This window comes from Arthrobacter sp. NicSoilB11, from assembly GCF_019977375.1.
GTDB lineage: Bacteria > Actinomycetota > Actinomycetes > Actinomycetales > Micrococcaceae > Arthrobacter.
Map to the genome: position 1 here is coordinate 1 of NZ_AP024659.1, position 57,671 is coordinate 57,671.

At 61.8% G+C, this 57,671-nt stretch carries 46 protein-coding genes and 3 pseudogenes (1 of these 49 running past the window's edge); 22 read left to right on the forward strand and 27 right to left on the reverse strand.

The features are described from left to right. Positions 1-1,059 (forward strand): LacI family DNA-binding transcriptional regulator, encoded by a 1,059-nt coding sequence (locus tag LDO14_RS20730; RefSeq protein WP_159629959.1) that lies wholly within the window; start codon positions 1-3, stop codon positions 1,057-1,059. A 311-nt stretch (positions 1,060-1,370) separates the two neighbouring features. Here LDO14_RS20730 and LDO14_RS20735 read toward each other — a convergent pair whose 3' ends face one another. The 4 genes from LDO14_RS20735 to LDO14_RS20750 all read right to left on the reverse strand — a co-directional run bounded on the left by LDO14_RS20735 (position 1,371) and on the right by LDO14_RS20750 (position 6,202). Next, on the reverse strand, positions 1,371-1,676 hold the full coding sequence (locus LDO14_RS20735; protein WP_159629957.1) for an antibiotic biosynthesis monooxygenase family protein: 306 nt from the start codon (positions 1,674-1,676) through the stop codon (positions 1,371-1,373). 420 nt (positions 1,677-2,096) lie between these two features. Next, positions 2,097-3,494 (reverse strand): FAD-binding oxidoreductase, encoded by a 1,398-nt coding sequence (locus LDO14_RS20740; RefSeq protein WP_159629955.1) that lies wholly within the window; start codon positions 3,492-3,494, stop codon positions 2,097-2,099. Between the two features lie 203 nt (positions 3,495-3,697). Continuing rightward, entirely contained in the window at positions 3,698-4,528 is an 831-nt protein-coding gene (locus LDO14_RS20745) for a hypothetical protein (RefSeq protein ID WP_159629953.1), read from the reverse strand. Positions 4,529-4,711: 183 nt separating this feature from the next. Then, on the reverse strand, positions 4,712-6,202 hold the full coding sequence (locus tag LDO14_RS20750; protein ID WP_159629951.1) for an APC family permease: 1,491 nt from the start codon (positions 6,200-6,202) through the stop codon (positions 4,712-4,714). Positions 6,203-6,764: 562 nt separating this feature from the next. Here LDO14_RS20750 and LDO14_RS21630 point away from each other — a divergent pair. Then, positions 6,765-7,931: pseudogene (locus LDO14_RS21630) on the forward strand (IS110 family transposase); the annotation flags it as partial. Between the two features lie 929 nt (positions 7,932-8,860). Here the strand turns inward: LDO14_RS21630 and LDO14_RS20770 are convergent. The 3 genes from LDO14_RS20770 to LDO14_RS20780 form a co-directional block, all read right to left on the reverse strand. Beyond that, the gene (locus LDO14_RS20770; protein WP_223995465.1) at positions 8,861-9,085 is read right to left on the reverse strand and encodes a hypothetical protein; all 225 of its coding nucleotides are present in this window, start codon (positions 9,083-9,085) and stop codon (positions 8,861-8,863) included. A gap of 129 nt (positions 9,086-9,214) precedes the next feature. Further along, a complete protein-coding gene (locus LDO14_RS20775; RefSeq protein WP_346656255.1) occupies positions 9,215-10,273 on the reverse strand; it encodes a LacI family DNA-binding transcriptional regulator in 1,059 nt (352 codons plus the stop codon). A gap of 258 nt (positions 10,274-10,531) precedes the next feature. Beyond that, a complete protein-coding gene (locus tag LDO14_RS20780; RefSeq protein ID WP_223995467.1) occupies positions 10,532-12,232 on the reverse strand; it encodes a glycoside hydrolase family 13 protein in 1,701 nt (566 codons plus the stop codon). 435 nt (positions 12,233-12,667) lie between these two features. Here LDO14_RS20780 and LDO14_RS20785 point away from each other — a divergent pair, with 435 nt between their 5' ends. From LDO14_RS20785 to LDO14_RS20825, 9 genes are all read left to right on the forward strand, one after another. Then, positions 12,668-13,966, forward strand: coding sequence for a maltose ABC transporter substrate-binding protein (locus LDO14_RS20785; RefSeq protein WP_223995469.1), 1,299 nt, complete (start codon positions 12,668-12,670; stop codon positions 13,964-13,966). A 93-nt stretch (positions 13,967-14,059) separates the two neighbouring features. Further along, positions 14,060-15,667, forward strand: a complete 1,608-nt coding sequence (locus LDO14_RS20790) for an ABC transporter permease subunit (protein WP_223995471.1) — start codon at positions 14,060-14,062, stop codon at positions 15,665-15,667. Further along, positions 15,664-16,587, forward strand: a complete 924-nt coding sequence (locus LDO14_RS20795; RefSeq protein WP_223995473.1) for a sugar ABC transporter permease — start codon at positions 15,664-15,666, stop codon at positions 16,585-16,587. Before LDO14_RS20790 ends, LDO14_RS20795 begins: the two co-directional genes overlap by 4 nt. A 304-nt stretch (positions 16,588-16,891) precedes the next feature. Beyond that, the gene (locus LDO14_RS20800) at positions 16,892-18,697 is read left to right on the forward strand and encodes an alpha-amylase family glycosyl hydrolase (protein ID WP_223995475.1); all 1,806 of its coding nucleotides are present in this window, start codon (positions 16,892-16,894) and stop codon (positions 18,695-18,697) included. 56 nt (positions 18,698-18,753) lie between these two features. Continuing rightward, positions 18,754-20,499, forward strand: a complete 1,746-nt coding sequence (locus LDO14_RS20805; RefSeq protein ID WP_223995476.1) for an alpha-amylase family glycosyl hydrolase — start codon at positions 18,754-18,756, stop codon at positions 20,497-20,499. A 294-nt stretch (positions 20,500-20,793) separates the two neighbouring features. Next, positions 20,794-21,669, forward strand: coding sequence for an aldo/keto reductase (locus LDO14_RS20810; protein ID WP_223995478.1), 876 nt, complete (start codon positions 20,794-20,796; stop codon positions 21,667-21,669). A gap of 454 nt (positions 21,670-22,123) precedes the next feature. Next, positions 22,124-22,816 carry a hypothetical protein gene (locus LDO14_RS20815; protein ID WP_223995481.1) on the forward strand — a complete coding sequence of 231 codons (693 nt, stop codon included), beginning with the start codon at positions 22,124-22,126 and terminating at the stop codon, positions 22,814-22,816. Positions 22,817-23,573: 757 nt separating this feature from the next. Next, positions 23,574-23,939: a hypothetical protein gene (locus LDO14_RS20820; RefSeq protein WP_223995483.1), complete on the forward strand. Its 366-nt coding sequence runs from the start codon at positions 23,574-23,576 to the stop codon at positions 23,937-23,939. Next, positions 23,936-24,496, forward strand: a complete 561-nt coding sequence (locus LDO14_RS20825) for a hypothetical protein (RefSeq protein WP_223995484.1) — start codon at positions 23,936-23,938, stop codon at positions 24,494-24,496. The genes LDO14_RS20820 and LDO14_RS20825 overlap by 4 nt, the downstream gene beginning before the upstream one ends. 487 nt (positions 24,497-24,983) lie before the next feature. Here the strand turns inward: LDO14_RS20825 and LDO14_RS20830 are convergent, their stop codons facing one another. The 8 genes from LDO14_RS20830 to LDO14_RS20865 form a co-directional block, all read right to left on the reverse strand. Continuing rightward, entirely contained in the window at positions 24,984-25,406 is a 423-nt protein-coding gene (locus LDO14_RS20830; RefSeq protein ID WP_223995486.1) for a DUF4913 domain-containing protein, read from the reverse strand. Further along, positions 25,399-27,174 carry a type IV secretory system conjugative DNA transfer family protein gene (locus tag LDO14_RS20835; protein WP_223995488.1) on the reverse strand — a complete coding sequence of 592 codons (1,776 nt, stop codon included), beginning with the start codon at positions 27,172-27,174 and terminating at the stop codon, positions 25,399-25,401. The genes LDO14_RS20830 and LDO14_RS20835 overlap by 8 nt, the downstream gene beginning before the upstream one ends. Continuing rightward, on the reverse strand, positions 27,174-28,769 hold the full coding sequence (locus LDO14_RS20840) for an ATP/GTP-binding protein (protein WP_223995490.1): 1,596 nt from the start codon (positions 28,767-28,769) through the stop codon (positions 27,174-27,176). Before LDO14_RS20840 ends, LDO14_RS20835 begins: the two co-directional genes overlap by 1 nt. Continuing rightward, positions 28,769-30,280 (reverse strand): SCO6880 family protein, encoded by a 1,512-nt coding sequence (locus tag LDO14_RS20845; RefSeq protein WP_223995492.1) that lies wholly within the window; start codon positions 30,278-30,280, stop codon positions 28,769-28,771. Before LDO14_RS20845 ends, LDO14_RS20840 begins: the two co-directional genes overlap by 1 nt. Before the next feature lies 1 nt (position 30,281). After that, a complete protein-coding gene (locus LDO14_RS20850) occupies positions 30,282-31,517 on the reverse strand; it encodes a hypothetical protein (protein ID WP_223995494.1) in 1,236 nt (411 codons plus the stop codon). Between the two features lie 90 nt (positions 31,518-31,607). Continuing rightward, on the reverse strand, positions 31,608-32,333 hold the full coding sequence (locus LDO14_RS20855; protein ID WP_223995496.1) for a hypothetical protein: 726 nt from the start codon (positions 32,331-32,333) through the stop codon (positions 31,608-31,610). A 16-nt stretch (positions 32,334-32,349) separates the two neighbouring features. Beyond that, positions 32,350-32,637 (reverse strand): hypothetical protein, encoded by a 288-nt coding sequence (locus LDO14_RS20860; RefSeq protein WP_223995498.1) that lies wholly within the window; start codon positions 32,635-32,637, stop codon positions 32,350-32,352. A 15-nt stretch (positions 32,638-32,652) separates the two neighbouring features. Then, the gene (locus LDO14_RS20865; RefSeq protein WP_223995500.1) at positions 32,653-33,270 is read right to left on the reverse strand and encodes a DUF6668 family protein; all 618 of its coding nucleotides are present in this window, start codon (positions 33,268-33,270) and stop codon (positions 32,653-32,655) included. A gap of 125 nt (positions 33,271-33,395) precedes the next feature. Here LDO14_RS20865 and LDO14_RS20870 point away from each other — a divergent pair, with 125 nt between their 5' ends. The 6 genes from LDO14_RS20870 (at position 33,396) to LDO14_RS20895 (ending at position 39,264) form a co-directional block, all read left to right on the forward strand. Further along, positions 33,396-33,686 carry a helix-turn-helix domain-containing protein gene (locus tag LDO14_RS20870; protein ID WP_223995502.1) on the forward strand — a complete coding sequence of 97 codons (291 nt, stop codon included), beginning with the start codon at positions 33,396-33,398 and terminating at the stop codon, positions 33,684-33,686. A gap of 33 nt (positions 33,687-33,719) precedes the next feature. Further along, positions 33,720-34,802, forward strand: coding sequence for a CHAP domain-containing protein (locus LDO14_RS20875; RefSeq protein ID WP_223995505.1), 1,083 nt, complete (start codon positions 33,720-33,722; stop codon positions 34,800-34,802). Next, a complete protein-coding gene (locus LDO14_RS20880) occupies positions 34,799-35,314 on the forward strand; it encodes a hypothetical protein (RefSeq protein ID WP_223995507.1) in 516 nt (171 codons plus the stop codon). The genes LDO14_RS20875 and LDO14_RS20880 overlap by 4 nt, the downstream gene beginning before the upstream one ends. Before the next feature lie 6 nt (positions 35,315-35,320). After that, entirely contained in the window at positions 35,321-36,769 is a 1,449-nt protein-coding gene (locus tag LDO14_RS20885) for a chromosome partitioning protein ParA (protein ID WP_223995509.1), read from the forward strand. Positions 36,770-36,783: 14 nt separating this feature from the next. Beyond that, positions 36,784-37,221 (forward strand): hypothetical protein, encoded by a 438-nt coding sequence (locus tag LDO14_RS20890; protein ID WP_223995511.1) that lies wholly within the window; start codon positions 36,784-36,786, stop codon positions 37,219-37,221. Positions 37,222-37,449: 228 nt separating this feature from the next. Continuing rightward, on the forward strand, positions 37,450-39,264 hold the full coding sequence (locus LDO14_RS20895; protein ID WP_223995513.1) for a MarR family transcriptional regulator: 1,815 nt from the start codon (positions 37,450-37,452) through the stop codon (positions 39,262-39,264). A gap of 156 nt (positions 39,265-39,420) precedes the next feature. On the opposite strand, the gene LDO14_RS20900 is transcribed toward LDO14_RS20895, so the two are convergent. The 5 genes and pseudogenes from LDO14_RS20900 to LDO14_RS20920 all read right to left on the reverse strand — a co-directional run bounded on the left by LDO14_RS20900 (position 39,421) and on the right by LDO14_RS20920 (position 44,346). After that, entirely contained in the window at positions 39,421-39,942 is a 522-nt protein-coding gene (locus LDO14_RS20900) for a hypothetical protein (RefSeq protein WP_223995515.1), read from the reverse strand. Between the two features lie 218 nt (positions 39,943-40,160). Further along, positions 40,161-41,102, reverse strand: coding sequence for a ParA family protein (locus LDO14_RS20905; protein ID WP_223995517.1), 942 nt, complete (start codon positions 41,100-41,102; stop codon positions 40,161-40,163). A 684-nt stretch (positions 41,103-41,786) separates the two neighbouring features. Continuing rightward, complete coding sequence (locus tag LDO14_RS20910; protein WP_223995519.1) at positions 41,787-42,986, reverse strand: IS110 family transposase; 1,200 nt, start codon at positions 42,984-42,986, stop codon at positions 41,787-41,789. A 719-nt stretch (positions 42,987-43,705) separates the two neighbouring features. Then, positions 43,706-44,032 (reverse strand): hypothetical protein, encoded by a 327-nt coding sequence (locus LDO14_RS20915; protein WP_223995521.1) that lies wholly within the window; start codon positions 44,030-44,032, stop codon positions 43,706-43,708. Next, positions 44,013-44,346 (reverse strand): annotated as a pseudogene (locus tag LDO14_RS20920) (hypothetical protein). The gene LDO14_RS20915 and the pseudogene LDO14_RS20920 overlap by 20 nt, the downstream one beginning before the upstream one ends. 478 nt (positions 44,347-44,824) lie before the next feature. On the opposite strand from LDO14_RS20920, the gene LDO14_RS20925 reads away from it, so the two are divergent. Further along, the gene (locus tag LDO14_RS20925) at positions 44,825-44,974 is read left to right on the forward strand and encodes a hypothetical protein (protein ID WP_223995523.1); all 150 of its coding nucleotides are present in this window, start codon (positions 44,825-44,827) and stop codon (positions 44,972-44,974) included. Positions 44,975-45,251: 277 nt separating this feature from the next. Here LDO14_RS20925 and LDO14_RS20930 read toward each other — a convergent pair whose 3' ends face one another. Next, positions 45,252-45,905: a helicase associated domain-containing protein gene (locus LDO14_RS20930; RefSeq protein ID WP_223995525.1), complete on the reverse strand. Its 654-nt coding sequence runs from the start codon at positions 45,903-45,905 to the stop codon at positions 45,252-45,254. 491 nt (positions 45,906-46,396) lie between these two features. Between LDO14_RS20930 and LDO14_RS20935 the strand changes: the two genes are divergently transcribed. Continuing rightward, positions 46,397-47,602: an IS110 family transposase gene (locus tag LDO14_RS20935; protein WP_223995527.1), complete on the forward strand. Its 1,206-nt coding sequence runs from the start codon at positions 46,397-46,399 to the stop codon at positions 47,600-47,602. Between the two features lie 81 nt (positions 47,603-47,683). Here LDO14_RS20935 and LDO14_RS20940 read toward each other — a convergent pair whose 3' ends face one another. The 4 genes from LDO14_RS20940 to LDO14_RS20955 all read right to left on the reverse strand — a co-directional run bounded on the left by LDO14_RS20940 (position 47,684) and on the right by LDO14_RS20955 (position 53,214). Then, positions 47,684-48,493: a hypothetical protein gene (locus LDO14_RS20940; RefSeq protein WP_223995529.1), complete on the reverse strand. Its 810-nt coding sequence runs from the start codon at positions 48,491-48,493 to the stop codon at positions 47,684-47,686. 318 nt (positions 48,494-48,811) lie between these two features. Further along, positions 48,812-49,600 carry an IS21-like element helper ATPase IstB gene (istB, locus tag LDO14_RS20945; protein ID WP_223917527.1) on the reverse strand — a complete coding sequence of 263 codons (789 nt, stop codon included), beginning with the start codon at positions 49,598-49,600 and terminating at the stop codon, positions 48,812-48,814. After that, positions 49,597-51,129 carry an IS21 family transposase gene (istA, locus tag LDO14_RS20950; RefSeq protein WP_223993174.1) on the reverse strand — a complete coding sequence of 511 codons (1,533 nt, stop codon included), beginning with the start codon at positions 51,127-51,129 and terminating at the stop codon, positions 49,597-49,599. The genes istB and istA overlap by 4 nt, the downstream gene beginning before the upstream one ends. Positions 51,130-51,654: 525 nt before the next feature. Continuing rightward, complete coding sequence (locus tag LDO14_RS20955) at positions 51,655-53,214, reverse strand: PIN domain-containing protein (RefSeq protein ID WP_223995531.1); 1,560 nt, start codon at positions 53,212-53,214, stop codon at positions 51,655-51,657. A gap of 142 nt (positions 53,215-53,356) precedes the next feature. Here LDO14_RS20955 and LDO14_RS20960 point away from each other — a divergent pair. Both LDO14_RS20960 and dprA read left to right on the forward strand, forming a co-directional pair. Continuing rightward, positions 53,357-53,473: pseudogene (locus tag LDO14_RS20960) on the forward strand (recombinase family protein); the annotation flags it as partial. Positions 53,474-53,852: 379 nt separating this feature from the next. After that, entirely contained in the window at positions 53,853-54,761 is a 909-nt protein-coding gene (gene dprA, locus LDO14_RS20965) for a DNA-processing protein DprA (protein WP_223995533.1), read from the forward strand. Positions 54,762-55,071: 310 nt separating this feature from the next. Here the strand turns inward: dprA and LDO14_RS20970 are convergent, their stop codons facing one another. Further along, positions 55,072-56,178 (reverse strand): IS110 family transposase, encoded by a 1,107-nt coding sequence (locus LDO14_RS20970; protein ID WP_223992154.1) that lies wholly within the window; start codon positions 56,176-56,178, stop codon positions 55,072-55,074. Between the two features lie 714 nt (positions 56,179-56,892). On the opposite strand from LDO14_RS20970, the gene LDO14_RS20975 reads away from it, so the two are divergent. Next, the gene (locus LDO14_RS20975) at positions 56,893-57,228 is read left to right on the forward strand and encodes a hypothetical protein (RefSeq protein WP_223917585.1); all 336 of its coding nucleotides are present in this window, start codon (positions 56,893-56,895) and stop codon (positions 57,226-57,228) included. Between the two features lie 16 nt (positions 57,229-57,244). Here LDO14_RS20975 and LDO14_RS20980 read toward each other — a convergent pair whose 3' ends face one another. Further along, on the reverse strand, positions 57,245-57,671 hold the 3' portion of the coding sequence (locus tag LDO14_RS20980) for an IS110 family transposase (protein ID WP_223917583.1). It continues 791 nt past the right edge of the window; 427 of the gene's 1,218 nt are visible here — the last part of the coding sequence; its start codon lies beyond the right edge, outside the window; it ends in the stop codon at positions 57,245-57,247.

Here is a 57,671-nt window from a genome sequence, read left to right on the forward strand (position 1 = left end):
ATGCTTCGTAAGGTGACATTGGCGGACGTCTCGCGCGCGGCCGAGGTTGGGGTAGCTACGGTATCCAGGGCTCTCGGGGACCATCCGGATGTCAGCGAAACCACGCGCCAGCGCGTTCGCGCTGTGGCGCGCAATCTTGGGTATCGTCCCTCTGCCACAGCGCGGGCGCTGCGCAGCGGTGAGTACCGCGCTATCAGTGTCATCGTGCCCGATGCAGGGTGGGGATGGTGGGAGCCGGTCGTTCGCGCTGCATTTCGAGCAGCCGCCGAAGAGGGCTACTACCTTATGGCGCATCCAGTCGCCGGCACTAAAGGCGGCGCCGCCGCGATTGTGGGGGCACTTGCCAACGTACCGACGGACGGTGTGATCATTATTGGAGTGCCGGATCAAGATGGCGTGCGCGAAGCATGTGACCGCATAGCACTGCCTGCTATTGCGATCGACGATACTAGTCGCACTGTTCGGTTTCCGACCATTTCCGCGCAGAATCGGGAAGGCGCCCGAATTGCCGTTGAGTATTTGATTTCGCTCGGCAGACGATCGATCGCGCTCCTGCGTCCAAACATGGAAATGGAGACAGATACTTGGGGTGACGGGCTGTTCATTGACCACCGCACTCTGGGGTACCGGGATGCACTGGATTCGGCCGGAATTACCTTCGACGAGTCGCTGATAATTGACTGCATGGATCCCTTTAATGAAACACGCATGCACTGGAGGGAGCTGGAATCAGAACTGTCGAAAGGTATCAGAATTGACGCTATGTTCTGTGCTGCGGATACTATGGCAGCTGCCGCCCTGCGGACCCTTCGTGCCCGCGGGTTGAAGGTACCCGAAGACATCTCCATTGTGGGGTTTGACGATGAGCGCGCTGCCATGCTGGTCGATCCACAACTAACCACAATCCGGCAGCCCTACGCCGAGATGGGCCGGCATGCGGTTCAGTTACTGTTGCGCAAAATTCAAGGTGAGGACGTTGAGATTCGCCGCTACGAATTCGTCACGGAACTCGTACGACGTTCATCAACTCCCTCGCCCCAAGAGTGTCAGCAAAACTGACGGCACAACCGGATGACACGACCACACAAGCGTACCCGCATGCATGACCCGCCGGTCGCACAGTCGCCCTCGGTAGGACAGTCCGCCAGGAACGGCGGCAAACGATGTACGCCTTCAGGGCAGCGCGAATTTGTCGGCAACCAGTTGCAGCCACCGTACCGGCACGTTGGTTAGGTACGTCGGCTGCCGATTTCACCAAAACCAAACGAGGACAGACCCCTCAAACTCTCCACTGGCCCAAGCCCTAGCCCTAAGAGGACAACCCTGGGCCCAGTGGAGAGAAACGTCCGACGGAGGCCATTGGGCCAAAATTAGTTGGTACCCTGGGCATCCTCTATTACGTCGTACAGTGCGGTCCCGTGGTCTGCATGCTGTAGTTCGTCGAGCCTGGTACGCGAGGCGAGAAAGGCGGGATCCGCATGCCAAGCCTCCCAGTCCGCTTGACTTCTCCAGGTGCCAATGATGACGCGAGTACCGGGGGCGTCAGCGGGAGTGAGCAACTGACCGTGTATCCAGCCTTCCTTGTTGTGGGCTGATTTAAAGCGCTCTCGGATTAGCCGATCCCATTCTTGCTCTGCGTTCGACTCGAGCTGCATAGTGCTGACAACGGTTATCACGTCGCCTCCTCATGAGGATTGAATTTCTACCACAAACGTCTAGTCCGGGGAACAAGAACAGGATAGATGACCCCGCGCACGGCTGCGAAGTCTTCAGCACGTGCAGTTGTGCGCCGAGGAATGACCCTGGTGGCACTCATTCTTGCCCCTGTCTGGTGGCTCCAATAGCTGCCATTACAGATACCTAACGCAACTTACAACAAATGAAAAGTTCCACTCCCCCGGCAGCATTGGCGAAATGGACAAGCCCGCGGAATGTTCCATTACAACATCAAGCGAATTCGCTTGAGAATCGTCCCGTCAGCGGCCTCCGGTCCGCTTCGACCTGTCGTTGATCCTCCGCTTGAACGGGCTAATTGGTGGTTCAAGATGAGTGTCTGGCAGTCCACCCGGGCTTGTTAGCGCGGCGTCTTGGGAGGGTCAGAATCGCTGGGGGTCTACGTTGTAGTTGCGGTGGAAGCAGTTTTCCGGGTCGTATTCGCGTTTTACTGCAGCGAGGCGGCGGTAGACTTCTGGGGTATAGACCTCGATGACCATCTCTGGTGTGACCTCTGAATTGTTATTTAGGAGACCGAATTTAGAAGTCGTGGCACCGGCGTGAAGTAGGGCCGCGTCCAGCTCTCGTGCCCTCTCGGGGTACTTTGCAGCTCCGTGGCTCGTCCCGTCCCATTCCGCGACGGCCAGCACGCCCATCGCATCGCGGTGCCGGGCCGGCGTTCCCTTCGGGTTTCCGAAGGGCCTTCCTTCGATCTCCAGTTTCACAGAATTCCCGGTCGAGGGCTCGCTGATGAACTTATCGAGATTCGCCGCAACGGCTTCAGCGAAACGACCGTTTGACACGGCGATCTCCCGGTCGATCCAAAGGTTGAACATTCCGTCTTCGAAACTACCCACCTCGGCGTTAAGGGCGACTACCTCGTCGTACGAGCGGATGGCAATGGAGTCGGACACGGGTCGACCCAGGCCACGAAGCCGTTCGATGTCCCGTTCGGCGATATCGAGCTTTCCGAGGTGACCCACGCAGACTGTAATAGCAGGGGCCCCGCTTTCGTCCATGCTTATGAAAACGCTGGGGTAAAGATGATCTGCCATTGCGTTGAGCGCATCGAGGATGGACGTCAGAAGGCTGGGCAGCTTATCGACCGCTGGCTGCCAGGTCATGAATCCGGCAAGCATCTGCCTGGGCAGCTCGTGGAGAGCGACCTCGACCTCTGTGACGACACCAAAGTTAGGGCCTGCACCTCTGATTGCCCAGAACAATTCGGGCCGTTCATCCGCCGAGCAGTGAACCAGCTCGCCTGTTGCCGTCACCAAAGTCGCTCCCACGATGTTGTCGCTGGCGAGACCATAGAACGGAGTGAGGAAGCCGACGCCTCCATTGAGCGCGAGGCCGCAGAACCCGACTTTGGGGTGCATGCCCGTTACAGCCGCTAGACCGTGTCTGGCTGCCTCTTGGACGAGATCGCCAGCGATCACCCCACCACCGACGCGCGCTCTACCCGTGACCGTGTCAATGTCGATGCTATCCATCAGCCTGAGGTCCAAAACGATGCCGCCGTCGTTGGTCGCATACCCATTTGGATTGTGGCCACCGGCACGGACCGATATCTCAAGGTCATTTTCGCGTGCATAGCGAATGGCTTTCTGAACGTCTCCCGCGCTCGTGCAGCGCGCGATCACCGACGGCCGCTGCTGCAAGTGGCGGCCGTCCCAAATCCCCGCGACCGCATCAAAATCATTATTGCCGGGGAAAAGAACATCACCATCAATATTGAGTGGCGTGGTTATCCTTGGTAACGCCAATTTCTGCTCCTCCATCTCTTGACACACGACAGTCGCGGTTAATTTAGTTTCTCTGGTTCAGTCCGCAAGAGGGACTGCGTGCCTCGGTTCGAGCCCCTTGCTCCCGGATAGGGGCAGTATTTTTGTCAAAATTTCCTGTTCATACCAGATCCGCTGCTCCTGGCAGTCGCCCAATTCAGTGTGGAGGACGCGTCTGCAGCGGAACGGATGTAAGCAGGCTATGGAACTAGCCGGGCGAGGCCGCCGTCAACACTCAGTTCCCGATAAGCCTGCGTGATGTTCCCCTGAGAATTTCGACGCGCTGCTCGAGAAGCGAGTAACCGCGCCCTTTCTTCTGTTCCGACCTCATTCATTCGCTTGGCCACGATAGGCGTAAGCGTTTCGAGATCTTCCAGGCTCGTCTCACCGATCATTTTCGTAGCCAGCGATTCCTCAGTCGCATCAGTGAACACCTTTATGCTTTCCTCGGGCCTGAGAACCTGGGTCACGGAGTCCTCCAGACGCGGATCAATCGAGGTGATCTCAATGGTCGAGGAATGAGCGAGGCCGTTCTCCTGACCATACGCATAGACCGAGCGCAAGTTTTCCCTCAGGTAACGGAGATCTGTCCAGCCCAGTGGAGCTCGCTCGACATAGGAAAGATCACGTTCCGCGTGTTCGTCGGGGACCATCAACCGCGTGATCCCATAGTCCTTTACGGCGGCGAGCACGGAGTAGGAGTCGTTCTCTACAAGCACCTCGTAGCGATGGGGAACCACGTCAAGCATGATGTGGCTGCCGTGCATCTGCCCGACATGAAAGAGAATGATCGGTGGATACTGGGGCTTTGTCGTCGCACGCTCTGGAACCAGTCCGTAGAACAACGGCGTCATGGCAAGCAACGCGAGACTCGTCTCAATTGCCCCATACGGTTTGCTCAATACGATGCCAAGCCGCTCTGTCATGCCCCAGTTGGGGAACAGGTCGTCCAGCGTTCCGGAGGTGCGATTGCCGTCCGATCCAATACGAACGCCGAAACTTTCCCTGGCGACGAACTTGGAGAGGTGCATGTGAGCTCCTTATTGCATGCATCCCGTAACTCTGTCGGGATGGGATTCTTTTCAAAGACGCTTAACCGCGGTTGAGACTCTTAGTTCACGCGCAGATAGTGCGCGTGAACTAAGAGAAGGGCGATTGACGAGCTGCCACTGCCACTTTTGCCCGGTCATCACACCGGGTTTAGAAAGAGCGTATTAACTTTCCGTACCGGGAACCAGGTCGCCAGCGTCGTCTCGGCCGATTCTGGCGTATACCTCGGGTCGACGGCTGCGGTAGACCGCGGCCAGGATCATTCCCGTAGCGATGATGGCAAGGATCAAGCCCAAGAGCGCCCAGGTGAACCATCCTTCGGTACTGGTGAGCAATCCGAAATTGAGTCCGGAGAGCACTAGCGCTGTGGTGAAAAATACGAATGCGACACCGCTTCCAATGGCCGGCCACACCGCTTTTCGCCCACCTTTCTTATCCCGGGAAAGGAAGACAGTGATGGCAAGGGCAGCGAATGCAATAAGTATTGCGAATGCGAACGAGTAGATGCCTGCCAGGCGTGCGTACGCCGTCTCTCCGTCGGTTCCACTGAAAAGGACGATGCCGACGAGTACCATTACGCTGAGCACGACGGAAGACCGATGCGGGGAACCATGCCGGGCGTGCACACGGGCCAATGACTTGAACAGCGCTCCATCAGCCCCCAGGTTGAACAGGTAGCGGGAGACGATGTTGTGGCTCGCCAGAGAAAGGGCGAAGCAGCTTGTAATCAGAAGGGAAGTAACCGCGTAGTAGGCCGCGGTGCCGGTAAACTGCTGAACGCTTGCCCCGGAGGCCTCCACGACATTGTCGGTGAGTACGCCCATGATGGCGTTCGGCCCATAGGCGTTGATAAATACCCAAGCCGTGAGTGAGTAGAGGATGGCCAGGATTGCGACAACCGCGAAGGTTGCGCGCGGAATAGTTTTTTCAGGGCGCTTAACTTCGTCCCGGAAGATGATGGTGGCCTCGAATCCGCCATAGACGCCGATTCCGAACATGAAGGCGATGCCGATGTCACCACTGAAAATGTTCTCTGGTTTGAAGCTGTCGAGACCCATACCCTCCGCGCCTCCCTGCGTTATGACGGAGACGTTGTACATGACCATAAGGAGCAACTCCAGCGCCAGGAAGACTGTAAGGATCTTCGCAGAGAAGTCGATGTTCAGATAGCCAAGGATCGAGACGATGATAAACATAACGCTGCCGTACAGCCACCATGGGAGGTCTGGGCCATTGAGGGCGCTGTGTACAAGGTTCTCCGCGGCGATCCCACCAAGGACATACCCGGCAATGTTGGCTGCAAAATAGCAGACTATGGCCGTGAATCCTGTACCGAGACCAGCGATCTTTCCCAACCCGGCGGAAACATACGAGTAGTAGCCACCTGGTCTCGGTAGGCGAAGCCCCATGGCGACCAGACCGGAGGCGAAGAGCGCAGCGACAACGCCACACACGAGCAACATCACCGGTGTGCCGATGCCGTTGCCCAGGAGGATCGCAACGGGCAGGAACCCGAGGAAGTTCACCATCGGGCCGTTGTAGGCCAAGACAGTGAAGATGAGGTTTACAAAGCCGATGCTTCCCTTTAGTTGGGAATCTTTACTCGGCGGAAGGTCCACGCCGATCTCAGCCTTATGCATTTTTATCTCAGACATGGGGAATGCTCCTGGATTTGGTTGGGGGGCGAGCCGGTAGAGCTGCTGTGCGGCCACCATTCCTGCGGGTGCCTCGACGCTGAGGCCAGTTTTAGTCTGTTGTGCACGTCACTTTGCAGGTTCCATCTAAGTGGGCGAATCCCACGACGACAATCTGACTTGCATACGTTTTGAATCCGGAATTTGTACGGAAGTTTGAATCCGAAAGTACGGTCGCCGTGCTATTATCCGCTCGGATGTTCGCCTCCGAGTCTGAGTTCAGCAGTCGGCCGCATCCTTACTCAAGTCGTTGACAGCACCCGGGGTTCGACTCACGCAATAACTTCACCCCCCATTACATTTATTGCGTCCCCGAGGGCCGGGGATTTGGGCGCTGGACCTGGTATGACTTTCTTGCCCTGTCACTGATGATCCGGGGGTGTTGTCGCCAGGTTCGGAGACACGCGTTGACTGCTGATAGGGACACGGCTGGCTCCTTCCGAAGGATCCAGGTCTCTTTGTAACGTGGGTGCCAGCATCGGGTGTCGTGACTGTGGCCAGAAGTGGTGCAAGGGAGCGCCGGATGAACGAAGGATACGAGGTCTACTGCGGCTTGATGTTGGCAAATGCGAGCATCACGCGGCCGCGTTGAGCGCGGTCGTAAACGGGTAGTCGGTAAGGCGTTGCCGCAAGACGAGGCCCGGCTGCGCGAGCTTTTCACTTGCTTGCAGCAGCACGGCCGGGTCCTGGTGATCGTGGACGAACCCAACACCATTGGCGCTCTTCCGATAGCCGTGGCCGGGGACTGCGGGTGCACCGTTGCCTACCTGCCCGGCCTGGCGACGCGCAAAGCGGCTGACCTGTACCGCGGAAGTCCAAAACGGACGCCCGGGATGCGTTCATCATCGCTGAGACCTCACGTGCCATGCCACGCACGCTGCGGGCAGTAGACCGAGACAGCGAAGTGCTCGCAGCGCTGAAGGTCCTCTTCGGATTCGACACTGACTTGACTCACGAATGCACCAGAGCGATCAACCGTCTGCGGTCTCAGATTCTGCAAATCTTCCCCGCCCTGGAGCGTGTCTTCCCAGGAACAGTGCTTACCCGGTCCCTGGTCCTGGAGCTGTTCATCAAGTACTCCGGCCCCATCGGGCTGCGAGCTGCCGGCGGTCCAATGTGCTGCGCTGGGCCCGAAACTACAGCCGGAAGTATCCGCTGAACCTGGTCGAGGCGATCTTTGCGGCATTGGACGAGCAAAGCGTCTCCGTCATCGGCGCCGAAGCCGTCGAGCTGGTCATCCCCCGCGTCGCAGCACAAACTAAAGAACACAAACACCAACGAGCGATCGTCGCCGAAGAAGTCGAATAGCTCCTCGATGACTTCCCTCTTTCCCAGGTCTTGATGTCCATGCCGGGAGTCGGCATCAAGACCGCAGCGACGATACTCCTGACCATCGCCGATGCCGGCACCTTCACCACTCCCGGGCACCTCGCCGCCTATGCGGGAATAGCCCCGGTGACACGACGTCCGGCACCTCAATTCGCGGTAAATTTCCCGCCGGCTCCGGCAACAAGCAGCTCAAGAACGCACTGTTCAGATCCACATGGATTGCCAGCCGCCACCATCCGGCCTCAAAGGCCTACTACCAAAGAAACGGGACCAGGGAAAGAAGCCCAACGCCGCAGTAATCTGTCTCGCTCCGCGCTGCTGCGACGTCATCTACTCAATGCTCAGAAACGGCGCCCTCTACGAGGAGAAACCGCCCCAAGCCGCTGACGAAAAGCATAGGGACACGCCCCGCATGCTGAGACAGAACGCAGCCATTGAATGGAAGGTGCCGCCGAAAGGAACAAGCGCTATCTAGTCCGGTCTCAAGAACGCGACCCCAGTGGCAGATGTCTTTGGGAGGAGTACACCCCAGCCTGACGTCGGGGCGCCTGACGTGGGACGACTTGCCCGTCGGTGGAGCTCCGGTGTGGTTCTTAGACACCTGACGAACCGCAGGAGGTGACATCGCCCACCCCTTCGCTAGCGACTTCCATCAAGACCCGATTCTTCGGTCTATTTTGAAAGTTCTCGGGCTACCGCAGCTCGGTTTCCTGCCCCTCCAACTGTCAGGGTGGGATCTGAGAACATCATGAGCCACCGTCAACAATGCGTTATTTCGCGCTATTCTGACGCCAGACCGGCGCCCGCAAGTTGCCCGCGCTCCCCTGCCACCCTGTCCAACGTTGCTCTGGGGAGAGGCGACCTTCGAGAAACTTTAAAGGGCAAGGCGTGCGGGGAACCCTCACACGGCTCCTGCTTCCTGGCATCACCGGATAGCTACTTGACCGAATATCAATTATCGGCGATTAAAGTACGGGAGGCGGAGCCGCCTTGACTGGGACTAACGGGCCGAGGGGCACCTCGTTCAGGAATGGCCACCCTAGCTGAGCTGCACTGGGTGCCGCCAGGTCCCATGAGGCCGATTTTCCCGGTGCCGATCTGCGTTCCTCAGCTTAATGCTCAAGAGAATTCGGGTGAACCGCCCGCGGCCCCCGCCGTTTTGTTCTATTTAGTTCGTGATCTCGTCAAGGATCGACGTGAGGAGTGTGCGGAACAGCGGGTAGTTCTCTGCCGTGGGAAAGTGCCCGATGCCAGGCATCCGTCCTCCTTTGGCGCGGGGAATGGCCCGTATCAGAGAGGCGGCCGTGCTGAGTGGTCGTGTTCGTAGATGAGCCCAAAGGGAACCTCTGTTGTCACCGTGACGCTGAAGCGGCTTGCGTTGTGTCGCGTAACGAGGACCCCCTTCCGCTCTGGAAGGGCTCTTTCGATTGCCATTTCCACCGCTTCATTAAGTTGCTGGTCGAGCGTCTGCTTGTCTTTGATACAGAAGTCCGTGACGGTTTCATGGCTTTCCATTCGATTTCCCTTGTTGTAGGCGGACGTGCTGGTGAGTCCTTATGCGACTGCGGGCCACCGCGCTTCGAGCATGGCGGAGATCCGTGTCACTCCATGCTGTTGGAAGGTTAGAGATGTAGGGCCCAAGACTTACTGGTCAGGTGGTGGCGCTGTAGAGGACCGGACGAGAAAGTTCGTGGGAAGGACGTTATTGGTGGGTTCGGCAGAAGTGCCGGCGAGCTGATCGAGGATGCTTTCCACAGCCTGAACACCTTGGTCGTGGGCGTGCTGGTCCAACGTGGTGAGGCCAAAGGATTGGCCGATTGGATGGGCGTCAATGCCGATCACCGATAGGTTGCCCGGGACGCTGAGGCCAAGATCCCTGGCTGCGAGAATTACGCCTGCAGCCATTTCGTCGGACGCACTAAAAACTGCTGTGGGCCTGTTGCCGGCGTCAGCGAGAAGGTTTTTGGCCTGCTGGTAAGCGTCATTGAAGGAGTAATCGGACGTCAGAAGCCATGCCGGATTCACAGGCAAGTCAGCACTTTTCATGGCGTGCAGATAACCTGACCGCCGGTCGCCCGACGTTCTGAAATATCGCTCCTGCTCGTTCTCGCCGCCCACATGAGCGACTTTGCGGTGGCCGAGGCCGATGAGGTGTTCTGTTGCACGTCGGCCAGCGTCGAACTCGTCAATGCTGATGGTGCTTACGCCTTCTAGAGGGCCCCCGACTCCAACAACCGGGATGCCTGTTGAGAGTAGCTGTTCGGTTTCTTGCTTATCCAGGTTCAGTGCTACAGCGACCACTGCGTCAAGTCTTTTTCTGAGGAGAAAGTTGGACAGGATGCTTTCCCGGTAGCGGTCACCCTCGAAGTTATAAAGGGTGAGGTCGTACCCAGCTTCCATGAGTGCGGCTGCGGCACCTTCCAGGACCGTGGAAAAGTACCACCGGCCGACGAAGGGCAGGACGATGCCAATGTTGCGGCTGCGCCCGCTGGCGAGGCTGGAGGCATGGTAAGACATGACGAAACCCAGCTCATCAGCAGCTTTCTGCACCTTGGTTCTGGTCCGTGCTGATACAAGCCCGTTTCCGCTCAGGGCGCGCGAAACAGTTGCTGATGAAACGCCGGCAAGCACGGCCACATCCTTGAGACGTGGGGCGCCCGGCTTGGTCCCTTCGGTAATCAGTCCAGCCGTAACCATATACATCCATCCGATAACAGGGTTGGGGATCCACTGGCCCCGTAGTCCGAGGACCGCCACCACCGGACACGGGGACGGGCTACGGGAACGGCAGCCAACGTCAGACCCGTTCGATCCTGCGCGGAGTGACCGGAAGCCGGGGTCATGGCTTCGATTGTAGGGTCCTTTGCTGTGTATCGAAAGCGCTTACGGTTACAACATCCCCGATGGTAAGGGGAAGTAGCGACGCCACATTCGCCTTTCGGCTGTCTCCAGTGGAAGCGCTTACTGCTGCCATCTGGTGTCCTGGCTGGTGCTGCCGCAGCGCCACATGCTGAACGCTGGACCGTCGCTGGGCAGTATGAAGAGGCCGTTCTCAGCTACGTGGAGATCCGCTGTGCCCGCGAGTCCGCGCAGGTTCCCACCGACGGTCTCGGAGGGCAACCTCACCGATGCATGCGCAGCCCGTGCGGCATGGACGAGGATACTCTCCCCCGGGGCTTCACGCAGAAACGTGAACGCGTCATCGCCTACAGAGAGCCACCGCAGGCCACCTTGGCGAAGGGCCGGGGACTGTTTGCGCGCTTCAAACAGGGCTCGGACGAGAGCGAGGCGCTCCGAGTTCCAATTCTCCTTGGCGGCCCAGGGGAAAGGCCGCCGGCCGTCCTCGCCGTTTACGCCCTCCTGGCCAATCTCGTCACCGGCCCAGAGCATCGGGATGCCTGGCATGCTGGCCAGCAGGCCCAACGCAACAGCCACCAGTCGCAGATCGCCCAGCATCGTGCTGATGCGCATCGTGTCGTGGGATCCCACCAGCGTGAGAGCGTGCGATGTGGCACGCCAGGGGGAGGCAGCGGAGAACTCCCGCATGGAAGCAACGATGTCACTTCCGGACAGCCTGGGAATCGCGGTAAAGGGCCCGGGTTCAAAGGGGACTTCCGATGGTCCCTTGAGCCACTGCCAGACGGGGCGGGTAAAACCGGCGTAGTTCATCACGCCATGCCAGCCATCTCCTTTAAGGTCTTGGGAGGCATCGTGGCTGTGCTCGGCCAGCAGCAGCGCGTCAGGGCTTGCGTCAGCCATGGTCTTGCGCAGAGTGGTGGCCACTTCATGGTTCAGATCCGTGGCGCCGAGCCGGCCGGTCATGTTGGCGACGTCGATGCGCCATCCGTCGAAGCCGTGTGGGCCGAGCCAGCGGGCCACGACGGACTGTTCACCTTCGTAGAGGCGCTTCCGCAGCTCTGGGTTGCTGTGGTCAAACTTCGGCAAGGACCGGTGCCCGAACCAGCACACGTAATCGTCGGGGTGGTGGTTGAAGAGGAAAAAGCCTGCTTCGGAGCTGCCCGGGTCATTGACTGCGGCCTTGAACCATTCGTGGACGTTTCCGCAATGGTTGGTTGTGAGGTCTCCGAGGAGGTGCATGCCGCGTGCGTGGACGGCCTCGGACAGGCGTCTTAAAGCGGCGTCGCCGCCAAGTAGCGGGTCCACGCGGTCGAAGCTTGAGGCATCGTATCGGTGATTGGAGCGGGAGGGAAAGATCGGCGTGAGGTAGATGGCGTTGGCGCCGGTCGACTGAATGTGGTCAAGGTGCTCAATGATGCCGTCGAGGTCCCCGCCGTAATACTGGTACGGCGTTTCCGGCCCCCTGCCAATGACGGGGCTGTCCCAGCCCTCCGCAATGGCCCAATCCGGCGCTGGCCGGTCAACTGATTTGGCGAAGCGGTCAGGAAAGATCTGGTAGAGCACCGCCTCGCTCGCCCACGCTGGAGGCGCAGTATGGGTGCTGATTCGGAAGTCCGACGCGTCGGTTACGTCATGGGTGTGCAGCCCTGTTCCGTTGAGCCACTGGTAGCCGTTCTGGATTCCGTCAAGAAGCCAGCGATAGTTCACAACAGGGTTCTCAACGGAAATGTCCGCCCGCAGCCAGAATTCGTATTCATTTGCTCTGTCGGTTGCCGTCTCAAGCAGCGCCTGCTCTCCGTCCACACATACACGCAGGAGGGCCCGGGTTACCCCGCTTGCCCGCGGGACACGCAGGAAAACGGAGACCTGGTCCCCCACGGCAGGCGAAAGATCGGAGACATACGTGGCCGACCCGTCGTGGTGCGGCACATTCCAAAGTGGCTGGTTCTGCCGCACGGGCGGTCCATCGAAACAAGACATGGCCTCGATTGTAGGGCTTATCGACCAAAATGTAAGCGCTTCCCTTAATTTTTACCATCGAAAGGTCCTCTTATGAGCGGGGATCTCAGAATTAATCCCATGGGGCTAGACAGAAAAAATGGAAGCGGTTACATTTGTGACGCCACTCACGTCCACCCCGGCTTGGGCTGTCGCCTGGCTGAGGTAGGAAGGCTCGATCACTCACCGCCCCTTCACGTTGCGGTGCAATCCTGAAAAACGTGCCAGAAAGGTACACCAATGAAGGTGACTTCCATTGCCGCGGGCCCTACCCGCCGCCACTTCACAATCGCCGCACTCGGTACGGCCGGAGCTCTCATCCTCAGCGGCTGCGGAAGCAGCGGCACATCCTCATCCCCGGCATCTGCTCCCGCCCAAGAGGGCAAGAACCTTGCCGAGGGAGGCTCGTCCACCATCACCCTGTGGGCCGACAACGCCCGGGTAAAGGTGCTGAAGGACGTCGCAGCCAAATTCAAGGCAGAGACCGGAATTGAAGTGAAACTTGTAGGAAAGGACACCGTCCGCGAAGACTTCATCACCCAGGTCCCCACGGGTAAGGGCCCTGACCTGATCGTCGGCGCCCACGACTGGCTCGGCCAGCTTGTGCAGAACGGCGTCGTTGCACCGGTTGAACTGGGCGACAAAGCGAAGCTTTTCGAGGATTCAGCCATGAAGGCAATGACCTACAAGGGCTCTGTCTATGGCGTTCCCTTCGCCATTGAAAACATCGGACTTGTCCGTAACACGGCCCTGGTCAGCGGACCTGCAGCCACATTCGATGAGGTGGTTACCAATGGAAAGAAGGCCGTTGCTGACGGTAAAGCCGCCTACCCCTTCCTGGTCGGGCTCGATCCAAAGCAGGGCGATCCCTATCACCTGTATCCGCTTCAGACCTCTCTCGGAGCCCCGGTATTCGGCACCGGCGCCGACGGCGGCTACGACGCGAGCAAGCTGACACTCGGCAATACCGGGGGCATCGAGTTCGCCAAAAAGCTCAAGGCATGGGGTGACACCGGGGAGAAGGTCTTGAACTCGAACATCACGGCCGATATTGCAAAGGAAAAGTTCCTCAAGGGCGAGTCGCCGTATCTTCTGACCGGCCCATGGAACATCCCTGACATCCAGAAGGCCGGCATCAACATCGCCATCGATCCTCTTCCCACCGCCGGGTCAGAGCCTGCCCAACCTTTCATTGGCGTCAACGGATTCTTTATCAGTTCAAAGAGCACGAATTCCCTGGCGGCCACGGAGTTCGCGGTGAACTACCTCACCACTGAAAACGTCCAAGACGCCCTCTTCACGGCCGGCGGCCGGCCCCCGGCGCTGAAGACTTCGTTCCAAAAGGCCGCGAAGGACCCGGTAGTGGCAGCCTTCGGCAAAATCGGCGCCAACGGCGTGCCTATGCCGGCACTTCCTGAAATGGACGCAGTCTGGGCCGACTGGGGAGGCACGGAACTGGCGCTGATCAAGGGACAGGGCGACCCCGAAACTGCGTGGAACACCATGGTCGAGAACATTCAAAAGAAGATCGCAAAGTAAGCCTGCCGCGCTTTTTATGCCGGCCGGCCTGTCTGAGCAGGCCGGCCGGCCGCCGATAACATCTGCCTACCATCGCTGAAAGCCAAATCCCTCATGACTTCACTCGACACCGCTCAAGCCCCACCTACGTCACCGACCAATCCAAAGAAGCCCAGGCGCGGGCCCGATTCACTGGCCGGCATCCTCGTCAAAATCGTCCTGCTCGGCTTGGTCGATGCCTTCGCGGTGTACGTGATGATCGTACTTTTCATGAGTCAGAACTGGACCGTCCTGGTTGTCGCTGCCCTCGTCACAGGCCTGGTCAACTGGATCTACCTGCGCAAGGGGGGCCTTCCCGCCAAATACCTTGCTCCCGGAGTCTTCTTCCTCGCGATTTTCCAAATTTGCGTCGTTGCCTTCACGGGTTACATAGCCTTCACCAACTACGGCGACGGGCACAACAGCAGCAAGGCAGACGCAATAAGCGCCATCCAGCGCGCAGCCCAGCAAAGAGTTCCGGACTCACCTTCATACCGGGTCGCCGTGCTCGGACAAGGCGAGAACTTCTACCTGCTTCTCACCGGCCCCGACGGCAAGACGCTCATCGGGGGAGACGGAAAACCGGCCGAGAAAATTGAAAGCGTTCAACGCGACAGCACCGGCAAAGCAATCGGCGTAGACGGTTACAGCACGCTGAACCTCCGCCAGATCCTCGCCAACCAGAACAAAATCACGTCCCTCGACGTTCCCCTGTCGCCGAACGCGGCCGACGGATCGCTACGCACCGCAGATGGAAGCAATGCCTACATCTACCGTCCGACCCGGACATACGACCCCGCAACGGACACCTTCAAGGACACCGCTTCGGGAAAGATCTACCACGACGGAGGCCACGGAAACTTCGTCGACGACGCCGGGACCGCCCTGGAACCGGGCTGGAAAATCGACGTCGGCTTCTCCAACTTCACCAAAGCTTTTACCGATGACAACCTCCGGGGGCCCCTCCTTCAGGTCGCTGCCTGGACAATCACCTTCGCGCTGGCCTCTGTCGTCACAACATTCGTCATGGGCCTCTTCCTTGCCATAACGTTCAACCGGCAGGATCTGCGGGGCAAACGCATCTACAGGATCCTGATCATTCTCCCCTACGCGTTCCCTGTCTTTCTCTCCGGGCTCGTTTGGTCAGGCCTGCTGAACCAGGAATTCGGGTTCATCAACCAGGCACTCCTCGGCGGCGCCCAAATCCCCTGGCTGAGTGATCCGTGGCTGGCTAAATTCAGCGTGCTCCTGGTGAACCTGTGGCTCGGATTCCCTTACATGTTCCTTGTCTGCACCGGGGCCCTGCAGTCGCTGCCTGAAGAACTGGATGAAGCCGCACGCGTGGATGGCGCCAGCGCATGGAGGATCTTCCGTTCCATCAAGCTGCCGCTCCTGCTGGTATCCGTAGCCCCATTGCTGATTTCTACGTTTGCCTTCAATTTCAACAACTTCAACGTCATCTACATGCTCACCGCTGGAGGCCCCCGGTTCCAGGGAACCACGATGGACATCGGCGCCACAGACATCCTGATCACGATGGTCTACAAAGTCGCCTTCGGCGGCGGCGCCGGCCGAGATTATGGCCTCGCCAGTGCTCTAGCCATCCTCATCTTCATCATCGTGGCGGTTATCTCGGCATGGAGCTTCAAAATGACCAAGTCTCTGGAAGAAGTGAACTCATGACCGTCACAACCTCGACGCCCAAAATCTCACACCGGAAAACCCAACCCGCCCGACGCCACGATCGCGGCACAGTCTCATGGGCAAAAGAGAAGGGCTGGCGCCATCTCGTTGGAATTGTCACGATCATCTTCGCGCTGTTTCCCCTGCTCTATGTTCTCTCGGCCGCCCTGGACTCAAGCGGGACCCTTGCCGGAAGCAACAGGCTGTTCGGCCAGATCGGCTTCGAGAACTTCGCCCAGCTCTTCGCGGACCCCGCCCGTCCGTTCGGACGATGGTTCCTCAACACACTCTTCATCGGGGCAGTAACCTCCCTGGCCAGCGTGCTGCTGGGGGCCCTCGCCGCCTACGCCTTCTCGCGCATGCGCTTCAAGGGCCGCCGGCTCGGCCTGCTGAGCCTCATGCTGCTGCAACTGTTTCCCCAGCTGCTCGCCATCGTCGCCATCTTCCTGCTGCTCAGCGGCATCTCCGACGTTGTCCCCTGGCTGGGCCTGGGAAGCCAGCTCGGACTGATCATGGTCTACCTGGGCGGAGCGCTTGGAGTAAACACCTACCTGATGTACGGCTTCTTCAACACCGTGCCCACATCCCTTGACGAGGCCGCACGGCTCGACGGCGCCAGCCACGTCCAGATTTTCTTCGGCATCATCCTGCGCCTGGTAACCCCGATCCTGGCCGTAGTCGGACTGCTGTCCTTCATCGGCATCAGCAGCGACTTCATCATCGCCTCCGTCGTACTTCAGGACCCGGATTCGCAGACTCTCGCCGTCGGACTGTATTCCTATGTCGCACAACAGCGCTCCGAAAACTGGGGCGTCTTCGCCGCAGGATCCGTCCTGGCTGCACTCCCGGTAATGGCCCTCTTCCTGTTCCTCCAGAAATACATCACCAGCGGCCTGATCCAGGGCTCGGTGAAGGGATAGGCAGCCACCCAAGCCCAACAACCACACCCCCAACCTGCCCCCAGGCAGGACATCAGGTGAAGGCAAATCCCAGTACACGACAAGAGCAGATGGAGAATCAGCGGTGAAGACCGATATCCCCCACCATGACGGCTCGCCGCTGTATGTCTCCGACCAGACGCCGGCCGTGGGCAGCCAGCTACGGCTCCGGATGCGGATCCCGGCCACTTACGGCGGCGTCGACCGCGTTTTCGTTCGTTCCGTCAGGAACGGCGAACCGCACTTTGACGAAGCCCACCGTGTCGATCCTCCGGACTGCCCGGCCGTGGCCGGCCACTCCTGGCAATGGTGGGAATGTCCGGTCCTCGCCGTCAATCCTGTGCTCCGGTACCGCTTCCTGATCGAAACCACCCATCAGGGCAGGCCTGCATGGGAATGGTTGAACGCGGAAGGCCTTTTTGACCGGGATACCCCCGATTTTCAGGACTTCAGGTTGATCGCCCACGCCCCTGCTCCGGACTGGTTGCACCGCGCAGTGATTTACCAGGTCTTCCCGGACCGCTTTGCCCGTTCCCGAGACGCCTTAACCCGGGCTACCCCCGACTGGGCAGTTCGCTGCGGCTGGGATGAACCCGTTCAGCGAGCGGGAGAGGTCACTCCGCGCCAGCTCTACGGCGGGGACCTCGACGGCATTACCGGGCATCTCGACCATATTCAGGCCCTCGGAGCCTCCGTTCTCTACTTGACTCCCTTCTTCCCCGCCCGGTCCAATCACCGTTACGACGCGACGACTTTCACGAAAGTGGACCCCCTGCTGGGCGGAGACGAGGCACTCATCCGTCTGGTGGACGCCGCACACCACCGGGGGCTACGAGTGATCGGCGACCTTACGGCAAATCATTCAGGCGACGCCCACGAGTGGTTCACAGCCGCGCTTGAGGATCCGCACTCCGCAGAGGCCGGCTTCTACTATTTCAACGAAGACCACACCACGTACGCCTCGTGGTTCGGTGTGCCCAGCCTGCCGAAATTCAACTGGAACTCACCCGAGCTGCGCCGGCGCTTCATCACCGGGCCATCGTCGGTCATAAGCCGTTGGCTCGCCCCGCCGTTTAACCTCGATGGGTGGCGCATTGATGTGGCAAACATGACCGGCCGCCACGGAACCGACGACATGAACCGCGAAATTGCCACGCTGATCAGGCACACGATGCAGTCCATCAAGCCGGACGCAGTGTTGCTCGCAGAGTCAACAAATGATGCAGCAGCCGACTTCGACGGTACAACCTGGCACGGGGCGATGACGTATTCCAACTTCACCCGCCCCCTCTGGCAATGGCTCACAAAAGAGGACGCTCCCGTCAACTTTTTCGGGACGCCCATTCCGGGTCCTAACCGCATCAGCGCGAAAAACTTCGTCCAGACCCACCAAGCCCTGGCCGCGGCCTTTCCCTGGCGCATCCGCACGCAGAACATGAACGCCCTGAATTCTCATGACACTGCCCGGGCAGCCACCGTCATGATCCCCGGCGGCCAACTCGTGGGCCTGGCCATGATCTTCACACTGCCCGGGATCCCGACGCTGTTCGCCGGCGACGAATTCGGTCTCGAAGGGATCAACGGTGAAGAGGCCAGAACACCCATGCCGTGGGCGGAACCCGGGAAGATCCGAGCCAGCCTGGGCCCATACATTGCCGACCTCAGCCGGCTGCGCCGGGAGCTGCCGGCACTGCACGAAGGAAACCTGCGATGGTTATACGCGGGCGACGACGTGTTGATGTACGTGCGCGAGCACAACGAGGTTTGCGTCCTGATAGCAGCATCCCGAGCAGCATTCGAAGCCGTGGAACTGCCCGTATCGCTCATCCATTCCGGCTCCGGGAATGCCACACCATCCCCGTTATGGGGTTGCGGCACGGTTACGGCAAGGAGCACATCGCAATCCATCACCTTCTCAGGTTCCGGCCCCTCACTACAGCTGTGGAAACTCCCGGGGATCAAAGTTCCCACCGGAAAATCCGCATTTCACATGTCCACCGCTACCCCGAAAAATGACCCCACCGGAGCCACCACCGACCTGCCGCGGCCGGACCAAGCGCCTCAGCTCCAAGCAGCAACGCAGCATCACTGAAGCACGAACTCACCAACAGCAAAATCGCAGAACAACACGAATAGAAGGAAGCACCCTTGTCCACCACCGCCACTCTGGCAAACTCCTCTGAATCCGAGCGCATGGCCGACCCGAGCTGGTGGCGTCAGGCAGCTGTCTATCAGATCTACCCGCGCAGTTTCTCCGACTCCAACGGCGACGGCATCGGTGACATCAAGGGCATCACCTCGAAGGTCCCGTATCTGAAGGCCCTCGGAATCGATGCCGTCTGGCTCAGCCCGTTCTACCCGTCAGCCCTCGCCGACGGCGGCTACGACGTGGACGACTACCGCAACGTGGACCCGAAGCTGGGCACGCTGGAGGACTTCGACGAGATGGTGGCCGCCCTGCACGCCGCCGGCATCAAGCTGATCGCCGACATCGTCCCGAACCACTCCTCCGACCGGCACGAATGGTTCAAGGAAGCCCTCGCCTCCCCGAAAGGATCACCTGCCCGCGATCGCTACATCTTCCGCGACGGCAAGGGCGAAAACGGCGAACTGCCGCCCTCGGACTGGGACTCGGTGTTCGGCGGACCGGTCTGGGATCGCATCACCGAACCGGACGGCACCCCCGGCCAGTGGTACATGCACATCTTTGCCAAGGAGCAGCCGGACTTCAACTGGGACAATCCCGAGGTCCGCAAGGACTTCCTCAAGACCCTGCGTTTCTGGTCCGACCGCGGCGTGGACGGCTTCCGCATCGACGTCGCCCACGGCATGGCAAAGGACCTCTCCGAGCCTCTGCCGATGAAGGCGGACCTCGAAGCCAAAGCCGGCGCAGACGGATTCATCGACGGATCACACCCGTTCTGGGACCGCGACGAAGTCCACGAGGTCTACGCCGAATGGCGCAAGCTCTTCAACGAGTACAGCCCGCCGCGCACCGCCGTCGCCGAGGCCTGGGTCCACGAGACCCGCCGCGCCCGCTACGCCAGCCCTGAAGGACTGGGCCAGGCATTCAACTTCGACCTTCTGCAAGCCGATTTTGATGCGCCGAAGTTCAAAAAGATCATCATGGAAAACCTCACCGCCGCCAAAGAAACGGGCGCATCCTCCACCTGGGTTTTCTCCAACCACGACGTCGTCCGCCACGCCACCCGCTACGGACTGCCCAAGGGGCAGGCCACGGCGGCCCAGGGAACCAACGCCGCGCAGGATGTCACGGCCACAGAACCCAAGGGCCAGGACGGCAAAGCCTGGCTGCTGGCCGGCGGACCCGCCGAGGAACTCGACGTGGAGCTTGGCCTGCGCCGCGCCCGCGCCGCAGCCCTGCTGATGTTCGCCCTGCCCGGCTCGGCCTACCTGTACCAAGGCGAAGAACTCGGCCTACAGGAAGTCACCGAAATCCCTGAATCCGAGCGCCAGGACCCCGCCTTCTTCCGCAACAAGGGCGTAGAGATGGGCCGCGACGGCTGCCGCGTGCCCCTCCCGTGGAGTATCGAGGGCACCTCCTTCGGATTCGGCGACGGACCCGCCCACCTGCCCCAGCCGGCCTGGTTCAGCAACTACGCCGTTGAGGCCCAGGACGGGGTCGAAGGATCCACCCTGCAGCTCTACCGCACCGCCCTTCGCCTGCGCCGCGAACTCCAGGCCGACGAAGAGCTCGAATGGGTCGAGACTGGCAATCCAGCGGTCCTGCACTTCCGCCGGCCCGGCGGCTGGCAATCGGTCACCAACTTCGGGGACACCGCCGTCGACCTGCCGGCAGGCACCATCCTGGTCAGCAGCGCAATCCTCGAAGACGGCAAATTGCCGGCAAACACCACCGCCTGGCTGCGCTGAGCTTATCCGCTCACGGGCCGGAAGCTGCAGATAGGTGCCGTCTCGCGGGTCACGCCTCGGCACAGGACCCGCAAGACGGCACCTCACGCCTGCCGTGCCGGCGAGAGCAAACGAACTCAAGGCTAAGATGCACGGAGCCTGAAGCTCTTACTGGGCGGCAACGCGAGGCCGCTCAACTACAGAGCAACTGGCCCCAGCCCGTTGGGGCCACTTACAAGAAATAACGTCTTCGCGAGCAAGACGTTCAATGCGCCTGCACCACCGGGGCGGCAATCAGATTGGGAGTGAACACAGTTGGAGCGAAGGCCCTTCGGTAACACTGCTTATAGCGTCTCCGTCGTCGGGCTCGGTGCCGGTCAAATTGGCGAAAACGATGTCACCGAGGCAGAAGCCGCCAAGGTGCTCAACGGAGCGCTGGATCTCGGAATAACGGTGATCGATACCGCCGCGAGTTACGGGCTCAGCGAAGAGCGTATCGGCCGGCACCTTTGCCGACGTCGGGACGAGTTCGTGCTATCCACCAAAGGTGGACCGGCAATTAATGGTCAACCGGACTGGTCACCAGGAAGCGTATTGGCCAGTATCGAGCGGTCATTGCGCCTGACCCAGTCGGAACGGATCGACATCTTCTATCTGCACTCCTGCCCTCTCGAGATTCTGCGGCGTGGTGACCTGCAGGACACCCTGGACAAGGCCGTCGCCGCTGGCAAGGTCGGTGTCGCAGGCTACAGCGGAGACAACGAGCCTCTAGCATTCGCGGTGGAATCCGGGCGGTTCGGTGCCATCGAAACCAGTGTCAACATAGCCGACCAGTGGAATCTCAGACACGTCCTCGGCCGGCGCCCTGAACTGGGAGTGATCGCCAAGCGCCCGATCGCAAACGCACCATGGCGGTTCCCCGATCGGCCAACCGGGCATTACGCGGAACTCTATTGGGAGCGACTTCAGGCTCTCCAACTTGACCCAGGCGACATGGGCTGGACAGAGTTCGCTCTGCGCTTCACTGCCTACGCACCCGGTGTGCACACCGCAATCGTCGGCACAGCAAAGATGGCTCATCTGCGCCAGAACATCGCAGCAGCCAGCCGAGGACCCCTCGAGGCCGGCGTGCGGGAAGGCATCGACCGCGCTTGGCGCGATGTGGGCTCCAAATGGGCAGCTTCCACCTAGCGGGCCAGAACCCCCTGACAAGCCCCTATCAAATTGAACTACACCCCAACCTGACGTCAGGAAGGTAGAGGAGAAACCGTCAGAATAGGATCAGAACTCAACAATTTCTGACACAGGACGAAGAACGTCAAAGATCTCAACCTGACACACCTGACTGTCCTCGGGTTAACTGCCGAGTGAATTTGATGCGGAAAGCGTTCAGCTATAAAAAACCCCATACTTTGCGGTCCGGAGGCATGAGGCGGGGATTCGCGGGCGCCGAGTTGCTCCAACAAGAATCCAGCGAGCCATCGAACGGGTGCACTTTGATGGATCCCGTAGGGGCTGCGGAAGTTTTCCAGCCGGCTTAACTGCTCCTGCGCATACTGCACCGGCAAAAACGTACGCGTCCGATCAGAGACCATTTGCCGTGGCGTTGCTAATGCCGTTGGGTGGCATACGCAAAACTGGCAGCATGACGCCTGATGTTCCACCTCTCCTTGAAGGATTGCTGGGAGAAGAACCGAAACCGCAAAAATCCTTCCCCTGGCATCGCGATAAGTGGCGGAAGGAACTACATGACCTAGCTGACGTGCTCGAGATCCTGGACAAACTTCCGGATCGAGTTGACCGACAGTCTACGCGTGACGTTGTGTTGCACGAACTTGCTCAGGGGCGTGTGCTGTCTGCTTTCGTCCCTGCGATGATTTGGGGTTGGGGCACGACAGGTTTAGGTCCACTGCGTACTAGATGGGTACTGACCCAAACCGACGATAGGAGCGCGCCCGCCCGACATCTGCCAATTGACGCGTCTGTGGTCGAGCGGTTGGAGGCTGGTTCCCGAAAAGTCCGTGAGAACGGGCCGTTAGACGCCTTCAGGCTTATGAACAACGATGGCAGAATCAAGCATCTGGGCCCCTCGTACTTCACGAAATGGCTGTACTTCTGCTCGTCGTTGCAGGGGCCCGACGACGCCAACGCTGCCCCGATTCTCGATAAGCAAATAGTCCGTTGGATGCGCGAAAACGCGTTCATTCGCTTGAATCCCAACAAGTCCGCTTCATACGCGGAGTATCTGGAAACACTAGGCGTTTGGGGGGAGCGACATGGACGAACTCCCGTCCAGGTCGAGAAGGCGATATTTTCGCTCGCTACAGGCCGCGGCTGAATGCTCCTATGAAGAAAATCGTCCGCCGGATCTTCGGCCCGCAGCGACAATCGCCTTCGTCACCGCAGGGTGCCTGTACAACTGAAATGGGTATCGTACGGTGCGCCTGAATGTGCTGAGATCGTGAGGCAACGGCAAAATTGCCGGTCGGAGCAGAAATTCAGAACAGGATGTATCGATCGCTGCGGCCAGCACCTTGCCCATTGCCGGCCTAGAGTCTTGGCGGACTTTCCATGTATTCAGCGGGAGTACTGCTGGCCGGCATCTTCTCCAAGGCACCCGCTACCTCTAGCCAGGAGTGCCCGTCCCGGGAAGGGGATCTGCAGAGATGAGCTCCTGTTCTAAGCCGGGGCCAGAGCGTGCAGAAGTAAGTACGGATCTGACGCAAGTTAGTAGTGGCTCTAACTTGACCGTAGTTGTCCAGACCTTCCTGTAACCAATTCAACGACTCGGTGAAAGTGCTTTGAACGTGAAGTGCTGATCTATCCATGCGGAACGAGCAACTGATAGCCACACTCAATTTCTCGAGCTGGTGACATAGGTCACTAACTTCTCGGTATGGCTGACCCGAGTAACTGAAATTTTCCATCGCCTCCATGAACGCACCCATCGATACTATGCGTTAGAATCTTTTCAGGCGCCTTACGGGCGCGGAATAGCGAAAGGGAAAGAGGCAGCCAGGATGGCTTTCAAAGTTTTCGAGAAGGGGAGCGCTCCGGCGCCAACAGTCCCTACGGTAACGATCCAGAAGCGTGGCATGTTCTCACTGAACGAAGCCGCCTTTGCTTTGATCGACGAGCCGGAGGCTGTCGAGTTCCTATGGGATGAGGAGAACCAGCTCATAGCCATCCAAGCTGCCAAGTTGACCGATCCCAACGCCTACCCGACTCGCAGGCAGGGCCCCGCCGGAACAAAAGGGCAGAAAAAGGGCATCGTGTTGATCGCCGGCACGATGTTCACCAAGTTCATTGGCATAGATACGTCGATTGCAAAGAGGTGGGTCCCTGAACGCGACGAAAACATGCTGATCGTGGACTTGAAGAAGCCAGCACAGACGGTTGCATCCAACCGAAGGAGCGGTGAGGACGCGGCCGGTAAGGTCGCGGAGGACAGGGATGAGTGAGGCATGCGCCCGACGTGTTGACTAGGAACAACTTCTTTATTGATGAAACCAAGCAACGAGGCTATCTGCTCGTTGCCGGAGTCTTGGTTCCCGCGGGCCTTGCCGACGTGCGTCGGGAACTGCGTGGACTTGTCTTGCCTGGACAGCGTGGCCTGCACATGAAGGATGAGAGGGACTCACGCAGAAAAGCCATCATCGACGTGATCATCCGTTCTGAAGTTGAGGCGACCGTTTATGATGCCGGACGTAGATTTTCCAACGAACGTGAACGGCGAGCTGAGTGTCTCCGCGAACTTGTCAACGACGTCGCGGCTCGTCCAGGGCAGTCACTGCTCGTCATTGACAAGGATGACTCGCTTGTCCAACGCGACCGCGAATGCCTGATCGAGTTCTCGCGAAAGGCTGGATGTAAGGAGCGGATGCGCTACGAACACGCGAAGTCAGCCCAGGAGCAGTTGTTGGTAATCCCGGATGCGATCGCGTGGTGCTGGGCCAAGGGTGGATCATGGCGCCAGCTCATTGAGCCGGTAGTGGCGAGCGTTAAGCCGATTACTTAAACGCAAAACCCGAGCGCCGCGGTCGTCCGGCCGGGTCTCGGGTTTACTTCCTGAAGCTCAGCGCAACAGGCACTTACAGAGTATGACACACAACGACAGAACACCAGAATTTGTGATGCAGCCCTCCGGCAACCCTGCACCACTCTCATATTGGCCATTACACCAACTTTGCGTTAGGCGGTCTGAGACAGGCATCAGTCAACTCGTCTTGGTGACCCCGAGTAGCGCAGGTTCCATTCCTTTAGTCGTACTTTCCAAGGCTTCCCGGCAAGCATTGCCATCGTCAACAGCGAGAAGGCAGCATCGCCGTAACCACAACCGTGAATGTCCGCTGCCCACAGCCGGGACAATCCTGATAGGTTATCCACCGCTACTGCTGCTGAGGGAGCTTTCCCGATGGCTCCCGATTTCCAGCCGTGGATAACGCGGATTGACCCCACCGTGGACCGCCCGTTTGGTCACCTTTGAGCATTGGTTGAAACCATGTTCAGAACAGCCCCTTGGGAGGTCCTTCGCAGGGTAGCGGGGCGAGTTTGGCGCGGTGGCCGTCGTCTGGGGTGCAGCCTTTGAATGGGCCGTCTGTTGAGAGCAGGACGGACATGTGGTGGTCTGCGTGGTCGCGCCACCACACACTCATTCCCGTTGTCCCGTCCAAGCGCAGGAACTCCCAGGCCCGCCAGAGCGCTTCGAGCCGGCTGATCGCTTCTGCGTGCTTCCACCATTGCGGGCACCAGGTCACCCCGCCTTGGACGTTGAGTTGCCGGCGGTAGCTTGTGGCCAGCTTGTTGCTGACGAATTCGGCGACGTTCGGGTAGAACAGCTCAGGGGCATCCTGTTCTTCCTCGGCCCGCTCCTTGGGGTCTGCGGTGTCCTCGAGTTCGTCGTCCCACTCCCCCAAACCTTCAGTCATGGGAGGCGCCTGCAGCGATCCACCGGTTCCCGGCCGCCGTTTGGGCTGCGGGTTTGTTGGCGGGGTCGTGTGCGGTGATCGAGGCGCGCACTGCATCAGCCTGTGGTCCGTTCATCCAGGGCACTGTTTCCAGGAGTGCGGCTGGGGCGCCGGAGGCGAACATGATGGCTCGGCCGCGGGGGAACGCGGCCAGGTCTGAGACGTCGAGGGTGCGTTCTTTGCGGTCGTCGTCGTGGCTGTAGGAGGTGCCTTGTTTTGAGCGGCTGCGAGTGGTGTTGGAGTAGCGGTATTCGCCTACGAGTTGTGCGAGTTCGTTGAGGAATTCTGCTTCGGCGACGCCGCCGCCGTAGACCTTGATGTTGGAGGCGGACCAGAGTTTGCGCATGCCGTCGCGTCCCCATACTTCGACGCCTTGGGACCAGGATTGGAGGATGGTCATCAGGACGATGCCGCGGGAGCCGTAGTGGCTGTAGAGGTTTGGGAGCTCGCGCCAGCGGCAGACGTTGGCTGCTTCATCGAGGACGCCGACCATGGGTGTAGCGAGCCGGCCGCCGGGTGAGTGGACGGCGAGTTCTTCGGCGGCCTCGACCGTGGCCACGGTCAGCGCCGTGACGAGTGGGCTGGCGGTGCCTTTGCCTTCTTTGGACAGGCTGTACAGGGTGCCCTTGGACCGGACGAACGCTGCCGGATCAAACTGAGGCCGTGAGTCATTGTCGCCCTGAGGTGTCACCCAGCGGGCGACCTGGCGGTTGGTGAGGCAGGACGCCATCTGCAGGGCCGTGCCGTACACGCCGCCACGTTGCTTTTCGGGGGCGTTGATGACACCGCCGACAGCGTTCGCCGTCTGCAGGAAGCCGTGGGTCTTGAGGATGTCCACCGCTTCGTCATCTGCGGGCCGGGTCAGCCACGTGTGCACCTGAGTGATCGGGCGGCCGTCGAGGGCGGCGGCGAGCAGGAGCCCGGCGAGCAGGTCCTGGCCGGCCGGGTCGAAGTAGGCGTCCGTTTTGGCGTCCGGGCCGCGGGAACCGGCGGCGAAGTGATCGGCCAGGCGAGCCGCGCGCACTTCGTCCGTGACGTAGGACAGCGGGTTCCACCACCAGGAAGGTTCCTCCAGTGCGACGGCCTGCGGGTCGAACACCCACACCGGGCCTTCCGCAGCGCGGACGTCGCGGGTGCCGTCGACGATGTCCCGCTTGTTCGAGGTCACCAAAGCGGCTCCCGGGGCGGCGAGGATCGCGGGGATTGCCCGGGAGGTGGTCTTACCGGTGCGGGGTCCCCAGATGTCGATGTGCATGTCTTCCCAGGATCCGTACACCATCTGCCCGCCCAGGACGGTCTTGCCGACCGGGACACCGGGTGCGCCTTTCACGCCCAGGCGTTCGGCCGTGGCAGTGGCACCGCGCAGGCTCAGGGCGCGCAGGTCCCGGCCTTTGGCCATGTGCTGGGCCGCGGCGTCCACCCGGGACCGCTTCGACCGTCGACGCAGGACCGCACGGAGCACCAGGACGGCCATGACGATGGCGAGGGCGCCGAAGACGACCAGTACCCAGGTCGCGGCCGCGGGCCAGGTGACCTCGCGCGAGAGCAGGCCGAAGACCAGCTCAAACGGGTTGGCTGGCAGTGTCTGCCCGTCGCCGGACAGCATTGACCCGAGGTGCACTGCCCCGGTCACTGCGCCGACACCGAGCACCACGATAGTGATGACGGTCCAGAGCAGGATTGTTTCGGTGTCGAGTCCTGAGCGTTTGCCGCTGTTTGGTGCGCCCATCAGTTCTGCCCCTCGCCGCTGATCGTCCAGCGCTTATTTGTGTCGTGCAGTTTCTCTTCAACGCTGGTGAGTTTGAGAGCTACGGGCACCCCCGGTCTGCCGCCGACTTTGAAGAGGAACTTGCCCAGGCCCGGGCGGACCCGTTTGCGGGATCCGCCGACGTCGGTCCATGACCCCGGGTCCGCCCAGGAGATGAGCCGGGCCTGCTCGGCCCGGGACAGGGTGACGGCTTTGTTGAGTTTTTCCATTTCGGCTCCGGGCAGCGCGCCGCAGACGACCATCCCGGAGCGTTCGACGAAGCCGCGGGCTTTCATCCGCTCGGATTCGGTGGGCAGCGCTTCGAGGTCACTCATGGTGTGGGTGATCATGGCCTGCCCGACACCTTCGGTGCGGTTCAGTCGCGTGAGGGAGTCGACCCGGTCGACCATGCCTTCACCGGAGCGCAGGGCCCGCCAGAGTTCATCCATGACGACGAAGTAGTTCCGCCGCGGCTCGAGGCCGGCGTCGGCCAGGGTGTGGGCGACCTGGACGGTCGCGAATCCGGTGGACCAGCAGGCCAGCAGGCAGGCCGCCTGGATATCGCGCTGGGTGTCGGAGATCCCGGAGAGGTCGAAGACCACGGGCTTGGTCAGGTCCATCGGCTGGTCGGTGGGCTGGGAGAACATGTCCGAGAAGCGGCCCGAACCGTTCAGGGAGTACAGCGACTGGCGCAGCTGGTCGGTCGCGTCGAGGTAGCGGCTCATGTCGCCGCGGTCCAGGGCGATGGCCCGGAGTTCGTCGGGGGCGTCTTTGATGACCTCGATCAGGTCACCGACCAACGGGACCCGGTCCAGGCGCTCGTCCAGGATGTGCAGGGCCCGGTCGATCAGGGATTCCTCGTGGGCGCTGGGCTTGGCGTTCCGCACGATGGTGATCAGCGCGGTGATCATGTTCAGGCGCCGGTTGTGTGAGTCGGCCATCAGCTGTTCGGCCAGCTTCTCCGCCTTCACCGCTGCCGCGTGAAGTTCCGCGGCTGCGGCCTGATCGGTGGCCTTGTTCGCGGCGGCACGGTGTTCTTCGGCTGCGGCGTGCAGCCTGGCGGCAGCTTCGGTGGCTTCACCGGGGTCCAGGACGTTCAGGTGACCGCGTCCGGGGCCGAGGCTGATGACCTGCCCGCCGAGGGCTTCGATGAGGTCAACGTAGTCCGGTTTCAGGTCACCGAGGATCAGCGGGTTGATGCTCCTGCCGGCCAGGCCGAGGACGATGTGCCGGACCAGGGTGGACTTGCCGTAGTGCGGCAGCCCGAGGACGAACATGGAGGGGTTGTTGATCATGCCGTGCATGAACCAGCTGATCGGATCGGCCCCGAACGGGGCTCCGGTGTCGGTGTGAACGCCGATCGGAACCCCGAGGATGGGGGTGCCGGATCCGCCCACGAATGGCCAGAGACCGCAGACCTGGACCGAGGTGCCGCGCCATTCGTCGGCGGCGGTGACGTAGACGGCTTCGCCCTGTCCGCGGCCGCGCCAGCCGCGCAGGCCCGGGCGGCGCGCGACCGCGGGCGCCAGCTTCGTGGATGGGGCTTTGCGCTGGTGTTTGGTACGGCTGCCGAACATTACATGGCCTCGCGGATCTCTTCGGGCACCTTCAGGTGCTTGGGCAGGACCAGGCCCAGTGGCAGGGACGCGGCAAATGCGGAGTCCTGGGAGCCGTAGGCGCGGCGTAGCAGCAGTCGGGCCGAGGGGCCGAGGTTGCCCTCGACGACGGCGACGGCGTCTTCAAGGTCGCGGGCGGACAGGACCGTGGCGGTGACGACCATGCCGAAGTTGACCAGCCCGGCGCCTTTGGCTTCTTCGGCTGCGGTGGCCTGTGCGGCGCGGGCGTCGACCAGGGCGCGGGCGGTGGGCCGGTTGGTGGAGGAGGCGCGGGTGAGAGCGCTGGTCTGGTCTGATTCGACGATGGTGGCCGCTCGGCCGGCGTCGATCGGCCGGTACAGCAGCGTGACGCGCTTACGGGCAATTTCCCCGTGGGGTGCCACCAGGCGGCCCAGGGCCGAGGCGAGGATGTGGCCGCGGGGCGCTCCCGTCATCGACCAGGAGACAGAGTGGCCGGAGTCGTGGCGGTAGCCGTCCCAGTCGGCCTGATGGGCGGACGGTCCGACCTCGCTCCAGTCCAGGTCAACCGGGGTGCCTTGGTAGTGGGCTTCGTCAATGAGCCGGGCTGCTGCAGGGTCGTAGGCGACCCGAACGACCTCGCACAGTTCCTGGGCGTTCAACGGCGCGCATGCCCCGGCGCCGGTAGATTCGAGGCGCTCGGTCAGGCTGGGAAGCCGTGAGGCGAGATCCTTGGCGATCTCGTCTGCGGTGCGTCGCTTGCCGCCTGCCCGGGCAGCGGCGCTGAACGTCAGCGCGACCCAGGCCCGGATGGTGGCCGACCCCTGCGGGTAGGTGGCCAGGGCCTCCCGGAGCATGGCCTTGGCGATGTCCGGAGCGTCGTCGTGGATGTTGGATTCGACTTCCCGGCGCAGCCGTGCCCCGGAATCGGGGGCTGTTTCGACCGTGACCGATGCTGCCACGACGGCAGGTTCATTCGACAACGAAGCGAGCCAGCCGCCCCAGTTCGCCACCCAGGCATCAATCTGCTCGGGGTCGACCAGGGACGCCCCGTCGGGCTGGGTGCCGAAGACAACGGTGTAGTGGGCGGTGGAGGGAAGGTGGATCAACGCGAACGGGCGCCCATAGGAGTCCGTAAACTCATACAGCTTGGACCCGGCGGCGATTCCGGGCAGCTGGAATTCGCCCCAGGGCGTCAGGCCCAACGGGCCGGAGCGGTAGATGTTGGCCTTCCTGCGCCGTGCCGAGCGGAACGCCAGGCGCGCGAAAAGCCGCTCCCCCACGGATTTGTTGTGTTTGTCGGTCACCGAGACGGCGGACAGCATCACTCCGAGAATGAGGAGCGAGACAAGGCCAGGGAACCAGCCGCCGACGAAAAGACAGATCACCGTGATGATCAGGCCTACAAACAGTCCTGCCGTGGCCAGGCCGCCAAGGGTGCCGATGCCGGCCTTACGCGGCCGCCGCCAGTTGCCGTAGGTCGGCTCCCTGTACGTGTTCTCGATAGCTGCCATCTCAGGCACCCCCCGTGGATTCTTCACTCATGTCCTTGATCGCGCCGGAAGCGGCCTGGCCGGCTTCGACGCCCTTCTGCGCGGCCAGGACCGCGACGCCGCCGGCACCCGCCGCTGCTGCACCGCCCGCGGCCGCAACCCCGCTGCCTGACACAGCACTGCCGGCGCCGCTAGATGCGGCAGAGCCGATTCCGGGCTGCACTCCCGTGGCCCCTGAACCCCGGCTGCTGTTCTTTCCTGCTGTGCCGGAGCCTCCCGCTGTTCCCTCGTTTCCAGTTCCCGAGGGGCCCTGCGATCCGGGGCTGTGGCTTGATGTGCCGTGGGTTGCCGCCCCGCTGGTGGATGGGCCGCCGCCTCGTCCGGCACTGCCCATGCTGATGGCCCCGGAAGCCAGTGCCCCGACCGTTCCCGCAGCCAACGCTCCACCGCCGCCGGCGACAGCACCGACCATGGGGGTGACGAAGCGCATAAGTGCCGGCATCGCGAACAACGCGATCACCATCAGGGCCAAGCCCGTGACCGTTGTCAGAAGTGCCGAGCCGAAGTCCTTGCCGTCACCAGCGTTGCCGAAGATCTTGGTGCCGCTGAGCTGGAACGCGGTGGCGTAGATGATGGCGGCCGCGGGCTTGTAGAGAATGAAGGCGATCAACCAGGCCGTGCACTTCTGGAACCAGCCCCTGCCAGCCTCGGTATTGGTAAAAGCTGCGGCCGTGGGAAAGATCCCCGTCAGGATGACCAGCAGGCCGCCACGGATGATCATGAGCACGATCTGCATCACGGAGGCCAGAATCGCGATCAGTCCCAGCAGGATGATCATGATCGCCCCGATCGGGCTGGTGGCCGACAGTGCCAGCATTGCTGTGATGTTCTCGTTGAACGAGGTCCCGTTCGTGGAGTTCTTGATGATCCAGGCAGAGAACTGATCCGCAGCCACCGTCAGCAGGCCCACTGCCGCTACACCCGCTCCGGAGACGACGATCAGGGTCGCGAGCGAACGCGCCAGATCCCGCAAGGGTGCACCCCTGCGTTCGATCACCATCTTGGCCGCCCCCACGAGGACCGACAGCACGGCAAGGGACGCCGTCCAAAAGTAGAGACTGTTCTGCAGGAACAACACCGGATCACTCGCGGTCGACCCACCAGGTGCCGAGGTGACCGCGGGAGTGCCCACATTCACCCAAAAAGTCCCCAACGTCTGCACGGTCTGTCCGACGGCATCGGCAATCGCTTTAGCCATGTTTTTGACCGAGTCGTTTGCGACGTCCTCGATTGCCGCACCTGCTTGGCAAAAGGGATTAATGACATTCAGGCCTGTGCAGTCAGCCATCTAGACGCCGGACCATTCGATGTAGCCGCCCAGGTCTGTAATCTGCCGTGCACCAGTGTCCCCGGTAGCCGGGACAACGAACTTCCAGTCGCCTCCGTACCACTGGAGCGGGACTGGAATGGAGATGAAGGTTCCGTTGGCTCCCTTGAAGGCAAGATCAATGACGGCCCGGTCAGCGTCATAGGAGCGAAATGTGAACCCGGCTAATTGGGCGGTGACGGAGCTCGGTGCAGCTGTGGGAGATGACTTCAGCACGGCATCTCGCTCCGGGCTCGGGAGTGCCAACTGCTGGTAAACGAGATCTGCTTTTCCAGCTGCCGACAACGCAGTCATGTTTGCCGCGGCGTAGAGAGCGCCGGTGGGTGAGTGTGCGAAGCAGGAGCGGAGGCCGTTAGTTTCGGTCTTGCCGGGCCCGTATTGCGTGGGTGATGTGGGTGCGGCGATCTTTCCGACGAGTTCCCATTTGGTGTCGGTGGGTGTGGTGGCTGGTTTGTTCTGGTCGCCGGAGGGCAGGCCACAGACACTGGCAGCCGCTGCCTCGCTGGGCTGGGTGCTGGCGGTGGTGGATCCGGGATTGCTCGGCTCGGCTGTCGGGGTTCCTCCCCCACGAGGGAGCAGGGCCAGGATGATCCCGAGCGCGACTATCAGCGCCACGACAACGGCCGAGATGATGAACTTAGGTTTGGTCAGCGGGTTCTGGTCTTCGTTCATGGTCGGTTCAGTCATGGCTTGTCGCTCCTTATTAGACCAGGGCGCCTACGACACCGCCGGCGGAGGCTGCCAGGATGCAGCCGCCCAGGACCCATGCCAGGCGTCCGGCGTGCTCGCCGCCTTCGCCGCGTCGGTTGTTGATCATCATCGTTCCGGCGGTGATGAGGATCCCTGCGACGGCCAGGGCGAAGACGATCCAGGCGATCCATTTGAGGATGGTCAGCAGGCCTTCAGAGCCGGGAGGGGCCTCACCCATGCCGGGGTTCGGTATTTCGGTGATGGCAAAGCTGGACCATTCGAGGGCTTTGGAGAACAACATGGGTGTTTCTTCTTTCTACTTGGCAGGGAGTCCGGCGGCGGCAGTTACGGCGAGGCGCACCTGCTCAAGGATGGTGCGGGCTTCTTTGGGAAGGTCTTCGGGGGCAACGTCGTGGCCGTAGCGCCATGCGTCGACCCAGGGGAAATGCCAGACGTGGGGCACTCCCCCGGCAACGACGCGGGAGAAGTCTCGGATTTCTTTGGGGAGCCGTCCGGGAGCGTCGGCCATGACCACGAGGCCGGCGACGTGGATCCCGGGAAGGGACCGTGATGCCCATTCAGTGGCCGCCAGGCGCGCTGCGCGCAGGCCAGGGATATTGGAACGGGCCACGAGGACAACGACGGAGCCGGCCGTGGTGACCGGCCAGTGATGTCCGGCGGCCTTGGTGTTCTTGTCCAGGCGGGCTAGTGAGGTTTCGCCGGCGCCGCCGCGGACGCCAAGCCACCAAAACCCCGGTGCCCTCCCGGAGACGTCCCGTCGTGGAAGCCTGTCCGCGTGGTCTGGCTGGGGAACACTTCGCTGCGGCCTGGTCGCTCCCGTCGGGACGAACGGGGGCTCTTCTGGGAGGGCCAAAGTGGGTTCGTCGATAGTGTCAGCGCCGGGCGTCACCCAGCGGTTCTTTGAGACCGGCATTTCACATCCCCTAGTAATGTCCGCAAAGATCGTATCGGTACCATCCGACACGAAAGGCCAAAGGTGACCCCGAACAACAGCTTTAATACCTTTCAGTCACTCCTAGTACATCACAGTACCAATTTATGGTCTACGATGGCTTCATGCGGTGGGACGGACTGAGCGTGGACCCGAAGTACCTGGAAGCTCTCTTCGCAAAGTACCCGGAGCGTCTGACGCCCCAGGACCTCGAGGAGATCTTCGGGCTCTCCCGAAACACCGTCTACCGCTGGCTCCAAACCGGAGTGATTCCTGCTTACCAAGTCGAGAAGACATGGTTGATCGCCAGAGATCAAGTCAAAGACTGGGTCTGGGAAAACCGGAACACTCTGCGGAAGGGCCAAACACCCGGGGAGACCGAGGACCAGCAGCAGTAGCACGAAGCAGCCGAGCGAATGTGAGGGGGACACATGCAGTCGAGATCAAACACGCCCGTACTGGCTGCCGGTGCCGTCCTTGCCCCCATCGGGCTCGTGCTGTCCATCATCCTGTTCGGCGGCGGCTCCCAGGCCGCGGCCGACGTGTGCTCACCAACCGGCACAGGCGTCAGCGTCGACGCAAGTGATCTGCCCAAGGTGGCTGTCGCCGGCTATGAGGGAGAGCAGCTGAAAAACGCGGCCCTGGTCATCAACGCCGGCAAATCCCTTGGCCTGTCCGTGCGGGGCCAAACCATCGGTGTCATGACGGCCATGGGAGAGTCCGGACTGCGCATTCTGGACCACGGCGACGGTCCTGGCCCCGACTCCCGGGGCCTGTTCCAGCAGCGCGACAACGGATCCTGGGGAACCTACCAGGACCGCATGAACCCCACCGCCTCCGCCACCAACTTCTTCAAGGCCCTGCAGAACATCAGCGGCTGGGAACAGCTCGAACCGACCACAGCCGCCCACAGGGTCCAGCGCAACGCCGACCCGTTCCACTACCAGACCTACTGGCCGGCCGCCGTCGAGGTCGTGGCCGCCCTGGGCGACGCCAAAATTACCGACGCCGGGGGCACAAGCTTGTGCGGCATCCCGGGCGAGTCCGGCAAGGGCGATGACCTGCCCTGGCGCACCGCGCAGATCTACTCGGCCTCCCCGTTGGGCATGTTCAATCGCGAATGCGTTGACTTCGCCCTCTGGCGCATCAACCAGCAGCTCGGCAGCACCGCTGCCCCCTACAAGGTCCTCAACGGCACCTTCCGGCCCGACGGTGCCCTCCTCGGTTCCGCGCTTACGTGGAAGGACGGATGGGACGCTAAAGGCTGGCCCACCGGCAGGACGCCGCGTGTCGGTGCCGTTGTCTGGTACTCCCCCGGCGCTGGAGGCGCCGACGGCACCTACGGCCACGTCGGAATCGTCAAAGCCGTCAACGGCGACGGCAGCTTCGTCGAAGAGGGCTACAACGGCAACCCCGTCCCGAACGACCACACCTACTACACCCGCACCGTCCCCAACGGCACACCGAGTGCCTTTCTCTACCTGCCCGGCAACGACTCACCGGAGGAACCATGAAACGCACGCTGACAGCCTTCACGGCCCTGCTCCTGTGTACCGGGTGCGCGCCGGCAGCCAGTACAACACCCGCGGAACCCTCGCCCAGCATTTCCACAGCGGTTCCTGCCACGCTCAGCGCAGGAGGCAAACCCCAGGCTTCCGGCGGCACAGCACCGACCACCCTCGGCATCGCCTGGGACGGGGCAAGCAAAACAGCAGCCTTGGACACCGCGACCAAGGCCATGACGCTCTACGCCCGTCCCACCGTGAACGACAAGCAATGGATCCAGGACCTCGGCCAGGTCCTCACCGCCCAAGCCACTGCCGACTACCAATACGTTGACCCCGCCAACATCCCGGCCACCAAGGTCACCGGACCCGGCCAACTCAAGATCGATGAGAACAACGGCTTCGGCTTGCATGTCGTGTTCCCCACCGACGCCGGCGACTACGACGTGCAGCTGCTCCGCAGCGCCGTCGGCAAGCCCTGGCAGGTCAACCGCTTCACGCCCCCGAACGGCACAAAGTAAGGAAAGATGATGGAAACCCAAGCACTCGACTTCCCCAAGATCAACGCCGTTCTCCGCACCAACGGCACCGGCGAAGTCACCATCAACGGGACCTCCCACGCGATCGAGGCCGACAACGAAGCCGCCGTCCTGAACGATGCGCTTCGCCTCATTACCGCAACCGCCGTCCAGCTCGGCCGCCCCGTCCGCGTCAGCACCACCGACCCCGACGGCCAAGGCCTCATCATCGTCTCCCCCGACGGCGTCGTCAGCGAAGCAACCCCGACCAAGCCCACCAACCGTGGAGGACAGGACACCCCACCCGCCACGACCGTTCCTTTGCCCGAGCCGGCCAAGGTTCTGACCGCGCCCGCGTCCGCTCAGGTTCCCGACGCCACCGCGATCCAGGAAACGCCCACACAACCCACCGACGCTGCGCCGACGACCTACGGTGCAGCTGTGACGGCCGTGCCCGGTCAGGAGCCCGCCCCAGCCCCCACAGCGGCCGCTGAGCCTGCTGCACGGCGCAGCCTCAGAGACACCTCGTTCCTTGTCAGCGCGCCCGTGCTGCAGCCCGCCACTCGCGGCTGGCGCGGCGCCCTTAGCCGTCTCGGCTTCCGCATGGACCCCTCCCCCGAAGAGCTGGCCGAACGCGAAGACATCCGCACCGTGAGCCAACACTGGCCCGGCCCCCGCACGGTGGCCGTCGTCAACCGCAAGGGCGGCGCGAATAAGACCCCCACCGTCGTCATGCTCAGCGCGATCCTGGCCCGTTACAGCGGAGCGGCGACCGTCGCCTGGGACAACAACGAATCACAAGGCACCCTCGGCTGGCGTACCGAAAAGGGCGGGCACGACAACAGCGTCCTGGACCTCATCGACTCCTCCCAAGCGCTGCTCTCCCCCAGCGCCCAGGCAGCCGAGATCGCCCGCTTCGTCCACCACCAGACGGCAGACAAGTTCGACGTCCTGCGCTCGGACGAAAACGACGAAGGCGACCACGAAGTGACCGCCGAAGAAGTGGACATCGCCCACCAGGTACTCACCCGCTACTACCGGCTCATCATCATGGACTCCGGAAACACCGCCCGCGCAGCCAACTGGCGCCGCATGATCCACCACACCAACCAGCTCGTCGTCCCAGTCACAGCCATCGAAGACCGCGCCGAAGCCGCCCGCCTGACCCTCCAAACCCTCGCATCCCGCGGCGGCCACGACGCAGAACTGGCCCGCAACGCCGTCGTCATCGTTTCTGAATCCACCGACGCCAAGCGAAGCATGAGCGGCGACGCGCTCAAACGCGCCAAAGACGAAGCCCAGAGGATTGCCGAAGCCTTCACGCCGCACGTACGCGCCGTCGTCCGCATCCCTTACGACCCCGCCCTGGTCAACGGACCCATCCGCTACGACGCCCTCCAACCCCCCACCCAACGAGCCTGGCTCGCCGCCGCCGCAGCTGTGGCCAAGGGCTTCTGAGCGACGCTCCGCCGATGCTCCTCACCCCAAGAAGGCCAAAGCAGCAGGTCACAAAGGCGACACGCTCCCGTTTTCTGAAAACAAATCCTGAGAGGCGTTACTGGCCGGTGATAGTTTCAGAGCAGTCGCAGGGACATGCAAGTCGTCTTGGTGGCAGGCAATACAACGATGAAGCTGTAGCCGTTAACGCGGCTACAAAATCAAAGGACAAGCAAATGACGGCAGTAGCAGTTAATCGAGGCGGCGGGCGCCCCAGCAAAGGCCTGCGTAAGTTCATTGGTTTTCGCTCACCCGAACCCACCGCTGACGGTATCGCCAAAGTGGCAGCCCATAAGGGCCTGACCGTCACGGAATACCTTCTGTCCGTTGTCGAGCCACAACTGAAGGAAGATCTGGCCGCCCTCGACCAAGACGACTATCAGCAGGAGTTGCCCATCCGCATCGCCTCATAACAAAAGAAGGCCCGCACTGGGCGGGCCTTCGAAGCTTGAGACTTACCCTCTGGATTGCTTGCCGGCGGATCAGATTGTAAGTCGTGGAGGGCCTGAGTAGGCCATCCCTTGTGTTGCTATAAAACCGATCTGGCAGGATCGGCCCTTTTTCGTACCTCAATCCCCGAAAGGATTACTCACATCGTACATCAGTACATCTCCGTGCTTCCAGCATGCCCAGTTAGAGGCGTGTCAAATCAACGAGACACAGCATCTAAAGCATGGGCAGCTCTAACACCTCTGCTGGCCGGCCAGCCGCGTGTTCGCCTTTCCAAGGACGCCGGCAAGTCGTATCCGCAAAAACATGAACGAAACCTCACGGAGGCTCTTCCCTCTGTTCCCGCCGCGGTCCGGATTTTTGGTAAGGACGGTACCTGCGCTGCGATCTTCCTCGACTTCGACTCCTCAGTAGCCGGCCAGGACTGGGTCCAGGCCGACGTCCGGGCCGTTCAGACCTGGCTTCACTCGGTGGGTGCCCGCTGGATCGAGGACTACTCCCCCAACGGTGGCCGACACGTCTACGTTCCGCTGGCGCAGCGGGTCACCTTCTCTGAAGCGCGTGATCTTGTCGAGGCGCTGGGCACCCGCTACCGGACCCTGGACAAGACCCCGCACCAGAACCTGCTGCATGGCTGCATGCGAACCCCCGGTTCACCGCACAAGCGCGGCGGTTACCAGGAGTTGGCGATGAGCCTGTCCATGGCCTACGACATTGCCCGCCGGCCCAACAGCGCCTCGGTGTGGGCGGCCATGACTAAAGACCTGGCCGCCGAGATCAAGGCCGTCCGTGCCCTCCGGCAGGAAGAATCCTTCACCCCGGCAACCGCCGGCGCCCCCGCCTCCAACCAACCCGTGGGCCGCATGTCCCGGGCGATGCAGGTCCTGGCCCAGACCGGAATGTACGACACCAACCGGTACGCCACCGATTCTGATGCCCGCCAGGCCGTCCTGGTCAACGCCGCGGCCGCGGGCCTGCAGCTCGTGGATGTGGAGCGCCGGATGCTCCAGGGAACCTGGCCGGGACTGGCCTCCTTCTACGCCCGCTACGCAGCCCGTCACCGGCTCCCGGCCCTGCGCAGGGACTGGATGAACGCCCTCTCTTATCTCAGCAAAAACCCGGCCAAAAAGAACCGGAGTGACAATGTCCGCAGATCCCCCACTAGCCAGCCAACTACACAGGCGGGGCAAGTAAAGGGACTAAATCCAATGTCGAATCCCGATGCAGAGCATCGGTTTATCCGGACCTGGCGCAGTGCTCTCAGAATCCGGGAGGTCAACTACCAGCAATCAAGGACCGGGATGGCGAGGAGGATGGTGTTGCGGGCTCTGGGAGAGGCAGCCCACATGACAGCATCGCGCTTCATCGAATTTGGGGTCCGCTCCATTGCTGTGGCTACGGGTCTCGATCACACCACTGTCGGTCTTCACTTGCGGGAGCTGCGTTCCGAGAAAGATCCTTTGGTCACCTTGGTTGAGGAAGCGCGTGGAACAAAGGGCGACCTATATATGCTCACTATTCCCGAGGAGCTGAAGTCCGCGGCTGAGGACGCCACCTGGCAGAAAGGTAAGATCCACGCCCTGCGTCCGGTCTTTCGGGAAATGGGTTTGCCGGCGGCATTCGTCTACGAAGCACTGGAACACTCCCCCGGCCTGTCCACCACCGAAATCGTCATCACCACCAGGCTGTCCCGGTCTGCGGTACATGAAGCCCTCGAAGTCCTCGTCGGCTGGAACCTTATTACACGCGACGGTGCACGCTCTTGGTTCACCGTCGCCGCGACATCACTGAGGCAGCTCGCGGAGCAGTTCGGTGTCTTGGAAGCTGTTGCTGTGCAAATACAGCGCTACCGCAATGACCGCATCATTTGGCGCGAATGGCTCGCTAAAAACGTCAACAGCGTGGCCGAGCTACTCTCCCCCGATGATGACTATCCCTGGGAAACCTTCGAGGGGCCACCTGACGAATGGTCGTTGTCCGACATAGCCTTCGGTAGAACAGGATGAGGTTTAAGTTAAGGCTCGGTAGAGCTCAATTCCGTTGACGCTGCGGCCCGTTCACCTCGGTCGTTTCCGCTTTCGTGCCATAAGTCATGCCATAGTCCAAGCCATAATTAAGGCGGACATCTTCCGTAGTGACCTAAGTCGGAAGATATGGCAACATCACGCCAATGAATCCTGGATATATAGCTTGAAGACGCTCGAGACCAAGGCACTGCGTGACGGTGCGTCGAATTCGGTGACCTTCTCATCGAGCCAGGCCACTTGCAGGCCGTCGAGACGGAGCTGGATCTGAATGCCAGCCTCTCCTCGCTTCCGCGGGGCTCGGCGCGGCATGCCCGATTTGGTCAGCACGGTCTCGGTGGTGAACCCCTTGGCGATCTGTTTGTCGTCGACCGCTTCGAAGGCATCAATTAGCAGATCCGCATACGTGGTCCGTTTTTGGTAAACGGCGTCCTTTACTTGAGCGAGGAGCTCCGGAGGTAGGTAGACTCCTACATTGCGCAGTGCCCCCGAAACCAGTTGGGAAGCTCGGGTCGAGTTAGCTGCCTTTTTAGAAACAGGTCGCTGCTCATCATCGTCCTTTGAGGTCTTGGCAGATGCGGTTTTGGGCTCCTCCCGCTTCCCAGCCAAGTCATGGGGCGTCTCCCTGGTGCGTTCCTTTTCAGTGGGCGGATTATCCATCGGCGGCTCACCAGCAGGTAATCTCGTTTCAGCAGGGTCGCGTGTTTCTGCTGGCGGCGCTTGGATAAGTCCTTCGGCCGCCGCCTCCGTAGGCTCTTCGGGCCCTGGTTCCGCTGCAGGGGCTCCCCTCCCCCGCTTTGGAGCCAACAATCCTTGGAGTGCTGCACCGCGGGTAGTCGTTACCGGCGCGAATGCCCCGGCGAGGCTTTGCCTGCCGCTCATGCCTGGTTCCCACTTTCGATTTCGTTCAGTCGGGCGAGGATCTCGCCTGTCAGCTGCTCATATTCTTCAGCGAGCCCCCCGGCATTGCGCGAGAAGAACCCATCCGACGGCTTCTCTCCTGCACGGAGCGCCTTCAGACGGTTCTTTTGAGCGTCGGTAACGGCACCTTCAAGCTCATGGAAGAGCAATCCCTTACGACGGGCGTCAGCACTTGCGCTCTCAAGATTCCTGATGCGAGTTTCAAAGACAGGGGCAACGGTGCCAAGCATCTCCTCTAGAGTGTCCCGGACACTTCGTTCTAAGCGCAGAGAGCGTGGTCCAACACCGAACAGGACAATGCCAGCCAACTGCAGCGATGGGTTGCGGTCACGGACGGCCATGAACCGTCGAGCGATACGTTCGACACCGTCGATGCTCGCGTCATCGGAACGGGTAGGAATTACGACAGCGCTGGAAATCGCGAAGGCGCCTTCTACAAGGATCCGCTCCCCCGGCGGGGTATCGATAAGAATCAAGTCGTAGTCGTCGGCCAGCGGCGCCAGGACGGCGTAAAGCATGTCGCCGAAGTCGCCGGCGTCAGACCTGCTCGAGCGGGAAACCATGAGACCTTGAATATCTTCGAGGTCTTGGCCCCCGGGAATGACGTCAAGGTTTTCCCGCACGTCGCGCAGGATCAACGGCTTCGTCCCGGCGATGAGAGCCTGGAAAAACTCCCTGCCCGTTTGCCGTTCATATCCGAGGTCGCGGGCGAGATCGCCTTGAGGGTCAAGGTCGATCAGCAATACGCGAGATCCGGCCAGAGCCACATACCCCCCGACATTGGCAGCGGTGGTCGTCTTGCCAACTCCACCTTTGCCGTTTGCTAGAGAGATGACGCGGTCGATGGCGCGTGTCGATTGCGATCTCGGGTTCACGGGGGTCTGCAGTGATCGTGCCATCGGCCGAATAGTCTCCTAGTTATCGACTGGAATGCTGTTCCTGCTATCAACGTTATGTGCACTCCCCCGTGAAGGCGGGTAGTGACACGCATGCGACGGCCCACGGGGCGTCGAACAATGATCACTATGTCCTGGCACGCTGTTATCAAGGCAGAACATGATGCCCGGATAACCGTGGGATTTCTTGCTCGGTCACTCATGGCTGGCTCTATTGATCCTTCTATTGGAGGGACCGTTGATGTTCACGCTTTGTGTAACGCTTGCCTTCAGGTTTTTAGTCGCGTTTGTTTTCCCGTCATTGCTCCTGTCAGAAGGCCTGTGGGTAGTTGGGCCTAGTATTCAATGGTTACCAGCGCATGGGTTCAAGTGGCAGGTCAGGCTACTTGTCTCGTTGCTTTCACAGCAGATGTTCAAATGGATGCAGTCGCGTTGCATCAAGTAGGGCATATGGCAGGCCTTATGGCATGAAACGGGGTGGGAGGCCTCGTGGAGCAACAACTATGCGATCGCGCAATCCGTCTCTCGTGCCATCCAACGAGCAAGGAGAAGTTCACCGCCGCAGGCCCCAGGTGTGAAGCTACCCCGAAGACGCTATTCGATCCCAGATGGCTCCGCAGCGATCTCAAGGCCGACACCCTGCGGCACTCGGGCTGTTGCAGCGGGGGGGTGTCCCTATGCTTTTGGTCAAGCGGCCAGGGCAGGTTTTTCCTCGTAGAAGGTGCCGTGTTTGAGCATTGAGTAGATGACGTCGCAGCGGCGCCGGGCCAGGCAGATCACGGCGGCGTTGTGCTTTTTCCCTTGCGCCCGTTTCTTTTGGTAGTAGGCCTTGGACGCAGGGTGGTGGCAGCTGGCGATCCAGGCGGATCTGAAGAGAGCGTTCTTGAGTTGCTTGTTCCCCGAGCGGGCAGGGAATTCTCCCCGTATCGAGGTCCCGGAGCGTCGTGTGACAGGGGCTATGCCGGCGTAGGCGGCGAGGTGCCCGGGAGTGGTGAAGGTGCCGGCGTCGCCGATGGTCAGGAGTATCGTCGCTGCGGTCTTGATGCCGACTCCCGGCATGGACATCAAGACCTGGGAAAGAGGGAAGTCATCGAGGAGCTTTTCAACTTCTTCAGCCACGATGGCTCGCTGGTGTTTGAGTTCCTTAATCTGGGCAGCGACGCGGGGAATGACCAATTCGACCGCTTCGGTGCCGATCACGGTGACCGTCTGCTCGCTCAGTGCAGTGAAGATGGCGTCAACCACGTTCACCGGGTCCTTGCGGCTGTGGCTCCTGGCCCAGCGCAGCACGTTGGATCGCCCGGCGGCCCGCAGGCCGGTCGGTCCGGCGTACTTGATGAACAGCTCCAGGACCAAGGACCTGGTCAGTGCTGTTCCCGGAAAGACACGCTCCAGTGCTGGGAAAATCTGCAGCAACAGGGAACGCAGGCGGTTGATCGCCCGGGTGCATTCATGGGTCAGGTCAGCGTCGAATCCGGAGAGCACCTTCAATGCCGCGAGTACTTCGCTGTCCCGGTCAACGGCCCGCAACGTATGCGGCATGGCGCGGGCCGTCTCGGCGATGATGAACGCATCCCGCGCGTCCGTCTTGGACTTTCCCGGGTACAGGTCAGCGGCTTTACGCATCGCCAGACCGGGCAGGTAGGCAACGGTGCACCCGCAGTCCCTGGCCACGGCTATCGGAAGAGCGCCAATGGTGTTGGGCTGGTCCACGATCACAAGCACCCTGCCGTGCTGCTGCAGCCCGGTGAACAGCTCGCGCAGCCGCGCCTCATCCTGAGGCAGGGGCTTGTCGAAGACCCGTTCACCGGCGGCGTTCAATGCCGCAGCGTGGTGCTCGGATTTGCCGACATCAAGCCCGCAGAAAACCTCGTCTCGTTCGTCCATCCGGCGCTCCTTTGCCACCACCTATGGCCGCAGTCACGACACCCGATGCTGGCACCCACGTTACAAAGAGACCTGACCCCATCGGAGGGAGCCGGCCGTGTCCCTATCAGCAGTCAACGTGTGTCTCCGAACCTGGCGACAACCCCCCCGGATCATCAGTGACAGGGCAAGAAAGTCATACCAGGTCCAGCGACCCCGTCCCCGGCCTTCGGGGACGGAATAAATGTAACGGGCAGTTGGTGCAGCGGGCCGAGGAGGGGCTGCAACGCCGAACAGCATGGCTTTTCATAAGGCAATGGTTTGAAGCGACCAAGCGCCGCTGCAGTGGCCTCAAAATAGAGTCTGTCACCGGGATCAAACGATGGCCTCACCGTCGAGGGCACGACTGGGTGGAACCTGCCCCGCCAAGGCCTCCAGGAGTTCCGGGAAGTACCTCGACAAATCTTTGCCTTGCCGTGACCACGAGGACACTCCGCCTGCCCCTACCGGGGGCGCAGGCCCGGCCCCACTTGGGTTCAACCCGGCCCCACTTGGGTTCAACCCGGCCCCACTTGGGTTCAACCCGGCCCCACTTGGGTTCAACCCGGCTGCCGCCGGGCAGCGGCCTCCGCCGGGATCGAATCAACGGCCCTAGCCAGGGCCAGTGGCACGGGCGGCCACAGCGTCACCGGCACGTCCTGAGTCATGACAGCCACGCTACCGCCGCCAACACTAACGGGTCAGGCGGCCGCGGCCCCGACGTCCGTAATGGCCGCGAGTAGCCATTGCTCGGACAGCGGATCGCGGCGCAGCTCGAACGTGCGCAGCGCCGAGGTCGAGGTCAGCCGTACCTGGACCTGCCAGTGCTCGACGCTGACCAAGTCGCCGCAACCAACCGGTGCCCGCTGAGCAGTGTTCCACCAGTCCGAGCGCGTGAACCAGCGCACCGGTTCCGCGGCCACTGCCCAGATCCGGTCGTCATACCTGACGGCCAGAGGAAGGCCCTTGGCGGTAAACCGGACCTGCACTGGCACGTCCAAGGGCCTGTCAGTTGTTGTTCTTGCCACGGGTCCGCTCTCCCAAATTCCTGTTAATCATTTCCTCCCGGCGGGTGACTGCCGAACCCCACACCCAGGTCCGGTATGTGACCGGCCCGTCCTTCCAGGTCACTTCGGCTGCCTTCGCTGTCCAGGCGAACACTTCGCCATCCACCAGCTCAGCGCAGTTCGGAAACCGGATCCACCGCTTTCACCGGGATCCCCGGATACCCGTTCTTGACCGGGAAGTGCTCGAAATCCAGCTCTTCCACGGTCAGTCCGATTGGGCCGGCCCGCCGTGCGTACTGCGCCTGCAGCGCGGCCGCAAAACTCTCGGAGGACATACCACAACCTTAGAACATATATTCGAATAGACACGCCAAAGAACGGCGGCCCTGGTGCTGGCCGCCGGCTCCCATCATGGGGGGAGGGGTACGACAACGAGGTGCCGGGTTACACCCAGCGGGGACAGCTTTGAGCTGTGCGGAGGGCTCCACCTGCCCGCCAATGGGCATAACCCGGGCCCAAAATGCCCTGGTCTCCGCTGCGCTGCCACCGAGGATGCGGTCCTTCGCTGCGCTTCGGCCTGTAAAAGCCTTGTTTTTCCCTTACAGGTGGCTGGGTTGTTCTCCGTACAAGGCCGCTCATCGTAGCCGTCCGGGGGCCCGACCCATCAACCCACGCACACGGACAATCCCACGCGGTCGCCGGGGCTCCCTTATTTCGCGGGATTCCCCGCGCACTCTTCGGGGTTGACGGCCCACCCTCGACCGGCTGCGACAGCGGGGCCTCGCGCGGCGGGGCAGGAAGGAGGGTGGCTACATGAGCATCGACGAAGCGATCAAGCTCGCGACAGCGGTCGTGAGCCTGATGACAGCTGTCATCGCTCTGCTCTCCACGCGGAACGCGCTCTTAACGAGCAAACGCTCCCGAGGTGCAACTCGGAAGCGTAAGCGTAAAGCAAGGAAGTAGGTGTAGCTACGAACCCGGTGGTCGTAACCGCAAGGCTGCGGCCACCGGCTCCTTCCCAGACTAAGTCCTGCTCAACGATAAGGAAACCGTCATGGAACCACTGACCATCATCAACTTCGTGCTCTCCCTGGCAGCACTTGGCGCTTCTATCACCGCCTACCGCGCCACCGCCAAGACCCGGAAGGACCATGAAACTTAGACCAGGCGAGAGGCGGGCCCGCAAGTCCGCGGGCCCGCCTCCCGGTCCCTGAGGCCAGGGGCGGGGGAGCGAAGCGGCCTATCGTGCCTCGTTCCGGGGTTTGCGGCCGCCACGGTGGCCGCGGCCTTCCCGCCAGCCCGGCAGGAGCCGGTTCAGCTGTTCTTCCTTGACCGGGTCCATCCTGCCGGCGCGGTAGTCAATCCGCTGCTGATGCAGCCAAACCCCCAAGGTCCGTTCGTCCCTGTCGTCCGTCTTTTGGTGCCGGGGCCACTCGCCGGCGGCAGCCCGGATCCGCTGCAGCTCCTGCAGCCGCTGCTGCCACCGCTCCGCATCCCGGGCTTTCCGGGTCGAGGGTGTATCCCACCCCGGAATGGCGGCCAGCGCCTCCCGGTAAACGGGGGAGAGGACCCCCTCACCGGCCTTCCTGCGGCGGCTCGCCAGCCACGACGCCAACGCGCGCTCCCGCGCTGTTTTACCGTGGCCGACCGGCAGCCGCCCCTGGCCTTCGTGAAAGGCCAAGACCTCGGCAAGGTTCCGCAACCCAACCTCGGTTGTCCGGGGTTCCGGCGGCGCCAGCGCAGCCTTGTGCTCATCCCGGATGCCCGGGTCTTGTTTGGCCGCGATCTGCAGGTGATATCGCACAGTTGTTTCCGCGACACCGGCCCCGGCCGCGATCTTCGACGTCGGCGTCCCCACCCGGTACAGCTGAACAAACTCAGGATCGGGCGCCACCCGCCGACTGTCCGCCATCAACTCCGAGATCCTCCTAATAAGCCCCCTGCAATCGATGCTCAGCCTAGGGGAACCAAAGGTGTCTACCCTGGTTTTCAGGGCTCGCGGGCTCGCCCTGGTTTTCGCTGCGCTTCAACCAGTTGATGGGCGTCCGCTGGCGCGGCCGGCTGTTGGGGCCCAGTGCTGTCCTCCGCAGAGCTCCGGCCATCCCTGGCCCGGTCTTGTCTACGACGTCTTTTTTGGTTGCTGTCCTTATGTTGTTACCGGGCTCAGTTCTGCGGCCATTGTAGGGTCGTGGCTACCCAGGGGAGGCGGGTATGGCTTTGGTTGCTGTGCCGGACTGATTTGTGACGGCTTCGAAGGATTGGCCGCCTGCCACCCCGCGATGACCCGACCGCTGATTGAGAGACGCGACATGATCGCCGGATAAGGACACGACGGCGCGGTTATCCGCTGGGCTCTACCCATCCAATCAGAACTGGAGGCTGTTCTTGGTGCAACTATGGGCCGGCATTGATGCCGGCAAAGCTCACCACCACTGTGTTGTGATTGACGCCGACGGAAACCGTCTGCTCTCTCAACGAGTCCCCAATGACGAACCAGCCCTGCTCCAGCTCCTTGCAGGCGTGCTCGAAATTGCAGGCGGTGACGAAGTGGTGTGGGCGACAGACCTGAACCACGGCGGACCGGCGCTCCTGATCGCCTTACTAGTCGGTCACGGCCTAGACATCGTCTACATTCCCGGACGGACGGTGCACCACGCTTCCAAGATCTACCGAGGTGAAGGCAAGACAGACGCGAAAGACGCAGCCGTCATCGCCGACCAGGCCCGGATGCGAACTGACCTACAACCGTTACGTGAAGGGGATGAGATCAGCACTGGGCTGCGGCTGTTGACCGCCCGGCGTGCCGACAAGTCCGCCGACAGGGTAAGAGCTATCAACCGCCTGCAGGCCCAGCTGCTCGAATATTTCCCCGCCCTGGAACGGGCCTTCGACTACAGCCGCTCCAAAGCCGCACTGACCCTGCTGACAAAGCACCGCACACCGGACGGGATCCGCCGCGCCGGTCAAGCCAGAATCCACGCTTGGCTGAAGAAGAACGGTGCTCGTTCCTCGGCAGCCGTTGCCGCAGCTGCCCTTGAGGCCGCTAAATCCCAGCACACCATCGTTCCTGCCCAGCACATGGGGGAGGAGATCGTCGCCGCACTGGCACGGGAAATCCTGACCTTGAACGAGGAGCTCGCCGAACTCGATGCGCATATCAGCGCGAAAGTAACGGAACACCAGCACACCGAGGTGCTGTTGAGCATGCCCGGCTTCGGGCCTGTTCTCGCTGCCGAATTCATTGGTGCCACCGGGGGCGACCTCTCCGTTTTCCAGACTGCCGACCGCTTCGCTGGCGTTGTCGGACTGGCCCCTGCGCCCCGGGACTCAGGCAGGATTAGCGGCAACCATCACAGGCCCAGACGCTACGACCGCCGGCTCCTCCGCGTCTTCTTCCTGTCCGGGCTCTCGGCGTTGAAGTCATGCTCCGCCTCGCGTGGCTATTACGACCGAAAACGTGCGGAAGGAAAGTCCCACATTCAGGCGATGCTCTCACTTGCCCGTCGCCGGCTCAATGTCCTATGGGCTATGCTCCGTGACGGCACGACCTACACTCCCACCCCTGTCGCGGAACCTTGCTTGCCAGCGTGACCGGCTGGCAAGGACTCCTACATGCAGAACTGAGATGGTCAGACCGAAAGTCCTTCCGAGCCTTTGCTGCAAGGGCGAGTGCTACCTCAAGGGACCATTTCTAGGCGGGATTAATTCTCTAGATATGGATTGAAATCCGGAATCTGAACGTTCGAAAACCACTTGCGGGAGTGGTTTCAGATTGTGTTCGTAGTCGTGTTCGGCCCCTGGTTCAGCGATCATCCGACTGACTTGCCACAGGGAACGAACCACACAGATCCCTGCTTGGGCAACGGCAAGGCAGAGTGACGGGTCCGCGTTGTCGGTTCTAAGTGCCCAACCGTGCGATCCACCTTTACCTTTCGGTCTGATTTTGGAGAGGTAGGTGATGGACACTGCGTTGATCAGATCGTATCCGCCATTAAGCTCGGCAACAGTGGGCGCAGTGGGGTCTTTGAGGTCTTGGACTAACGTCATTTTGATGTCGTCGCGTGCTATGGCCGCCATACCGTGTTTCATTTGGTTGTGGCTCTGAGCGGCGTTGTAACCGTCTTGGTCGAAAAGTTCAGCAAAAAACATCAACCACTGGGACACGAATCGGGCGTGCTCTAATGCTTGCTCGTTCCCAATGGCGGCTACCAGTTGACCATAGTGCGGAATTGCCACCTTCACCGCGGTTTCGGCAGCACCTGCTCCTCGTAAGAGCGACTTGACCTTCTCCCTAAAAGAGAAATTTGCTGGGAGTTCCGCTAGTGGAATCCACGGCGATCGGCCCACTTCCAACTCGCTGAGCATGACGAAGAGTCGAAGTCCGGTTTCCACAACGTGGTGCATCAGCGAATGCGCTTCAAGGGCTGCTAGAGCTTCCCTTGATACATCGTCTTCCGGGCTCTGATCCTCCGAGAACGGCATCTCCTCAAGCAACCTTCGAAAGCGGCTAAAGACTGATGCAGGATCCTCCGCGTTGGGAAGGTCCCTGGAGGGGACGTCGGCTAACCTAATAATGCTCCAGAGCCGGCTTTCGAAATGGTGAGCTGGGTTTACATGGAAAAAGTGTTTGTCCAAATCCGCTCGCACAGCCTCATGTCTGCTCTCTGTCAATGGCCTTTGGTTTCTGCCCACGGGCGGCCAGTTAATCGGCCCGCTGGTGGCCAGTAAATCTGCCCGGTGATGGCCAACAGATCTGCCCACTGAGGGTTTTCGGTGGGATTGGCCATCGTCGAGGGTTTGTTAGTTCAGTTCGGTGACTCCTTTCCCGGCGAGGGCTTGAGTGAGTCGGATGGAGTCGCCGCTGGTTTGGCAGACGTGGGCGTGGTGCAGGAGCCGGTCCACGGTTGCCGTGGCGAGGGTTTTGGGCATCAGTTCATCGAAGCCGGCGGGGTGCAGGTTCGAGCTGATCGCGACGGAGCGTTTCTCGTAGGCGGCGTCCACGACCCGGTAGAGTCCTTCGGCGGCGTCGGTGGCCACCGGGAGAAGGCCGATGTCATCGATCACGACGAGTTCCGCGCGGAGGATTCTAGCCACGGCCCTGGTGACGCTGTCGTCGGTGCGGTGTGCGCGGATGAGGGCGCCGAGGTCTTCGAGTCTGAACCAGGCAACGCGCATCCCGGCTTCGACGGCTTGCTGGCCGAGGGCTTCGAGGAAGAACGTTTTCCCGGTGCCGGAGGGCCCGCAGACGACCAGGTTCTCGCGTCGGGTGATCCATTCCAGGGTGCGCAGGGCTTGCTGGGTGGGCGCCGGGATGGAGGAGACGGCGGGGTCCCAGACGTCGAAGGTCTTCCCGGTCGGGAAGCCTGCTGCTTTGCGCCGGGTGGCGAGCATGGACCGGGCCCGGCCTGCGGCTTCTTCGGTGAACAGTGCCTTGATGATCTCGGTTGGTTCCCAGCGCTGGGCGCGGGCGGTCGCGATCAGCTCCGGTGCCAGTGCCCGGGCGTGGGGCATCTTCAGTTGCCGCATCAGCGCTTCCAGTTCGGCCGGCAGGGCCGGGGCGGTGGTGTTCGTGGTGGTGACCGGGCTCATCGGCTCTGCTCCTTTGCGGGGGCGCTGGACGGCTCGGCGCCGAGGCCTGCCCAGGCGCTGGTGCCTTGGGTGAGGGACCTGGTTTCGTTAGCGGCGTGGGTGGTGGTGCGGCGGATGTTCGCGTTCAGGATGGAGGGCAGGTCGCCGTGGGCGAACCGGCCGTGCAGCGCGGCGTCTCCCAGGGCACGGTCCACGGACTCGGTCCCGGCGATCTTGGCCAGGGTCACGGCCTCGGCCATTTTCATGTTCATCCGGCCTGTTCCTGCAGCCGCGGCTTCCACGAGCCAGGTCTTGGCGCCGGCGCCGATGGCCAGGAACTCGGCTTCACCGGCGGTGCGTGCCTTCACGGCGTAGTCGCCCGGGGTTCTGGTACTGGTCCCTGGGAAGTGCTCCTCGATGACCGCGGGACTGCCGGGCCTTGCCCGGCCGTGGCGGGCGACTTCGACCGGGCCGGTCGGGCCGTGGTGGACGATGATGACCTGTTCGTCAGGGCCGGTGCCGTGGGAGCGGACGAACACCTTCGCGCCGAGCAAATGCGACGGCACCGAGTACTGGGCGTTCTCGAAGGAGACCATCGGGGTGTTCTCCGGGACTATACGGGCCAGCCCGAACGCGACCGTGTGCGCGGTCTCCGGGATCCGGTGCAGCCGGGCCGCTTCCTCCGCCAAAACCATTGCGGGTTTACGTCGGGTGGCCCGGTGTTCGCGGTTGTTGACCTCGTCCATGAACGCCTCGCAGGCGGCCTCCAGCTCGGCAAAGGAAGCGTAACCGGGCCTCAGGTTCGTGTCGGTGGGCACGAGGTCGGCTTTGGCCAGTTTCACCGACGCTTCGACTCCGCCTTTCGTTGCAGGGTCCGCGGGCTGGCAGGTCAGCACGGTGACCCCGTAGTGCCGGGCGAAGTCCAGGGTCTGCTGGTTCCGCACCGGAACCCCTGCGACATGGGCCGTTGTCACGGTTTTCTCGTTATCGGTCAGGACATACGTTGGTGCCCCGCCCAGGATCCGGAAGCACCGGTCGAGGGCTGCGAACACGCTCGGCGCGGTCCGGTCCCGCAACGGGATCACGATCCGGAACCTTGAGAACGCCAGCCAGGCAACGAACAGAATGGTTTTTACGCCGCCGATCCGTGGCCCGTCGCCGAAGTCGTACTGCAGCCACATCCCAGGCTCGGTGATCCACGGCCGGTGCACACGGGTGTGTCCGAGCCGCCACGCGGCCTTGACCTGCGCGATCGCCCGGCGCGTAGACCGCTCGGACCCCTCATAGCCTAGGGCGAGCAGCTTTTCGTGGGCCTTGTCGGCGCGGATCCGGCCCTTGGACGCCTCTACCCATTCCTCGATCTTAGGCAGGTAAGCGTCCGTGACCCTGGGCCGGGGCGCCGGTTCTGCAATTGGCCGGCCGGCGTCCCGCGCGGCGACGTGCCTGGCTACAGTGTGGTGCGAGCAGCCCGTGAGCTCCGCGGTGGCGCGCAACGATCCGGTCAGATCATAGGCAGCAAGAATTTCCATGATTTCTCCGTCATGCTTCATACAGGGCCTCTTCCTGGGACGACATTTGGTGCGACTAGACACCGTCATCAAATCCCGGGGAGAGGCCCCCGCCGCTGAAGACGCGGCAGGAACAGTTGAGGAAGTGGGCAGATCTCATGGCCACCAGTGGGCAGTTCTACTGGCCGTCAGTGGGCAATTTCGTGGCCGCCTATGGGCAGTTTTTCATGGCCGCTTACAGCTCTCACTCGTCTCGCCGTCTCCAAGTGGGTGCCCTACCTCCATCAACATGAATCGTTGCATAGCCATTCTCAATCCCCTTTTGTGCGGCTCCCTAGAAGGACTCCGTCTGACAGAACGATGCTTAGCTGCAGGGCACTAATTTGCCAGTGTTCTTTCGAATACTCCGCTGCTTGGATCGACCTGCCGCGGCCTAGGCACCTTGGGTAAGGCTCATATGTCACCCTCAGCTCCACTAACGTTTGGTGCCAGTAAACGTCACGCTTTGGTACTAATGGGCGGATGGATTTTCATCGATAGTAGCTGCCGGCTCTGGCACTCTTCCCCTTAGTGTTCTTCGGTCTCTTCGTCTCCGTTCGACTCCGTCTCATCGTCGGAGGATGGCTTGGCGGCTGTCGCCAAGTAAGGCAACCCACTGACGTCGTACTTGGGCATGGCGGTGGCCATTTGCTGGGCCAGGTTGGCTGTGGGGAAGAGCCCTGCGACGTCGAGCTTGGGCATGGCGGCGGCCATTTGCTGGGCCAGGTTGGCTGTGGGGAAGAGCCCTGCGACGTCGAGCTTGGGCATGGCGGCGGCCATTTGCTGGGCCAGGTTGGCTGTGGGGAAGAGCCCTGCGACGTCGAGCTTGGGCATGGCGGCGGCCATTTGCTGGGCCAGGTTGGCTGTGGGCAAGAGCCCTGCGACGTCGAGCTTGGGCATGGCGGCGGCCATTTGCTGGGCCAGGTTCGCGGTGCCCATAAGGCCGGCGATGTCGTACTTGGGCATGGCGGCGGCCATTTGCTGGGCCAGGTAACTTCCAGTTGCAGACGACTGCGCAGACATACTGGCGACGCTTCGACGAGCCACGTCGGCCGCCCTTCCTTTGAGTCGCTTTAGAGCCTCCGCGCACCGCTCGTCACCCATGTCTGGCAGCGAGGGCTCTCCAGGCGTAAGGAGAGTTGGCGTTTGGTCCTCTTTGCTTGCCGAGAAGAGGACTTTCACCTCCCATGCACAGGCGATGCTCTGCGTGTCGTTGCCGTCGGTCGCAAGCCCGTACAGCAGCCACCTCGCCTTGGCCGTATACCAGATGTCCCCCTCGATCTCATGGCCGACGACGTCCGTAACGCTAAGGAGTTCTGCTTCGGGCGGGGTAATCCATGAACGCCACTGCACCACACCGTCAGTGGGACCCACGCCTACGAAACCCGTCGGCGAGGTGAGAATCTCGACAGCTGTCTGAGCCAGTCGAGACTGTATCGGAAATGATCGGAGTAGGTCTCCTGCAGCAGTTTCCGCCGCCTCACCAGAGACTTCCTTGGTGAACCGGGAGACCACTTGATCGAAATCCGCAAGACGCGTGAGCCTACCCTCAAGGCCGCGGACGTCTTCATCCATCGGATAGGGATAGGCGGTGCCATCTCCGAAGTCGTTGGTATTGCTTGTAACGAAGAAGACGTGCTCTTCGGGGTTTTCATTGAGAAATTCCAGGATGGAGAACCAGATGGCCACATCCCGTGCACCCTCAGAATGGTCCTTGTTACGCTTCGCAGGCGGAAGCGACATTGCTTCGCGCGCCAAGGCCCTGCGTGCGATGTCACCACTCATTTCGATCACTTCGAAGATCTCGCGGTAAGCATCTCGCCAGTGGTTGAGGAGGCGTTCCAAATCAAGTGGTTCCAGGGAGCTCTCCAGCTCCCACGGAAGCAATTCCCGTAGCTTCTGCAAGGCGGTTACTACTGACTTATGCCTGTCGGGGTAGAAGGCCGCCTGATGAGCAGCCATCTCTTCCAAGACCATCCACGGCACGGCAATCCTATGATGCCCCGACTCCCGCAGCTTCCGGATGATGTCGGCCCGGGGACCGCTGGGCGGCAAAAGATTCACGGCATTCGTATCGAAGATGATCAAATCCAAACCTTCGTCTCACTCAAGCGCTCTGGGTCCGATGGAGACTCGCGCTGTTTGATTACCACCAGCTGATTGCGGTCGGCTTGGCCCACCATAGAACAGCCTATTTGAACTCAGGAGTATCGCTGACACGTAGCGCTTGGATGCCCGCGAGAAGGGCCGTACTGCGGAAGACGCCGCCCGACTCGTGGGCTGGAGCCGCGCAACGCTCTACCGCCACCAGCAGGCCCTCGCTGCGCGCCAGAACAGCAATCCGTAGGTGCTCCTGAAGAGAGGGTAACCGTTGACACCGTTTCCAGCCTCAGCAATTCAGCGCTTGGGTAAGGGATCGGTCCTCGCTTCGCTCGGGCTGTAGAAGCGTTTTTCTGTTTTTGCTGCTGTCCTGCGGATCGTACGTGCCCGCTCCACCGGCTCAACCGTCCTGCGGACGGCTGCGCAGCCGATGGTTTGTGTCGGCGCTTCGCTTATTTCCTCTCACAATCCATCCGCTGCTTGCCCTTTGGGTTGCGCCGGTTCCGTCGGGCACAGCTCCGCGATGCTCCGCCAGCAGGCAAAAAACGCCCGGTGGGAGAGGGGAAGCTGGCCGGTCACCAAGGCCGCCCCACCCACCGGATCCTCAGCAAAGGACGAGAAAAACCATGAATGATCGCATTGCACGCGCAGCCCTGACCCGACTGTTCGAACCGGGCGACCGGCTCGGGCAGGCCCTTGTCGGCAGGCTCGGCGCGTACGCCACGTTGAGACTCGCCACCGGCGCGCAGCCCGCACACGCCCTTCCGGACGTGACACCCGAAGAGCTGGCCGCGGCGTTAAAGCGCTGGGCTCCACGGGTCCCGGACGTTGACCCGGCGAAGGACCTGGCCACCATCGAGCGCCTGGGCGGCGGGTTCCTGATCCCCGGAGATGAACACTGGCCGGAAGGCCTGGACGATCTGCCCGACGCCCCATACGGGCTTTGGTACCGGGGCAACATCGACAACGGCATCCCGGCGCCGTCGAAGTGTGTGGCCCTGACCGGATCCCGGGACTCGACCAGCTACGGCGCCTCCGTCACGGGGGACATGGCGTACGGGTTGGCCCAACGGGGAATCTGCGTGATCTCAGGGCTTGCCTACGGGATTGACGCGCACGCGCACCGGGCCGCGTTGGCCGGGAGCCAGGGAGAGGGACCGGCAACCATCGCAGTGCTGGCCGGAGGCCTCGACCGGGACTACCCGTCCGGCAACGGTGATCTCGCGGCCGCGATCCGGAGCAACGGCCTGACGCTCTCGGAGCTCCCGCCCGGTTCCGCCCCGACCCGGTACAGGTTCCTGCAGAGGAACCGTCTCATCGCCGCCCTCGCCGGGGTGACCTGTGTCGTGGAGGCCCGCTGGCGCTCAGGTGCGCTGAACACCGCGCACCACGCGGAGACGATCGCCCGGCACGTCGCCGCCGTCCCCGGAAGCATCCACAGCGCCAACTCCGCAGGATGCCACCGCCTCCTGAAGGAAGGCGGAGCCGTGCTGGTCTCCGACGCAGCGGACCTTACAGAGCTGCTCGCCAGCTGATATGTAGATCTCGTTGTCAAGAGTGCATGGATGAGCGGCTCCTGGGTTTGGTTCCCGGGGGCCGCTCATCGTGTGCCGGCCGGTTGTGATGCTGTGGGGGGCGTGGCGAGTCTTTTTCGACTGGGGCAGTGTCAGGCTGACATTCGCGGGTTGGTTACCGCATGACGATTTGTTCGGCTGGAGCGTATCGGTGTCTAGGATCGAGCGTCGATGGTGGTTTGGACCGTCTGCTCATAGCTGAAGCCCGAGTTGGCTCCGGGTGCTGTCATCGCCCCCCGCAACTGCTCACTGTCGGCGGGCAGGTTCCGGGTCAGGCCGCTTTCATGTGTTGTCCTTCCTGGAGCGGGGCGGCCAGTGACCAGCACCAAGCGGCGAGTTCGCGGGCGATCGCCGTGTTGGCCTTCACTGACATTTTGTGGCGTTCATCGAAGTGTTCCCATTTGCGGTGCAGCCGGTGGTTTCCTTCGAGGGCCCGGATGCGGGTTGCCGGCGCGACCAGGTCAAGTTGGCGCAGCAGCCGTTCTCCGGGCCGGGCGTAGGGGCGGCGGTGCTGCCAAGCCGCTTCGATGAGGAGTTTCCGGGCATAGGTGTTGCCGGCTTTGGTGATCGGGCCCTGGTGCCGGGACTGGCCGGAGGATTCTTCGCTGGGGACCAGACCGAGATAGGAGCCGATGGATGAGCCGGTGAAGCGGGTCCAGTCACCGATTTCCACGGCCAGACCGAACGCGGTCGTGAGCTGGATGCCGCGTAAGCACATCAGCGCGTCAATCACTGTTGCGTAGCGGCACGCCGCCGCTGTGATGGTGATCTGTTTGTCGATGCGAGCCAGATGCGCTGCAAGCAGCTCGGCCTGCTCGACATCGGCGTCGTAGGTGAACTGCAGCGCCGGGTCGTGAAAGCTCTGGCGGTGCAGCCACCGACTGTGTTCTGTAGTCCACCTGCTGTCCTTGGGGTAGCGGATCCCGTGCCGGAGCAGGACGGCGTTCACGTGCTGCCGGGCATGCGCGAGGTCTTTGGCGGTGCCCGAGCGCAGCCGGGACAGGTCCCGCAACGCCTCTTCGTCCGGCTCCGGGATGCGGACTTCGGTGACCGAGCCGACCGCGAGCATCTCAGCCAAAACCCGGGCATCCCGCCTGTCGGTTTTTACCCGGTCCCCGGGAGCGCGCAGCAGCTTCGAGGACGCCGCCACCACACAGTTGATGCCCGCGGCCCGCAGGTGCCGGGCCAGTACAAACCCTGTCGGGCCTGACTCATAAACGACCTTGACGGGCGGCTCGAATCGCCGGACCCACTCCAGGATCAGGGCCGGGTCAGCGGCCATCGTGTGGAGACTGATTTCACCAGTGCCTGGGTTCAGCGCATGGCCGACGACATTGACCGCGTGAACATCCAGACCAATGAAAGTATGCTCAAACATAGCCGGGACCTCCCAAACCTCACATGTGGCACTACCATTGCACCCCCAATGAGCCTCGCAGGCCACGGGAGCCGCCAATGGCAACCCACGGACCCTGTGAAACAGAAGGCCCCGGCCCCCCATGCTCCCGCCAGAACCTGCCCTTCCGGGATAAGGGACATCACTGCCGGGAACAGGTCCTGCAGCGGCCAGATCCCTCTCAGGGCCGCCGATCACATCAAGCCGGCGCTGCAGGACCGCCCGGCGATAATGGACCGACCCCGGACGGGCAGGTTCTGTTCCTCTTCATATCGTCTAGGACTCCCGCCGGTGGCCGGTCCTTCCCGGGCCGGTCACCGCGGGCGGCCCGCCGTCGTGGCCGGCTTGCGCTACGGGTCGGCGGCGGCGGACCGCCATTCGCACACTAGGTGCCGACGATCGGAGTCCCGCGGCCGCTTGAAGCCAGGGATGCCGAAAGCAGGCTCCGGGGTGCTGATCGAGGGTTCGCGGAGCTCACCCAGGATCGGGCGTCCGCTGGCGCGGCCGGCTGTTGGGTCCAGGGGTGCCGTCGCAGAGCTCCGAACCCCCTGGCCCTGTCTTGTCTACGACGATGCTCCTATAGGCGTCAAATTAGTTCGAGGGTTCATTGAATACGCCCGAGTCTTGCCCAGTGAAGACAGTTAGGCTGATGCTTTCACAGCCTATTCAGGCTGCTGGATAGCCAAGGGGGAGCGCATGAACCAGCACCAGTCTGGAGTAGTTGGATTTCACGAAGTGGACCAGGACGGTAACCCGTTGACGGCAGCGGCGGAGGGCCCAGTTGAGGATGTTTCCCGGTCCGGCCCCAAGCTGAACCCGTTCATCGGGGTGCTTTGGCTGGTGGTTGGGGTGCTGGTTTTCGGCGGCATCGGATTCCTTTTGAATGCTCCCTTGTCTGTGTCAATGACTGATCGGGTCAGCATGGCCTACGTCCTATTTTCATTTGCCCAGCCAGCTGTATTCGTCGGAATCCTGACCTTCCTCGGCCTGATGTTCTGGCATGCCTCGCAGTGGCAGCGCCGGCGCGGATAGGCCAGGACATGTGGGCCTAGGGTACTTCTTGCTCGGTGAGCCAACGGCGGTAGGTCGCCGCGAGCTCGTCATTACGGATGCGTCCGCGTTCCAGGCGCGAAAGGATGGACACCCATTGGCCGAGTTCGCCGGCCACTGTCGCAATGGTGAGGCCGAGTTCTGTCCGCATGCAGCGGAGGTCTGAGTTGTCCGGTGCCGGCCTGGGGTTGGTGATCTGGCGGTAGATCTCCCGGGCTGCGTAGCGTTTGAGGCAGCGCATGATTTCGCGTTTGCTCTTGCCCTCGGCCGTCCGTTTAGCCACGTATTCCTTGGTCCGTTGACACGAGCCCATACGCACCAGGACCACCTGATGCAAGGCGTTATTGGCGCTTCGATCGCCGCCCCTACTGAGCCGGTGGCGGGTTGTCTTGCCCGATGAGGCTGGTACTGGCGCGACTCCGACG

What these genes read in the sequence shown, in the direction of transcription:
- LDO14_RS20905 (WP_223995517.1), bottom strand. Translation starts at nt 41,102, where the DNA reads ATGGCACGATCACTGCAGACCCCCGTGAACCCGAGATCGCAATCGACA.
- LDO14_RS20740 (WP_159629955.1), bottom strand. Translation starts at nt 3,494, where the DNA reads ATGGAGGAGCAGAAATTGGCGTTACCAAGGATAACCACGCCACTCAAT.
- LDO14_RS20815 (WP_223995481.1), top strand. Translation starts at nt 22,124, where the DNA reads ATGACGCCTGATGTTCCACCTCTCCTTGAAGGATTGCTGGGAGAAGAA.
- dprA (WP_223995533.1), top strand. Translation starts at nt 53,853, where the DNA reads ATGAATGATCGCATTGCACGCGCAGCCCTGACCCGACTGTTCGAACCG.
- LDO14_RS20730 (WP_159629959.1), top strand. Translation starts at nt 1, where the DNA reads ATGCTTCGTAAGGTGACATTGGCGGACGTCTCGCGCGCGGCCGAGGTT.
- LDO14_RS20770 (WP_223995465.1), bottom strand. Translation starts at nt 9,085, where the DNA reads ATGGAAAGCCATGAAACCGTCACGGACTTCTGTATCAAAGACAAGCAG.
- LDO14_RS20925 (WP_223995523.1), top strand. Translation starts at nt 44,825, where the DNA reads ATGAGCATCGACGAAGCGATCAAGCTCGCGACAGCGGTCGTGAGCCTG.
- LDO14_RS20885 (WP_223995509.1), top strand. Translation starts at nt 35,321, where the DNA reads ATGATGGAAACCCAAGCACTCGACTTCCCCAAGATCAACGCCGTTCTC.
- LDO14_RS20975 (WP_223917585.1), top strand. Translation starts at nt 56,893, where the DNA reads ATGAACCAGCACCAGTCTGGAGTAGTTGGATTTCACGAAGTGGACCAG.
- LDO14_RS20890 (WP_223995511.1), top strand. Translation starts at nt 36,784, where the DNA reads ATGCTCCTCACCCCAAGAAGGCCAAAGCAGCAGGTCACAAAGGCGACA.
- LDO14_RS20940 (WP_223995529.1), bottom strand. Translation starts at nt 48,493, where the DNA reads ATGCCGTTCTCGGAGGATCAGAGCCCGGAAGACGATGTATCAAGGGAA.
- LDO14_RS20910 (WP_223995519.1), bottom strand. Translation starts at nt 42,986, where the DNA reads ATGGACGAACGAGACGAGGTTTTCTGCGGGCTTGATGTCGGCAAATCC.
- istA (WP_223993174.1), bottom strand. Translation starts at nt 51,129, where the DNA reads ATGAAGCATGACGGAGAAATCATGGAAATTCTTGCTGCCTATGATCTG.
- LDO14_RS20855 (WP_223995496.1), bottom strand. Translation starts at nt 32,333, where the DNA reads ATGACTGAACCGACCATGAACGAAGACCAGAACCCGCTGACCAAACCT.
- LDO14_RS20785 (WP_223995469.1), top strand. Translation starts at nt 12,668, where the DNA reads ATGAAGGTGACTTCCATTGCCGCGGGCCCTACCCGCCGCCACTTCACA.
- LDO14_RS20970 (WP_223992154.1), bottom strand. Translation starts at nt 56,178, where the DNA reads ATGTTTGAGCATACTTTCATTGGTCTGGATGTTCACGCGGTCAATGTC.
- LDO14_RS20875 (WP_223995505.1), top strand. Translation starts at nt 33,720, where the DNA reads ATGCAGTCGAGATCAAACACGCCCGTACTGGCTGCCGGTGCCGTCCTT.
- LDO14_RS20840 (WP_223995490.1), bottom strand. Translation starts at nt 28,769, where the DNA reads ATGTTCGGCAGCCGTACCAAACACCAGCGCAAAGCCCCATCCACGAAG.
- LDO14_RS20750 (WP_159629951.1), bottom strand. Translation starts at nt 6,202, where the DNA reads ATGTCTGAGATAAAAATGCATAAGGCTGAGATCGGCGTGGACCTTCCG.
- LDO14_RS20790 (WP_223995471.1), top strand. Translation starts at nt 14,060, where the DNA reads ATGACTTCACTCGACACCGCTCAAGCCCCACCTACGTCACCGACCAAT.
- istB (WP_223917527.1), bottom strand. Translation starts at nt 49,600, where the DNA reads ATGAGCCCGGTCACCACCACGAACACCACCGCCCCGGCCCTGCCGGCC.
- LDO14_RS20775 (WP_346656255.1), bottom strand. Translation starts at nt 10,273, where the DNA reads ATGTATATGGTTACGGCTGGACTGATTACCGAAGGGACCAAGCCGGGC.
- LDO14_RS20830 (WP_223995486.1), bottom strand. Translation starts at nt 25,406, where the DNA reads ATGACTGAAGGTTTGGGGGAGTGGGACGACGAACTCGAGGACACCGCA.
- LDO14_RS20865 (WP_223995500.1), bottom strand. Translation starts at nt 33,270, where the DNA reads ATGCCGGTCTCAAAGAACCGCTGGGTGACGCCCGGCGCTGACACTATC.
- LDO14_RS20850 (WP_223995494.1), bottom strand. Translation starts at nt 31,517, where the DNA reads ATGGCTAAAGCGATTGCCGATGCCGTCGGACAGACCGTGCAGACGTTG.
- LDO14_RS20860 (WP_223995498.1), bottom strand. Translation starts at nt 32,637, where the DNA reads ATGTTGTTCTCCAAAGCCCTCGAATGGTCCAGCTTTGCCATCACCGAA.
- LDO14_RS20870 (WP_223995502.1), top strand. Translation starts at nt 33,396, where the DNA reads ATGGTCTACGATGGCTTCATGCGGTGGGACGGACTGAGCGTGGACCCG.
- LDO14_RS20880 (WP_223995507.1), top strand. Translation starts at nt 34,799, where the DNA reads ATGAAACGCACGCTGACAGCCTTCACGGCCCTGCTCCTGTGTACCGGG.
- LDO14_RS20820 (WP_223995483.1), top strand. Translation starts at nt 23,574, where the DNA reads ATGTTCTCACTGAACGAAGCCGCCTTTGCTTTGATCGACGAGCCGGAG.
- LDO14_RS20745 (WP_159629953.1), bottom strand. Translation starts at nt 4,528, where the DNA reads ATGCACCTCTCCAAGTTCGTCGCCAGGGAAAGTTTCGGCGTTCGTATT.
- LDO14_RS20845 (WP_223995492.1), bottom strand. Translation starts at nt 30,280, where the DNA reads ATGGCAGCTATCGAGAACACGTACAGGGAGCCGACCTACGGCAACTGG.
- LDO14_RS20900 (WP_223995515.1), bottom strand. Translation starts at nt 39,942, where the DNA reads ATGGATAATCCGCCCACTGAAAAGGAACGCACCAGGGAGACGCCCCAT.
- LDO14_RS20795 (WP_223995473.1), top strand. Translation starts at nt 15,664, where the DNA reads ATGACCGTCACAACCTCGACGCCCAAAATCTCACACCGGAAAACCCAA.
- LDO14_RS20835 (WP_223995488.1), bottom strand. Translation starts at nt 27,174, where the DNA reads ATGGGCGCACCAAACAGCGGCAAACGCTCAGGACTCGACACCGAAACA.